Origin of the sequence: Dapis brunnea BLCC-M229 (assembly GCF_050015995.1) — a bacterium.
Lineage (GTDB): Bacteria > Cyanobacteriota > Cyanobacteriia > Cyanobacteriales > Microcoleaceae > Trichodesmium.
Genome location: NZ_JBNHEP010000307.1, coordinates 1 through 53,536 on the forward strand (window position 1 = coordinate 1; position 53,536 = coordinate 53,536).

Consider the following 53,536-nt stretch of genomic DNA (forward strand, 5'->3'; position numbering starts at 1 on the left):
TATAACTCATAAATCATAATTGAGGAAAAAATTCTAACCCCCAGTCATTTATCCATTTTTATTGATACCAAACTATCCCTTAAATAAGATTTTGAGGATTTAAGTCTGACCATCACACCACCTCCCTATGTTTTGGAGGATTTGATAGTATTAATATTATTAAATCTACCATTAAATCCACCAATTTTCTAAAGGTTAATAGCTAGTGAACAGTAGCTCGTTTAAACGCTTCATCCAAAACTTCTGACAAAGTAGGATGAGTATGTACATTAAAAGATAACTCATTAACAGACTGCTTTTTAGCTATAGCATTTGCTGCCTCTTGAATTAAATCAGAAGCATGAAGACCAATAATATGTACTCCTAATAATTCTCCTGTATCTTTACGATAAATTACTTTAGCCACACCATCTGTTTCACCTTCAGCGATCGCTTTGGAATTACCCTTAAAATAAGTTCTGACAGTTGCTACTTCAAACCCCTGTTCTTGGCCTAAATCTTTGGCTGCTGATTCTGTCATACCAACATAGCTAATTTCTGGATGAGTAAAAGCTGCCGCCGGGATACTAAGATAATCTACTTCCCGATAACGACCACAGATATTTTCTACCACTGTTATTCCTTGGGCGGATGCTGTATGGGCCAACATCATTTTTCCTGTCGCATCACCGATCGCCCATAAATTAGGTACTGGTTCACCACTTGACAAAACAGCCATTTTGCTATTTACGGGAATAAATCCTCGGCGGTCAGTTTCTACCCCGACAGAATCCAGTGCCAAATCTGTTGTATAGGGAATGCGACCTGTGGCAACTAGACAAGCATCAACTTCTAGAACTTCTTCTACTTCTTTAGTCTTGGCATCAGCAAGTTCAATAATTACTGGAGACCCAGGAACTACCTTCATAGCCAACTTACCAACTTTCGTCTCAATATCTCTTGATTGAATTAGAACTCTTTGTGCAATCTTAGCTATATCTGGATCGAAAGTAGGCATTAACCGATCTAACGCCTCAATCATTGTAATCTCACATCCAAGGGCAGTGTAAATATCAGAAAATTCTAATCCGATATAACCACTACCAATAATTGCAACCCAAGGTGGTAACCAATCTAGTTTTAGAGCATCATCACTGGTAAAGACCGTCTTACCATCCAGTTCTATTCCAGGAGGAACAAAAGGTACTGACCCAGGAGCAAGTATAATATCTTTGGCAGTAAAATTTTCTTCTCCCTTTTCCGTCTTAACCGTAACTTTTTGTTTTCCTGCTACCTGACCCCAACCTATAATCGTATCGACACCTAAACGTTTAAGGCTGTTGGTCATGTCACCTCTTATTTTGGTAACAATGTTACTTGCATGAGAAGCAATTACTTGTCGATCATAAGCCACATTATCTAATTGAATGCCCAGAGTTTTTAAGTGGTGAGTATCCCGTAACTCTCGAACTTTGCCAGATGCTGCCAGGAGTGCTTTGGATGGTATACAACCTCGGTTAACACAAGTACCACCCATTTCTGCTGCTTCTACAATAGCTGTTTTTAGGCCACAGCTCGTAGCGTGTAATGCTGCACCATGTCCACCGACACCTGCGCCGATAATTATTAAGTCGTAATCAAATTCTTGAGTCATCTCTGTTTTCTAAAACTTCTCGGTATGTTTGCAAAAACAACAACATATAGCTAAACATGATTATTAGGAATTTTTTTGACTCCTTTGGCCTATCTCCCTAGAGATTAACTTGGCCTAACAAATCATAATAAATTCTCGAGATAGAATTATCCATCAAATCAAATTAGATGCACTTATTCTGGTTTATCATCGAATTTTCAAATTCCTTTTTCCAATCTTTAGGTAGAGCCATATAAAACGCTGATGTATAATAATCATCATTTTTAAAGCGACAAATATCAAGGGCTTGGCTATATTTGCTTTTTTGTGAAATTTCATACTCGGCATCCGTCATTATTCGTCCTTTGACTGGAGCATTGCAACAAATGAAGTAGCCATATTTTCGGAATTCCGCTTCAATATAATTGGCGCAAATATCATAATAAAATATAGGGTAAGTCAAGAATGCAAGTAGTGGTAAAGAGCTTTTTGCGATAACAAGGGGCAACATTTGCTCAAAAAAATGAGGGCCTATATAGCCAATAGAACCAACACAGATCAAAATATCTATTTGTGAAAAAATATCTTTAAGGTCATCAGTTAATAAGTCATGCTTAAGATCGAAAACATATCCTTGCTTGCATAAATTCATCTTTATTGGCAAACTCTATAGCAGGTTTTGAACTATCCAACAAGTAAAACTTATATTTATTTGTATCCTGAAAACGATCCATGTAAAACTTTTCGATGTCTCCCCATAAATGTCTTTTTAACCGATTGTCTTCCACATAAAAATCGATCAACTGCGACCAAGTTAAATCCCATAATTTTAGTGTAGAAATAATACCATAAGACGAAACTAACTCCATAATCTTTACAGAACCCTGTAAATCATTGCTGAGTTTCTCAAATAATGAATTTAAGTAGCGCATAGCATAATTCGGGCACAATATACTATTTCTCCCTAGAAAAAATCATATAATCAGCAGAAGTTTCTGCAGTCTAAACACGAAACCAATATTTATTCTGCTAATTTCATAAAATATTGCTACACTCACGATACAGGGAATAGGTATGGAGAGAAAGAAAAAAATAATAAAAAAAGATAAAACATTTTTTTATTTTGACAATTTATGGAATTTATAATTTTTTATTGTAGGAATAAATCACAAATTTAAGATGTAACTGTCTTTTTTGAATTTGGTATTATTTTCTATCTTCATTTTTTACTGTACAAATACTTATGGTTGAACTTTACAGGAGGAAAAAAGTTTAAGCTTGCCTTCAAAAATACCATTGTTATCAAACACTTTAGCATTTGCAATTATCAATGTTTGGCGTTGCTGAGTGGTAATGATTTTTAGATTAAGTATCAACGCTAAAAATCTGTTTTTCAATTTTACCTTTAGCTACTTACCATTACATTTCAGCAAAGCCCAATGTTTTGTCTTGGTATTTTTTCATGGTGGTGAATTTCATTTCTACATTAATGTTTTCTTGTTCTCAGATGGCCTTTTTGTAAGAAAAATTACTTTCTATCACCCAAGCTTTAAATGTTTTTTCAGTCAACCAATTCCAAATATGTCCATATATAATTGCAAGTTGACTCAGAAATTCAGAAGTTGAAAATATCGTTAAATGAAAAGCATCTGCATCAGTTAGTGAAACAAAGGTAGAGTTCATTCGCAATTTTGCTTTCAATATATCTTCCAAAATCTCAATTTCTAAAATTTCCCAGCAATCTTCCTTGACTCCACCATTAAGGTAAGGTGATGATATTTTCAAAAAATCTTTTGGTGTCAAGTGCTTCTATAGCATATCAATGTTCTCAAATTAATCAGTATTATAATATTTTCGATGAGGGTATAGTCAGTTTTTTAGTTATGATTAACTACACTATCTACTATATAAACCATTTGGGAATTTCTTACCTAATGATCGGTCTTACAGTTTCTTTGTTTAATCATTATTGGCATAATATAGTTCTCACTCAGCTATTACCTAGCTCTAAATTGCTTAATATACTAGCTACTTCAGCTTGAAAAAGATACCAAATAGTTTTTATCTATTACTTTCATCTACACTGTCTTTCTCCAAATCACTTATTAGTCAGTTAAACTTTGAATTTAAATATTTTGAACTTAAATATATAGAGGGGAAAAATTAATATGGATAAAAAAGATATTCGTAGTAGAGCAGCCAAAACATTTATGGATAACTTTATTATAATATTTTCGATGAGGGTATAGTCAGTTTTTTAGTTATGATTAACTACACTATCTACTATATAAACCATTTGGGAATTTCTTACCTAATGATCGGTCTTACAGTTTCTTTGTTTAATCATTATTGGCATAATATAGTTCTCACTCAGCTATTACCTAGCTCTAAATTGCTTAATATACTAGCTACTTCAGCTTGAAAAAGATACCAAATAGTTTTTATCTATTACTTTCATCTACACTGTCTTTCTCCAAATCACTTATTAGTCAGTTAAACTTTGAATTTAAATATTTTGAACTTAAATATATAGAGGGGAAAAATTAATATGGATAAAAAAGATATTCGTAGTAGAGCAGCCAAAACATTTATGGATAACTTTGAGAAACAACTTAATCTTGCTCTTCAAGAAACTCAAATTGAAGACAATAATTCAGAACTTGCAAATACCAACAAAAAATCAAAAGAACATCAGTCAAATGAACAATGTAATTTATCAGAGTTAGAAGAAGCGATCGCTGACATAGATAAATATATTCAGACAAATAAAGAACATTCACCATCATTTCCCTCTGAATAAAAAATTAGGCGTTGCTGAAACACGGTATAATTTGATAATTTGGGATTGTTTGAATTACTTGTTAATATTAACTGTTCCCTATTATTTGTTCCCTATTATTTGTTCTTTGTTCCTTATTACCTATAACTTACCTTCATACCTTAATTGAGCAATGCCAAAAATTAAAACAGTCCTAAAATAGTCAAGATATCAAAACTATTTCCGGCTGAAGTGTTCTCTGATTCTTACTAATCCCTATTTCTTTTTCCCTACTATGTATCATTAGCAAATTGATATTTTCCCGACGTTAAACTTGTGCGACAAAGTGGGATTCCTAAACCTTACGTTGGCTTTTGCGTAGCATGACCCAGGAAAGCTCAACTGAAGGAAGCTTTGGGTTTGATGTTTCTCGCGCACCTGCTTCCCTTGCCGAAGCCCTCCCCCAGATATGCATATCCTAAAACCTTATTCCATCTAAAAATAGGACAAAACTGGTAAAAACCAATTAACCCAATCAGTTTTCCCATCCCCCCAACGACTCTCTTTCCAAGGGGGAGATGAATACCCACACTCTTCAACCAACATTGAGATAAATATAATAGTGGACTGCTTTTGATTAAGATTGACGTTGACGCTGAACCTCATACAAAATTATAGCTGTACTTATGGCAACATTTAAAGATTCTACACCGTTACTCAAAGGAATATTAACAGAATAATCCGCCAAATCAATTAAATCTGTTGACATACCAGAACCTTCATTTCCCAAAACTATTAGTGTAGGTTTTCGTAAGTCTATCTGCCAATAGCTAATATTGGAGTTTGGAACTGTCGCTAAAACTTGCAGACCTTGACTTTGTAATTGTAATACTTCAGTCTTTAGGTCTTCAGATATTGCTTTATGTAAATTAAACCATTCCCCGGCTGATGCCCGAACTACTTTAGGATGATACAAATCTACACTATCTCTACTCACAAATAAGCCATCTATATTTGTTGCTGTAGCTGTCCTGATTATAGTTCCCAAATTACCAGGGTCTTGTATTTTTTCTAAAGCAATTCCCAAGGTCTTAATCTTCAGAAAATTTGTTTGGCTCTGTGGTGCTATAGCCACTACTCCATCAGGATTAATTGTAGTAGCAAGAGATTGAATAACCCTAGCACTTACTAATTCTATCCTTTGAGCTTTTTGGGATACTAATTCACACAAAGATTTATGTTTTTCTTGCCATTCAGGTGTATAACAGACAGTTGTAAGAGGATAATCTCTTCTGCAAGCTTCTTCTAACAGATGAGTTCCTTCAACTAGAAATAATTGTTGTTCCCGCCTCCCTTTTGATTGGTGAAGTTGGCGGATTTGCTTGATCAAAGGATTTTGCAAACTGGTCAGCACTGTTAATATTTGATTGCCTATTTAGGGTCTGCTGAAAAAGTATTAGGTGTGAGGTTAGGAAAGAGCGATAGGGCGACAGGAAACATTTTTATCATTCTGCTAACTCCATTTAGTTACTTGTTTATCTTCTAAAAATTAATTTAGTACGTGATAGTACAAGAACTCTTAAATTGAAGTGAGCCGGCTTTAATAATACTTACTTATCTTGGTAGCTAATGATTTTAATTTTATTCAGCAAGCCCTTTTTAGCATTTCCATTTAACAATTAGGTAGTGGTGTACAAGTAGTGATTTTTGCAGTTAGGTTCCTGACAGTGAAAGGGGTTTACTTATAAATATCACTACATCTACAGGACTACCAAAAATTAAAATTAATCTAAGACAAAGGCTAGAAGGAAAAAATGTTTCAAACAAATTAGAAAAAAAAGTTTGAGAAGAAGATTTTGTATTATCTAGTTTTCCCTCATGTTTTGTTATATTTTCCTTTTTTCTAGCCATTCAGTTTTTACAACTCATTTAGGTTTGAAGTACCTCAACTAAACTTTGTTTAGGTATTTCTTTTTGTCTTTTTAGGTTGATCTGTGTAGCTACACACTTATTCAAACCTATAGTCTAAAGATACAATGCGGAACCCGGGACTTGAACCCGGAAGTCCTTGCGAACACTAGAACCTGAATCTAGCGCGTCTACCAATTCCGCCAGTTCCGCTAAGTGACAATTCTTTATTATTACTTATCTATTCAAATTTGTCAATTACGATATTTTTATTATAAGTAAAACTAATTTTATTATAGATTATATTTGTAATTTGAAATTTTTTAAATTGTTATATAACTTAATAAAATGAAGCTTATTGAGAATATTATCATTTATTTTCACCTATTTACGTTATTTGAAAGATTTGGTACAATAGTGAACATTAATGTAAAATCTTGCAGAGCATTCTAACCTTCTCTAAATTAGACATCTATAAATCCATTGATACCGTTAACTTAAACTACATAATAGCTATTTAAAAACTTATAAATAGTTTTTTTAGTTAATGAAGCTTAACACTTTTCTGAACGGTATTTGACAAAATAAATCTTTGATGATATGAAAGAAAATTTTAGATGAAATGATTTTAACAGGTCAGTTGATCAGAAACAGTTGTTTGCGTTATTGGATAAATAATCAAAAAGCTAGCCGTAACGACTTACAAAAACTTTGTTCTGTACTAGCAAAAGATGTTAATTTTCCTTGGGCTAAAAAGTTAAATTCTCAAGCCAGACAGGCATCAGCCGATAGAGCATGGCAGTCAATACAACGATTTTATAAAAATTGTCGGCAAAATAAACCAGGTAAAAAAGGTTCAAAAAATTCACCTGTTCATAGGAGCAATAGTAAACAATACCTAGGGGCACGCCTCCTGCCTCCTGCGGAGGAGCTGCGCTAACGGAGGAGCTTTGCTAACGGAAACTGGGGCTAAAAGTCCAAACGCTACGGGAGAGTCCGACCTCTGGAGCGCGTGATGGCAATATTGCGATCTTTAAGTTGTCTCTATGAACGTAGAATCATCAATGATGGGAATCCCGCATCAAATCAAAGATTATGATGCCGGGAGTATGTCAATTAGATAGAGGGCAATTAAACTAGTTGGTGGAACTTTACAGTAGATTTCGGACTGATGTACAAAGCGTGAGGCGTGAAAATTCATTAATGGATAATGGATAATTGATAATGGATAATTACCTCTCCCTTTTAGGGAGAGGATTGACTAATAAGGAAAAAATTTATTCTTAAGGGAAGATTGGAGGCAAGCGAGGAGACCTCGCCATCCCATCCTGACGGAATGCTGGGCTTTCCGACCGCTCTGTTGGTCGATTGGATATGCCGAGGAGACCTCGCCATCCCATCCTAACGGACTGCTCCGCAAACGACCGCTTTTTTCCCCTATCCAAGGGGAGGCTTTTAACCTAAACTGTTTAATTATTTAATTATTAATTATCCGGTAAAACTCTTGTGGTGCAGGTATCTTGCCAGCTAAATGTTTACCTCATAACAGAGGAAAGTGCTGTAATATTTTTGAAAAAGAAAATGGCTGAAAATTATAGACAGAATATTGGAAATACATCAACTAGCTAAACAGATCAAAATCCAGAGAGTATTTTAGAAATATTGACTGTTAATTTGAGCAGCCAAGTATTTAATTTGAAATTTGGTATAGCTGAGAATATCAGCTTATGTTCTTTTGTGTGAATCGTGGAAGATTCCTTTTCCCAAAAAATTGGATAGTTTTTTTTCTTTATAGGTATAGTAAACGTTCTACATAAATAAATATAGTCGTATATAGTCAAATATTTTCGTTGATTTGTACTAAGGAGTAGTGTCAGAAAAACCTGAACAGTTTTTATGATGAAAGCTAGATTTCACAATCTATTTCAGATAAAATTCGTAGAACTTATTTTTACATGATTCCTAAGCAGATACTAAATATTTGGCAAAATCAAATAACTCTTTCATCAAGTTTAATTTTACCATTAAACATTAAACTAGCTGAGAATTAAAAACTAAATCATCAAATGCTCGGAGCCTTTAGTAAGGCAAACCACTTGATTTATGAAATTAGTTGACAGACATATTATTCAGAAAAATCATCAGTTTTATGCTGAAATTGACCGACTGTGTTTCTTGTCTAAAAATCTTTATAAATATGCTAATTATTTAGTTCATCAGTCTGTTGTATTTGAAAATATTTGTTGTCACTATACTGAGTTTTTATTGCTTAGATCGGGAAATACTTCTCGGACAGCAGGATGAACCAAAACATGGTCTTTAACATTCAATCCCTTAGCCAATCCCGGATTCATTTCTAAAGCTTTACTACCATAGTTGGCTAACTGCAATACATAAGGCAAAGTGCTATTATTTAAAGCCTGAGTAGCTGTCCAGGGAACTGCTCCTGGCATATTAGGTACTCCATAATGTACAACACCTAATTCCACATAAGTAGGATTTGTATGAGAAGTAGGATGTAGAGTTTCCACACAACCACCTTGATCCACAGCCACATCAATAATTACAGAGCCAGAACGCATCTGCTCCACCAAACTTTTAGGAACTAACACTGGAGAACGACGACCAGGAACTAAAACGGCACCGACAAGCAAATCACAATCTTCTACTGCTGCTTCTATAGCAGAAGAACTACTATATAGTAACTCTACCCTTGAGCCAAATAGAGTCTCTAAATAAGCCAACCTTTCCAAATTAATATCCAAAATTTGGACTCTTGCACCAAAACCAACAGCAATCTTAGCTGCCTCTGTACCAACTACCCCTCCTCCTAGAATTACAACCTTGCCAGGGGTAACACCAGGAACTCCACCCAATAGAACACCTCTACCGCCTTGTTGCCTTTCCAAAAATCTTGCCCCAAACTGCACAGACAAACGTCCAGCTATTATACTCATAGGAGTTAACAAAGGTAGCCTTTGGTCAGCTAGCTCTACCGTTTCATAGGCGATCGCCATCACACCACTTTCAATCAACCTTTCAGTTAACTTCCGATCCGCAGCCAAATGTAAATAAGTAAATAGTAGTTGTCCTGATTTGAGAAACTGATACTCTGATGATAAAGGTTCCTTGACCTTGACTATCATTTCACAATTCCAAACATCTTTAGTATCTGATAAGATATGTCCGCCTGCTTGAAGATAATCACTATCACTAAAACCTGCACCTAAACCAGCTTCTGTCTCTATAAATACCTGGTTACCTGCTTCAGTACAGACCCTAACACTTGCAGGAGTTAGTCCTACACGAAACTCTTGATCCTTAATTTCCTTTGGAATACCTATTTTCATCCACCATCTCCATTTCTGTACCAGGGTATATTTTTTACCACTTTACTCTAACTCAAAATCAATTTAAGATATATGGCAGATATAAACCATTTAGTATCAATACCTTTGATGACAATTTTGAGGCACTGAGTCAGGAGTGGGAATTAGGCAATAAGGGAGAAAGGTGGAAAATATTCCCATACTCCTCCAACATGAATACCCATATCTTCTCACTCTCTTTTTGGTATTACTCACTTCCCCCTAGAAGATTACCTAACAAAATTTGACTGCAAGTATATGCTGCAATGATCTACTAATTATAATTTTGTGCCAGGAATGGAGTAACGCCTGGGATTAAATTTTTGAAGTACGGAGTCCCCTCTGGGAAAAAGCAATAATTGAAAAATGTTCCAATACAGCCCATCTCCCCATCTCCTAGCCTCCCCCTCTATTTTTGAATAGAACCCATTTGGGTTCTATAGATGGTAGTCTTTAAACTTAAATCCCTACAATTTTTCCGGAGCTATCTAAATTTTCTTGGCAACTTAGATTAAGAAAAAGAATTTGTCAACCCCTAGACATTTGCTTACTTTCCAGTACAATCAAGAGCAAAAATTAAAATCAATAAATTAATTAGGCTATTGAGGGAGGATAGAGCCATCAATCAACAATTAGATTCAATCACAGAAACCGACAAGCCAAAGTTATCCCCTGTCAATCAGTCAATACTGAAAATTTGGGGTCCTTCTCGTTTACAAGGAAAAATTAATATTAGTGGTGCTAAAAATTCAGCACTCCCTGCAATGGCAGCAACACTACTTTCTTCAGGGGTTTGTCGTTTACGTCAGATCCCATGTCTAGCAGATATTAACACAATGGGAAAAGTATTATCTGCCCTGGGAGCAAAAATCACACAGGATGGTAATACTTTAGATATAGATGCTAGGGATTTAGATAATCCTGAAGCTCCTTATGAATTAGTTAGACAGTTGCGTGCCAGCTTTTTTGCTATAGGTCCTATTTTGGCTAGACTGGGAGTTGCTCGTGTCCCCCTACCAGGAGGATGTGCTATTGGTGCTAGACCTGTTGACCTTCATGTTAGAGGTTTACAAGCTCTAGGAGCAGAAGTTCATATTGAACATGGTATGGTTAACGCTTATATCAGTGGTAGTAAAAAAAAGTTACAAGGGGCAAAAATTTATCTTGACTATCCCAGTGTTGGGGCGACTGAAACTTTAATGATGGCAGCTACCTTGGCTGAAGGAGAAACCATCATTGAAAACGCAGCTCAAGAACCAGAAGTAGAAGACCTGGCTAATCTATGTATAGCTATGGGTGCTCAAATTTCTGGTGCAGGTACAAAGAGTATAGTCATATCTGGGGTCCCAAAACTACATTCGGTAGATTATACTATTATACCCGATCGAATAGAAGCTGGGACATTTTTAATAGCTGGTGCGATTACAAATTCAGAAATAACTATTGCACCAGTAGTTCCCAAACATTTAAGTGCAGTTATTTCTAAACTCCAGTCAGTAGGAGTAAAAATTATACAGGACAAATCTGATAGCTTACGCATTTTACCTAGTGAAATATTAAAATCTACTGATATTGACACTCAACCATACCCTGGTTTTCCTACAGATATGCAAGCTCCATTTATGGCTTTATTAAGTGTCTGTTCCGGCAGTAGTTCTGTTACAGAAACGGTATTTGAGAATCGTATGCGTCATGTTTCAGAACTAAATAGAATGGGTGCTAATATTAGGGTAAAAGGAAATCATGCCATTGTCGAAGGAGTACCTAAGTTATCCGCTGCTCCAGTAATTGGTACTGACCTGAGAGCTTCTGCTGCCTTGATTTTAGCAGCCTTAGCAGCAGAGGGGGAAACAACATTTCAGGGTCTACAACACCTTAATCGAGGCTACGAACAACTAGAAATTAAATTGCAAAAGTTAGGAGCAAAATTGCAGAGGTTAGACCTAGTTAAAGAAAATGAAATTTTACCAGATTCTATCTAAAAAAAATCCAATTATACTTTAGTAAGAACTGAGACCATTAGGCGTTTCGTTGGCTCGGTAGGAAGGATTGATTGGGTACAATGGGATTCATACTTGTATATCTTAAATCTATTCCTACCCCATATATTACTCACTCAGACCACTATTAGGGTCTGATAGGTAAATGATTTGAATATATTTTTACAGGTTATAGCAACTGTCAATATCATCCTAACTGGAACGAAACGCCAAAATAAAATATAGTCCAATAGTTAGGTTTTTATCTAACATGTTGTGAGAAGACCCGCTTTTTCCTGTGGTGAATGCCTATAGAAATCTGTATCTGTAATAGATATGGATGATTTAAAAGAAGTATATCTAGATCAAAAAGTTGAGATTGTTAATCAAACTAAGGGTTAACAAGAGAAAATTATGGCAGACTTGATTGCTGTTATTACTTCTTTTAATACCAAATCCGGTTATAAAAAGTATCTTTTTGAAATTCCTCTCTAACCCTTCTGCCTTCTGCCTTCTGCCTTACCCTCATTATAAGGCTCTCGTGTAAACCGGATTTAGTATAACTCTCGAATTTACGGATAAAAAAGGTCAAAAAGAAAAAGCGAAAAGATTATAGTCTAATTAAAATAAGTTCTGAAAAAACGCAACTAGCTGTTAAAACTTCATCTATTCAACTCCTAAGTAAAGTGACAGGAAAACAAGGTTAATCAAACTCTCAGAAACTTAAACTGAATTTCCGACCTAGTTAGCTGACCGTATAACTGAAGCAATAATTCCAAATGTGATTTTTATGTAATAGAGGTCACTCCTGAAGAAAAATGACAGTTATTCACCCAAAAAGATCAAGATAGAAAGCATAAATTTAGTTTTGGATTTTAATGGCTTTCACTTCAAAATCAACTGGATTTAACCACTTTGTTGATTAAAAGCAGACCATGAAAAAGTTAGAATCAATTTTGACACCAATATAGCCCTCAGTTGGGAATCTATGTTATTGACACTCTCACCGTTAAATCAAAGATTATAAGGGGAGATTCTTGTTTCACAGATTCTTAACTAGATAACAAATAAAACAAGTTGAGTTGCACCCCCGCTACTACCATTTCCACAAGCTTTCTTGCTCCGTCTTGACGCGCTCGAAAACCTCAGCCCAGGCGGTGCGCTTTTCTTCTACCGTGTGCCCCACGGCTATTAATCCTCTATTTCTAATCACTTTTGCAGCAGCTATATCGCGGTTTTCTTGGTGGCCACAACTGTTGCAATTGTGAATTCTTTCAAACAATTTCTTTTTCTGAATATGACCACATAATGGGCATACTTGAGAAGCATAATCCTTATTAACTTTCCCATAATACTTACCTCGTTTCCAGCAAACATAAGTTCAATAATGAATAATGAATAATTATTCATTATTGAAAACGGATAGGATTGACTAATCATAAAAATTTTTATTTATTATCCCCTTAAAAGGGGAGGCTTTAAACCAAAATTTTTCGGTAATATTTCATTGATAAACTGACCTATACCACGATCTAAAGATTGCTTTCCAACAATACCTTTAGACAAAGAAACAAAGTTGATATCTTCTACAAAAATATTATCTGCTAAGTCACAAAGTTGATGAGTTAATTTCCAATGTCAATCACGTCTAGTATTAGAGATTTTCTCATGCATGCAGTTTAGATATTTTTTCTGAATCTTTAACCAATTACTCGAACTTTTAGTCTTATGCTTTAGTCTTCTTTGCAGCAATTTCAGCTTCCGTAGTTGACCTAATCAAAACTTAGGAGCTTTAATTAATTTTCCTGTAGAAGTAGCGACAAAACTTTCTATACCTGCATCTACCCCTAAAGACTTTTTCCCAAAGGGATTATCTGGTACTGACTCTGATGAAGTAAAACTAACCATCAGATAATAATCAAAGCGCCTTTTTAACTATCCTAGCTTGTTTAGCTACCATTCCTTCAGGGTATTGTCTGCTTTGCCTTAATTTAACCTACCCCAGTTGAGGCAACTTGAATCTACCCCAACCTAAACAATTTTTCAGCATGGTAAGAAAAACAAAGCTTCTCATCCTTTTCTTGAATATCAGGAAGCCTTTACCTACACTTTTCATCTCAGAAAATGCCCGCTCTAAAGTCTTCAGAGTTTGCTGTAAAACTTGAGCATTAACTGACTTTAACTTAGGATTAGTTTTTCCACCTTATTGTTAAGTTTTTTGCTTGATAATTGTAATTAGGATAAGGCGCATCAGCAGGGATAATATATTCAGTTAGGATTGAGCAACTATTGATTAGTGATACCAATTCACTTTAAAGATGTCACAAATAGTTTCAAACTTTAAATGTCAAATAATTGCCTCAAACCTTTCTCTTGTCAAAGTTTTTAGCCTATCCAATCTAACTTCTGAATTCTGAATTCTGAATTCTGAATTCTGTGAAATGGTATAACTTTCTTGACCTTAACCAGTAATTTGCTGGTTGAAATTCATGAGGGGCTGGAGGTTAGGGTTTCCCGCGCAGTTTATACACCCAGTCTCAACGTTAAATCGAAGATTATAACAGGAGTCCTCTTTCAACATCTATAATAGAAAATCGAACCTGGATAATTAATCTCTCAAAGTAAAATTTAAAGGAATTTTTAAAATCTAATTGCTGGGGTGTCTATAATTTGACTGGAATTTTATTAACTTATATATGTAGGTGCAACATATTTTGAGATTTGATATTTGGTTGTGCTAATATATCATTGGTAGGCTTGGACTGAAGCAAATATGGCTTTGACAACAACGCAACTAATTGGTTTAAAGGCAAATCATTTTCGGCATCCCTTAGATTTAGAGGCAACCAATGCTTTGAAGCAACTGCCTGGTATAGACTTATTAGTCAGACAGTTATTAGGCCCACTAGGTGAGCAATTTTTCTACATGGAAAATATAGCATCTAGTGTTCTAGTTAGTGAAGCACAACTGCCAAATTTACACAAAACACTATTAGATGCTTGTCAAGCACTTGATGTAGAACCACCCCAATTATACGTTCGTCAACATCCTGTGCCTAATGCTTATACATTTGCTATGCGAGGAAAGCAACCTTTTATTGTTGTTCATACATCTTTGATAGAGTTGCTCAACTTAGAGGAAATCCAAGCAGTATTAGGTCACGAACTAGGACATCTGAAATGTGAGCATGGAGTATATCTCACCTTAGGTAATTTAATTGTACTTGCTGCTGGACAAATTTCGACATGGGGTGGTATAATAGCTCAAAGCTTACAAAGCCAAATACTAGAATGGTTAAGGTGTGCCGAATTTAGTTGCGATCGCGCAGCTCTACTAGCTACACAAGATCCTAAAGTAGTTGTATCAGTTTTGATGAAGCTAGCTGGTGGTTCTCCAAGCATATCACCAAAACTTAATGTTGATGCTTTTTTAGCTCAGGCAAGAGCTTACAATGAATTTAGTAATACAGAATTGGGTGAAGTTTTAAGGGAACTCCAAACAGCCCAGTTAAGTCATCCATTGCCTGTATTGAGAGCTAAAGAAATTGACAAATGGGCTAGTAGTAAAAAATATCAGGATCTGTTGCAAAATTTAGCAAGAGATGTATACAATAATAAGAGTAAGGGCGGGTGGCGAAATTGGTAGACGCACCACACTCAAAATGTGGCGACTTCGGTCGTGAGAGTTCGAGTCTCTCTCCGCCCATAGTAATTTCTACTATAATTGTAAATTTAAAACTAAGGATAAAGATATGGTGAAGCATTTAAAAAGATGGGAATCTCCCCGTAAACAAGGTAGAAATATTAAAGGAAGAGGAGGAGCTGCAAGGTTAAGACAGATAAAAAAGCAGCAAAAAATACTTAGAAAAAAATTAAACAATCAAGAAAAAGGGAACCATGGTTCCCTTTTTTTTTGTTTATTTATCTCAACGTTGGTTGAAGACTCGCGCTCTCCATTCCCCCTTTTGTTCCACCCTTTGAAAGCTATGCTTTATAAGCATCTTTCTTAACATAAAACTTAGACATTAGAAAAAGGTTATGTTTATTACCATTCAATGGATATGATAGGAGAGTAAGCGTATTTAATTAGAGGCTAAACTCCCCCATCTCCCTATCGGAAAAAGATTTTAGAAGTTCCTTATCAGGGATAGCTTTGAAAGGGGGGTTAGGGGGGATGGATGAAAACCAATCAATGTTAGAGTTTTCCCAAAGCTTGTGCTACTGTAGTAATAGAAATAAGGCTGGTGGGCTAGCAGTATCAGCGCTAGTCGCTCATGGGGGATCCCCCATGACTGCACTGGCAAGTCTTTAGGAGCGAACTTAAGACCAAAAAGAGGTTCATCCTCGGAGGCAGATGGTATGTTGGCGCAGCTCATCTGTTAATGCACCTCCTCCTCAGGAGGCAAGAGGCAGCAGAAATTCCCTATAGCCTATAGAGTGATTGTAGGGAATGCTTCGTTGTAGCGTCAGCGCAACGTTGGGAGTAACTTAATTATGGCAGTCGCCATTACTGGCGGGGATATTCTCAAGGTTCTCAAACACAATCCGTGCTGCTTTCTTTAACTTCTGTACGTCGCCAATCCTACGGCTCTCCTATCTGAACTTTAGTTATACTTGATAGGTTGGCAACTCCTATGGTCGCCATTGCTATATCTTTGAGTTTGTACATTAGGACAAACATTCTCCTTTGACTGATTAGTTGATGGTTGCTCCTGCCAATGCTGAAGAATTTCTTGTAACTCTGCTTTTAATTTTTCCAATGCTTCTATCTGAGAAGTAATCTCTTTGACTTTACTGGTTAATTTCTGCTTAACCTCTCTACAGGGTAGTTCACCTCGATCTCTGATGACCAAGATTTCTGAAATTTCCCTTAAGCTCAAACCCAAAGACTTAGCTCGTTTAATAAAACCAAGTCTGCCAAGCACCGACTCTTCAAACAAACGATAACCAGATTCAGAACGTTCTACAGAAGGTTTAAGTAAACCAATATCCTCATAGTAGCGGATAGTCTTAATTGGAAAGCCACTAAGATCAGCAACTTGGCCTATTTTCATGGGCAATAATTTATTTCTGATTAAGGAAGATGCTTTTTATTTCTATTTAGAATTGGTAGTTGTGGACGAGATGAATTGGGAGGCAGATAGTATTCTGGAACTGGAGTAGTTTGCTCAAGATGAGAACGCTTTAGGAAACAGAAACGCAATATGATTGCCACTCCTACTGTTCCCATTCCTAAACCAAATAAAGACCAACTAGATCCAACACCACCAATTACAGCATCAACAGCTCCTACTGTGACTACAAAGCTTACTACTGGATCTTTTCGATAAGCTATTTTCAGAATTCTTGGCCATAAAGCGTTCATCATAAGTTTAATTTAATGCCATCTAGACTTTAAGTATATTTTGTTCTGCTCAGGAGAATTAAGTTAATAATCTCACTCCCTTAATCTTAATTATGTTAACTCATTAACTATACTGCCATCTGAAACTTGAAATCCGTAAATTAGTTTTGATTTTATCTCAACTTTGTTTTAAGACCTGGGATCTCTGGCCAAGGGAAGATAATATGGGAAAACCAATCAATCTTAAGGTTTCACCAAAAAAATCGGTCTGAAGCCTCGCCCACAAGCGGGCGACTTTTTGATTGATTAAGTTAGGAGGACATAAGCTATAGTATAGTATTATTGTCCCGGGTGGGCAAGGAGAGACATTGAACGGACGCTCGGGAAGCGTCAGACTAGCGCCAAGCTTGCAGCACCCTGTGTTTCGCTGCGCGACATTAAAAGCGGAGCTTTGCGTAAGCAAAACGTCAACCCGTCGAAGAGCTACCGCTCAGTATGAATCTCTGCACCTAACAGCCAGAGAGGATGTCAAAAAAGATATCTTAAATTAAAAAAGTATTAAGTTCTCAACTAGATCGGGACTTACGCAACGACACTAATTGTAGTAGTTATATCTTGAATAATCACCAAATAATCCACCATATATAGCGGTAGTGCCTAAGTCCTGTAGATGGGATTAGTTCTTGGCTTCACATTAACACTGTTTTGTTCATCCAATGCAATTATGAGAGATAATGCTCCTCAATAATATCTGTTATGTATTCACTAGCAGTTTTTCAGATCACAGGAATTTAACCTAGAATATTCTTAACTTATCAAGGTATTAGCGATTTTCTCTTATCCTCATATTTATGAAGTTTTCAGGGTTTGAAATTTCTATCACTATTTTATCGATGATCAAACTAATCTACTTACAACTAATTACAAAGATTCAAACCACTTGAATTCTTGCAAGTTGTATCTACAATTTTTGAAAATTGTCAAAGTCATTAAAGGAACCTAGGTTGTGTCTAATCTCTCGGTTGAAACACAAAAGATTTCAAACTACCCCAAATTTTCATTACAGTAGAGGTGAATTAATTGTTACAGACAATTAATTCTTGATTGTTCCAAATATTGTGGATTATTATGAAATTTTGGTAAGTTATATGGAAGTTGTTGGTAGACTTGACCAGAATACTTTAGCTGACCAACAACAATCCTCTAAAATATTTGAGGTAGACTCTTGGTTCAATCTCTATTATAATATAATATTTATCTCAAATAACTAGGTAGATCTCAAATCCTAATTGAGACCTAACCAAGATAGTAAACCTTCTCCAGTAAAGTATTCAATTGCTAAAGTCAACACAAAGCCAATCATCGCTGCTCTACCATTTAGACGTTCTGCGTATTGGTTGAATCCGAACTTTGGCTCCTCCAAATTAGGTCTAGTAGTAGGTTGTGGTTGTGTCATCATAAATTGGCCTCAAATTTCATAGTGTTTCTAGATAGAATTGTTTCTTTACAATTCTTAAATATATTCTAAAAGGAGTTGACCAAACGTCAACCATATTTGTGTAAAAATTTTAGAGAAGTCAGAAGATACAAGCAGAAGAAATATGTCAAATTCATCAGACTCGCCTTCTTCCTTGCCACCTACAGTTGAACAGGTAGCTAAAGCCCTCCGATTAGGCGGTTGGGCTTGCTTTTGGGTACAACTTGTGCTAGGGATAGTTTCAGGCATAATTTTTCTGTTTGCTGTAGTAGCTTTACCAGGTCAGAAGACTGGAGCGGGTTCAGGAGGTGGATTGTTTTTTGCTGTTTGTGGGCTTGTGGTACTGGGATTCAGTATTTACTTGGCCTTCCGTTATACTCGTGTGGCTAGACAGTTACGATCGCCTACGCCTTCTTTAAGACCAAGTAGGGCAGATACAACTCAACAAGTGAAAAGGGCTTTGATTGCTAATCTGATTGGTATGACCCTAACTCTATTTGGGGCAGAGGCAATTGGGGGTATTTTGTTAGGTAAGTCATTAGCTAGACCACAAATATTTATTGAAAGCACTGCTAATCTGAGAGAGTTTATTCAACCACTAGATATTTTTATAGTTTTGGGTAATACTCACATGATTGTGGCTCATTTTGTTGGAATTGTAGTGGGACTATTTTTGCTTGACCGGGTTTACAAGTAGTCAACTTGAGAGTAGAAAAAGTTTTGGTAGTCCTACATAATAATGGTAGAAGGAGACGAGCAATGTCTAGCAGGAGAGCATGATGCTCCCCCTGTCTATAAGGTAAGAATAATTAGAATGGACTACTACCGCCTTACTGATTAGTAGATAAAACGGCGTTGGTAAATCAAGAGATGAAACTTTAAGAAAAATCTGTTTTTAATACCTCTAAATATCTAACCAGAGCAAGTGATGGGTATCAACTCTAGTAGAAAATCATCTTAGCAATTACCAAGGCCGATAAAACTATTATTGACTTTTCCCCGGCTTAAAAGCGCGGGGATTATAAACTTTTGCTACACGGAGGGAGGGCTAAAGCAACTCCGTTTCGCTTATTAGCTTTGGTTTCCCAGACGCGAAATCTGGTAGCAAGGGTCAAAACTTGCCTACAGACCTTGGCTAGGTTTAATCCTAACTGTGTCTCTACTTTACGAAGTATAGAAGTATATTCGCTGCACCATTTAAATCAGCGTTAACCAATAAACTTACCAGTTTGGTACATCCCACCTTTAACTCGTTTCCCTGATGGTTTCCACCCTAGGGGTTTTTCACCGAAAGTAGGCAGAAAATTCCCATCTAAAAAACTAGCCTTACTGGTATATGACTCTTCAGTTTCAACCAATTTAATGTTGTGTTCCTCACACAAATGAGAAAAATTTTCTCTAGAAAAAGAAACTCAAGCAGTCAGAAAATTCTACAAACAACAAAAATTAAAGCACTTTTTAGCATAGTTAGGTAAGTTTGATTTTAATCTGTGCTCCCTATTCCCTAAAGTCCTAAAACTTTGTATCTCATCAACGTAAAAACTTCTATAAATCTTCATAGTTATTAATCCGGAATCACAACTAACTCATAGAATAAATTACTTAGATTACTCCTATTAAGTATAAATAAAACTAAAACCATAATCATGGAATTCAAACTTGCATCTAGCCATAGTTTTTCGGGACATATTCCCATACAAATAGATAGAGATAGTTGGCGATCGCTAGCTACTAATATTGAAGCCGAAATCCAAAGTAGCCAAATTTATAGTCTTATGTTGACTAACCTAAAAACAACCCTAGAGGAAGCAGTAGCTCAAACCGAAGCTCAAATTAAAGTATTAGGACCTGAAGCAATTAAACTCAGCCTCAAAAACTTAACTAGAACATTAATACCAGACAAGAAAGATTCTTCAACAAATCTAACTTCCTCTCAGACTAACTACATAGATGAGCAGGAAAAAAATCTTATTTATCAACAGAAATATCAGGAACAGTTAATCCCTAAAAATCAAAATCAGGTTCAAGAAAAAATGAGTATAAACCTAACCAATGCCATAGAACCAGAAACTCCAACTGAATCAATCGTAGTATCTATCAATTCCGATAATACAGACACTAATCTTTCAGAAAATAACAACAATTACTCTGAAGAGTTTCCAGTACAAAATAATCGACTCAAATGGAATAAAAAGCAAACAAAAGCAGAGCAAGCAGCTTTAGAAGTTCAGCAAAGAAATACATATTTACAGGAACTAGGCAAAAAACTACAAAAAGCACGAAAAATGCGTTGTTTATCTATGAAACAAATTCATAAACAAACCTTCGTACCACTTCATTACCTAGAAGCAATAGAGAAAGGCGAAACAGAAAAATTACCAGAAGATGTATATCTTCGGGGATTCATCTTTCGTCTTGGCAACGCTTTAGGATTTGATGGAGTAACTTTAGCAGCAGCTTTACCTATTTCTAATTCACTCCAAGGCTTAATGCCATCTTGGTCTAAGTCGAATAAAGACTTTGGATTTTATTTACATCCAGCTTACTTATATGTAGGTTACACAGCTTTAATTGCTGGAGCAGTAAGCGGACTAAGTTGGATGTCTCAACAACCAAGTCCTGGAGCAAATCTGATTCCAGATACACCAGAAGCACCTGATTCAGTTGCCCACTCAGATAAGCATTTAGAAACCACTCAAACACCAGGATTAAAATCTACTGCAGGTAGTCTAGTTGTTGGTTCTGATATGGCTCCACCAGAAACGATGATTTAATTTTTGACATCCTCTGCGACCTGTTGGCGTTAGGGTTAGAGAAGCTCCTCTGCAAGAGGCAGCTCCTCTACAAGAGGCGGATTCCGACTGAGCAGTAGATCTTCAGTGAGTTGAAGTTTCATCAGGTACTGCTACCTTAACGGTAGTCTTACACTTCCCTCGGGATCCGTTTAATATCTCGGATTGCCCACCCGCGACAACCATATTATACCTTATGTCTTCGTACTTTATCAATCAAAAAGTCGCCCGCTTATGGGCGAAGCATCTACCCTAATCTTTCGGTAATCAGAAGATTATCTCTATGTATAACTGTTTCAGCTCCCGCATAGCCCAAAATATCAGGTATATTTTCTGAATGACAACCTAGAATTTTTTGCAATTCAACATTGCTGTAGTTCACAAGTCCCCTAGCTATTTCCTCACCTTCTTCATTGCATAGCTGTACAGCATCCGATGAATTAAATTCCCCTTCTACTTGAGTAATACCAGCAGCTAATAGAGATTTACCCAACTCAGAAATGGCCTTAACTGCACCTTGGTCTAGATAGAGCTGGCCTGCTGGAACTAAAACATTAGCAATCCAATGTTTGCGAGCATTTACTTGTTGTGGTTGAGGTTCAAACTGTGTGCCAATAGATTCTCCATTGAGGATTTTATGTATATTAGTGGGTAGTTTACCATCAGTAATTACAGTTCGGACTCCAGCAGCAGTAGCAATTTTAGCAGCCTCAATTTTTGTAATCATTCCGCCAGTTCCTCGTCCACTAACAGACTCCCCGGTTTGAACTTGAAGTTCTTCGAGTTGTTCCATTCGTTCTACTAAGGCAATGGGTAAGGCATCAGGATTATTTCTTGGATCGGCCGAGTATAATCTATCAACATCAGTTAGTATGAATAACCAATCAGCCTCTACTAGACTGGCAACTAAAGCTGAGAGAGTATCATTGTCCCCAAAATTTAGCTCTTCGACAGCAGTAGTATCATTTTCATTGACTATTGGGACTACGCCCATTCGCAAAAGTTCTTGAAATGTGTTGTAGGCATTGACATAACTACTACGTCGTGCTAAGTCACTTCTAGTTAGTAAAATTTGGGCAATTGTCTGTTGCAAAGATGAAAACAAGTCATCGTAAACTCGCATCAGTCGTCCTTGACCTACTGCTGCTACTGCTTGCTTGATGGAAATATTCCGGGGCTTTTCGGTTAGTCCTAAAAGATCGCAACCTACACCAACAGCTCCAGATGAAACTAAAACTACTCGATGTCCCTGGCGATTTAAATTGGTAACAGTTTCAATTAAGCTAGAAATTGTGGATAAGGCTAAATTTCCAGTTTCTGAATTAGTTAGGCTAGAAGTACCTATTTTAATTACTATTGTATTCATAGAAATAATTCAATTGAAATTTTCAACTACTAATTCCCTAACAGAAAATCAGTCTTTAACTAAGTACAATTGACATATAGCAGTCCTATATAGGTTGTGTGATTTAGATTATCCTAAAACACCAAGTCTATAGGAAACCATAAAGTCAAGGTATTGGTTTTAATGTTATTTTATAAGTTTGAACTTATTACGACTCATTTAGGAATGCTATATTTATTATGACAATCATTCTAGTGAGGATCTAAAATTAGTTACGATACTAATTTTTCAGATGCTCAACTCTCAGGAACTCCCTCGACATGATAAAATTTCATACCCTTGATTCACAATAAATGGCGCTTTTGGTATAAATTTACTATTTCAAAACATTGTTTGTATAGAAACCATTTGATATCTATATAATTACTATAGTCAAGTATTTTAACCATCTAAGCATTAGTTTTTTAGAAAAAATATGCTCTAAAATTTAATGCCTTTCTAATTCCATATCCCCATGTCTGACCAAGTCTCCCATAACTCCTAAAAAAAACTTAATATTGACAAATATACCAAATTGATTCTATCCGAGTACTACAACATTTCACATCTTAGAAAGAGAGTGAAAAATTATTCTTAACCAGAAGTTATAAATGGGAATAGTGAATAATCAGGGACTTCCCAGAAATAAATTATCCAATTTTTGGTAATTGCTAATTGCCATACTTCTCAAATACTTGGGTTACTTAGGAATGAGAACAAAATCAAACCGGATAAAATTAATTACGGTCAATATCTTTCAACGGCAGAAAACAGACTTTCCCGCTCTTATTTCATTTCTGTTCCTTATTTGAGATTGAGGCAAGGATAATAGGACTTGATGAATTTCAATTTCTTCTCTACTCCCTACTCACTTACTTTCAGTGGAATAGGATATTTTTTCATTTGGAAGTCCCTAATGGTACTTAGACATTTGATGGGAGAAAAAATACCTGTTTGCGTAGCATGACCTAGAAAAAGTCAGTCTAGACAAGAGAATTACCTCAACGCCCTAAAAATGGCTAAAATCCTGAATTATCAAGGGTTTATCTCTTTTTCACTTAAAAAGCTTTGCCAGTCTATAATTTGAGCCTGTTTTGTAGTTATGTTTTGTCTAAGTCCCACTAATGATATTCAATTATTCAATACCTAAAAATATCATCATCCAAATCCCCAGAAAATTGCAAAACTCAAATAGAATTTCATAGCACTAGCCCCAGTCAACAAATTAAGATAAATTTGCAAAGACTGAAAAAAACAAACCTATTAGTCTAATTAGGTGTGGTGGAGGAGAATCTAGGAGTGCTAAATAGAATGTCAACAGTATATTCAACAGTTTTTACTAAAAATGGTCAACCGAAACCACTTCGTGTAGGGGTAATTGGGGTTGGTAATATGGGCCAGCACCATACCCGTGTCCTAAGTTTGCTCAAAGATACTAAGTTAGTAGGTGTTGCAGATATCAATGTTGAAAGGGGACTAGACACTGCCAGCAAGTATGGAGTTCGTTTTTTTGAGGAGTATCGAGACCTTTTACCTCATGTTGATGCAGTCTGTGTCGCCGTGCCCACTCTTCAACATTATGCTGTGGGAATGACCTGCTTAGAGGCAGGAGTCCATGTCTTAATGGAAAAGCCCATTGCTGCAAGTATCGCTGAGGCCGAATTTTTGGTCAATACTGCTGCTGAAACGAACAGAATTTTACAGGTGGGTCATATAGAAAGATTTAATCCGGCTTTTCAAGAACTCAGTAAAGTTCTGAAAACTGAAGAATTACTGGCCTTGGAAGCTCACCGGATGAGTCCTTATTCTCATCGAGCTAATGATGTGTCTGTAGTTTTGGATTTGATGATCCATGATATTGACTTATTGTTAGAGTTGGTAGCTACTCCAGTTGTTAAGCTGACTGCTAGTGGTAGTAGTGCTTCTAGTTCGGGAAACTTAGATTATGTAACAGCTACTCTTGGTTTTGCCAATGGTATTGTGGCTACTCTAACTGCCAGTAAAGTGACACACAAAAAACTTCGTTCTATCGTTGCCCACTGTAAAAATTCTTTGACAGAAGCAGATTTTCTTAACAATGAAATTCTGATTCACCGTCAAACAACAGCTGATTATGTGACAGATTATGGTCAAGTGCTTTATCGTCAGGATGGTTTAATTGAAAAGGTTTATACTAGCAATATTGAACCTCTTCATGCAGAGTTAGAACATTTTGTCAATTGTGTGGGTGGAGGAAATGAACCTTCGGTTGGAGGAGAACAGGCTCTTAAGGCATTGCGTTTAGCTAGCTTGATTGAGAAAATGGCTCTTGATGGTTTAGCTTGGCATCCAGCAGATTCAGAATATAATTTGTTGAATACTTCAATGCTTAAAGTAGGTTAAAATATCTCCATAATTCCCCTAGGGATTTTTTAATAGAAGTATTATTTTTTTGATAAATTACTCCGCCTTATTTATATATTTAGGCGGAGTTTTAAGCGGAAAAATGGAAAAAAAAACAGGATTTGTATACAGATTTAAGGATAATTATCAGAAATAATTCAAAAGTCTGGCAAAAGCTCAATTTTTTTAATTATAAAAAGCTTTTCTCTGGTAAGCATTTAGCTATCAATGATTAACACCATTTCTCAAAAATTTTTCTACATTTTCTTGAGTAGGGGACCCACCCCTAACCCCTCCCAGGAGGGGGAGTAGGTAGGGACGTTGCATGCAACGTCATAATAATTAATACTAAATTGCTAAAAATTATCAAAAAAGTGATTCGGCCTGTATTAATTACTTAATAATTTAAGTTTCCTCAAGTCTGGTATTAATGTATGGTAATTGGCACAACACCCAAGGAATAAAAATGAAGGAAAATTATAGATAGAGTCTTTTCAGCAATTAAGAATTTTTCAGTTCATACAGACCAAATTTACAGAACAGCTCGAAAACCGAAAATTCTGTACTGAAAGAGGGATTAGAATCAGCAGTCCTCCCGTGCGTTGACCACCAAAAAATATTGATAAAAAAACAGAAGAAACAAGCTCAAGAGCGATGAAAGATTACGGAATAATATTGAGGGTAAATTTGGTCAAGCGAAAAGAGGATTTAGCTTGGAGAAAGTGATGGCTAAACTTCCTGAAACTTCCGCAACTGCCATCGCAATTACTTTCTTAGTAATCAACCTTTCTACCCTCTTAAAAGAGGCTTTTTCTCTTTTTTTGTACTTTTTTGGAGAAAAAACTGTTTTTACCGAAGAATTAATAATTAAATAATTAAATAATTAAATAATTCACGCCTTGAAGCCTCCACTTTCAAGGGAAAAAAGCGGTTGAGGGATGGCGAGGTTTCCTCGCCATATCCAATCAACCAAGAGAAATAAATTTTTTCCTTTGATTCAATCCAATCCGTTTTAGGGAGAGGTAATTATCAATTATCCATTATCAATTATCAATTATTGAAGGTCTGTTTAATCATTTTAACTTATGGTTGAATAAATGATGATAATTTTTTATGATCATCAGTTTTTTTTGAATAACAAGTCAACCGTTTTCAGATTTTTTCAGCAAACCCTAATTATTCGGTAAACTATAGCAATCCGCGCATTGGTTGTGATAGTATTTATAATAGTTAATTTGAGCTGAAAACCCTGAAAATTATCACTCCTGACTCCTAACTACCACTAAAATATTACAACCGATTACAGCAGTTTTCATTTGGGTAGACCACTGTAGAGACGTTGCATGCAACGTCTCTAGGAGGTTTTGGTTGTGGCGATGTGGTTGATAAATCTGAAAAGCGCTGTAGAGAATTGCTATATATACTTTTACTAATGTTTTTAACTATCATTATCCAGAATTCATGTGGCTATCAGCTAATGGCTGATAACTAATAGCTGAATCCTGAGCTTACCTGTTAACTAAAACCTATAAATTTCAACTCACCAGTAGAAGAATTAGTATAGCTAAATATTTAGGGCTTATTAAGCTTAAAAATTTAATTGAGATGCACCCAAAACCTAACTATAACTAAATATTGAATTTGGTATTATTAATTCAGGACTGCTATACATATAACAATATTTACCTTAATCTTTATTAGGGCAGTTTTTGTACTAATTATGATGAATTAGCTCATTAATTTATGAATTAAAACTGCCCCTATGTAAGTTCCTCAATCAAGGTGGATAAAACCTAACCAAATGTGGAACTATTCCACCCCCACATTGAACCTTTAGCGTCAGAAAATTCTATGTAAATTCGATTTTTTGGTACACCCAAAACTTGATTAACTTCTTGACAAAAATCTTGGCTTATTTTCTTTGTTTGCTCAGGATTCATGCTGCCAATGCTTTTAATTTCCATATAGCAAACTGGTTCATTGCTATTACCACCAAAAGTCATGGGAATATCTGATTCAAAAATTGTCATTACATAAGATTCTGGTTTGTGAAAATGCTTTGCCATACCAGATGAAAGAGTTTTCAGAAGGCTATCAATTTTATCTTTTTCTGTTTTGGGAAGAGAAGTTTGAACTTTAATTAATGGCATAAATCAATCAACAATTAACTATGAACAAAATGAAGCATTAAAGTAGGTATTCAGCTATAAAAATAAACCAAGCAATTTTATATACATAGACCTAGTTGACACACACATTCTTACTTAGAAGATTGGAAAAATCTCAGTTTTTCAGAAAGTCAAAGGTTAAATTCATAGCAGTTTTAGATAATTTTCCTACAAAGTTTTAGGCGAGTTTCAATAATTAATAATTACCTATTCTTGAAAACCGATAGGATTGATTAAAAGGGAAATCTTTTTCTTTTTTCTCCTTTAAAGGAGAGGCTTTAAACCCTGATTTTTCGGTAACTGAATTCAGAAATTAATTATCTAAAAACACTTTTGCTTTGATTTAGTATTAGCTAATAGCTGATAAATAAGGGTTTCTAAAATTAGTGAGGCACATTTGGTTTTATTCTGATATTCTCCATTTTCCCTATAAAGTTAGAATTTTGTACCTCACAATTATAAAATTGTGATATATCACAATTAACCACCATAATTCCAGCCTGTACTTTCTAACAATAGAGGGTCTCCCTCACGATGTATACCTGCTGCAATTACTTCCCCTACATATACAGTATGATCCCCTTCTTCTACAGCACTAATAACTTTACATTCAACATAACCAAGAGTATCAGAAATAATTGGGCAACCAGTTTCTCCTAAATAAAATTCTACATCTTCAAATTTATTCCCCACACGACGTTGAGGTTTGAAAAATTGTTGAGCTAAATCTTTTTGCTCTGCTGCTAAGAAACTAAGAGAAAAAACTCCACTAGCCTTAATCATGGCATGGGATTTAGAATCTTTATTAACACAATTAACAATCAGGGGAGGCTTAAAAGATGCTTGCATTACCCAACTAGCTGTAAAGCCATTCACTTCATCACCATCTTTAACACCACAGATGTATAATCCATGAGGAATTTTACGCAGTATAGTTTTTTTTGCCTGTTCGTCTAGCAAAGTTTTACCCACTATATATTTAAGAATTTGACATTTTTTATTTTAACTAAAGTAAGTACATTAGACATCTCCCTAAGTGAAGTTCCTCGGAAGAGGCAAGGGAATAGATTTATCTCAACGTTGGTTGAAGACCCGCGCTCTCCCGTTTCGGCTGTTGCCGACATGAAAGGCGGAGGGAGCAAGTGCGGCAGCTATTCGGGGAGCTGAGAGATGGGAAAACCAATCAATGTTGCGGTATTTACAGGTAGTGTGCTATAGTATAAAAAGAACGCTCCTGGGCTAGCAGTGTCAGTCTGTGGAGATACCGTAAGACCCGAAAGAAGTTCGGCAAGGGATGTAGGTGAGGTCTTAAGCAGAAACCCAAATTGTGAGTTTTGGGAATCCCCTGTTGTCGCATAAGCGCAACGTTGGGATGATGTCAATGCAGGAGTAGGCAAGAGTCAAAAGGTCATTTCAGTTATCAGTTATCAGTACCTCTGCCTGAACCATTGGCATTGAAATAATGAACTGTTATCTATGTAATCTCCGTAATCCCCGTAATCCCCTTCAAAGGGGAAGATTTGGACTTCCTGGTTTTGGTAACAGGGGTAAAGATTTTTACAGATAATGCTACAAGAAGATACTTTATTAGGGCTGACGCAGAGACCATGTATGTAGTGTTAAAAACTCTATCGCTACAGTTTTTGCAATCTATATATAGTAGTACCCCTGCCTAAGTCCTGTTTATTTATATAGAACCCATTTGGGATCTTTTAGATTGATTTTCCTTTCTATAATCTGAGCGAGCCCTCAGAAACTATAGTTACTGTGTTGAATAAAAAATCATATGTATGGGCGAGTAACCCCCCACAGTTTTTATGATATCACAAAAATTGTGAGGATGGAACTAAAAATACTTTGAGGCGCGATTTTTTTTAGGAGCTTCACAGAATGAAAAAGTTGGCGCTAGCTAACATAGCGATCTAACCGAATGAATCTTCTGATTCTAATCTTGAAAGTAGGGGAGTAGGGAAGTATTTTTCAATCTTTTCGGTGTATTGCCTCTATTCGACTTCCGACCCGTAAGTCAAAAATTTAATCACAGGCAAAGATACTAAATAGGTTATATATGATAGTGACTGTTTCTTAGACATCTGGTGAAAATTCAAAATCAAATCAATTATCATCCAGAAATTATCTATTCTTTCTTCCTGTTCCCAGTTAAGTGTTCCCTGTTCCCTCTTTTCCGGAGATGTCTCTTGTAATTCGATTGAAGTCTCATCATTTAACCAAAGTCTAAAAAATAGATAATAGATGGATAGCAAGCTTTATGTGGCACAATAAAAAACTTTGCTCACTAATTAAATGTTTTTAGTTACAGGTTTTTGAGTTGTAAACTCAAAATATAGTGTAGCGCTATAGTTTTGATCCTACCTATATAGTTTACTTACCTAAATCCTAACTGTACAATAAATATTCCATGTTTTCCCCAAATCACTTTCTCCAAAAATTAAATCATCAAAAAAATTGGCGTTTCATAGCAATCATATTAATAGTTGCCACCTTAGCGATCGCCTGCAACAACACCAAAACAACTACTACAACCTCAGAAATACCAACCACTCTCGAACCAGGAACTCTCGTTTGGGCTAGATATAGAGATTCCGACACCCTCGATCCCCACAAATCAACATCACCCTTATCTAGACAAATAATTGACCAAATCTACGACACACTTCTGGCCTTCGATGACCAAGGCAAAATTCAACCCAACCTTGCCAAAGAATGGTCAGTTAACGACAATGGCAAAGAATATACTTTCAAACTCAACGAAAATGTCAAATGCCATGACGGCACAACCTTTGATGCTAATGCCATTAAATTTACTATAGACAGAGCGATAGACCCCGAAACAGAAAATTACACCAAAGACAGTTGGGGGCCAATAGAAACAGTAGAAGTCGTGGATGACCTGACGGTTAAGGTGAAAATGACGGAAGCTTTTAGCCCTTTTCCCCGTTTTCTAGCCGACCCTTACTCTAGTATGATTTGTCCATCAGCCATAAAAACTTACAACAACAAATTTGGTATAGATGGAGTAATAGGTACGGGTCCGTTTCAATTTGTGGAATGGACTCAAGGGGAACAACTTGTACTCAAAGCTAACCCAAACTACAAAAATCATGGGCGACCTGTAGAAAATTCTGGTACTCCATATATTAAGAAGTTAGTAATTAAAACTATGCCAGAAGTAGAATCTCGTTTAGCTGCGCTAAAATCTGGCGAAGTACATTTAATTGAACCTCAAATAACAGAAGTTTATAATATCAAGCAAGACTCTAATTTAAAAGTTTATACTGCTGAAAATACTGGGCAGATAGTATTTTTTGAGTTTGTTACTTCTAGACCTCCTTTTAATGAAAAAAAGGCAAGACAAGCAATAGCTTATGGAATAGATCCAAAAAAAGCAACAGAGGAAGTATTCGCAGGTTTAGCTAAACCTTCCGAATGTGCGATCGCCGATGTTATGTTTCCTAATGATGAAAAACTTTGTTCGGAGTTTAGTATTAAACCAGACCAGGAAGAGGCAAAAACTCTACTAAGTGAACTTGGTTATAGTGAAGATAAACCATTAGAAGTAACTCTCCTAACTTGGAAGGGAGGAAACCGTGAGAAAATTCTGGAAAATTTTCAAACTCAATTAGAAGAAGTGGGTATAAAAGCTAATTTAGAAACAATGGATATTGGCAGTCTTAATGCCAGAATAAAACAAGAAAATAGTCAAGCAGAAGGCAATGGTGTTATTGATATGATGGGATGGTCTTGGTACGACCCAGATTTTCTTTATACATTGTGGAATTCTCCTAGTTGGATGGGAGGTTATCACAGTGATGAACTTGATAATTTATTGGTAGAAATGCGAACTGCAACTAATTCAAACGAACGGCAAGAAAAAGTTTTGGAAGTGCAGAAATATTTGTTGGATAATGCTGTGATGGTACCACTTTATAGTCCTGGTTGGATGTGGAATTATGTTAGTAATTCGGATGTGGAAGGTTTTAAGATTGGAGTTTTTAATCGACCTCAATTTAATGATGTAAAATTATCCACTGCTACCGATCAAAAAGAAGCAGTTAAGTCTCCTGAAAGTTCTGAAAAAGAAGAAGTAGAGCAGCCAGTTAATTCAGAAGAAAATCTAGAAAATAAAGATGCTGTTTCTGAAAAAGAAGCTGTAGAGCAGGAAGTTAATTCAGAAGAAAATCTAGATAAAAAAGATTCTGTTGCTTCTCCAGAAAATGAATAGGAAGTATAAATTTATCCTTCCCTTGATCTAAATAAATAATTATTGAGTTCTCAAATCTCCTCAAATATATCAAATCTAATTTTTATAGGTCTCGTAATCTTTAATCTGGTTACGAGACTTGATTTATCAATTAAATAAACAGACTTTTGGGGAAATTAGTTTAATTGATGAATATATAGGATTTCTCAAGTTAGTGAAGTAGAGTTATTTTTCTTCTTTTCTATTTCCACCAAACCCGAATTACTACTCCCTCGGACCTCCGACCTAAAACATAGGAAGTATAAATTTATCCTTCCCTTGATGTCAATAAATAATTATTGAGTTCTCAAATCTCCTCAAATATATCAAATGTAATTTTTATCAGTCTCGCTATCTTTGCTCTGGTTACGAGACTTGATTTATCAATTAAATAAACAAACTTTTTCGCAAATTAGTATCAGTCTAGTAATTACCAGAAGCATCCAGAAATTTTTTACAAACTGATAATAGTGCAGAAAGAGAAATGATGAAATATATTTTGACAGGTTTCCGAGAATTACTACCAGAACAAGAACAAGAAAATCTATCTGACGAAATAATCTCTAAAATTATTGAAATTCATCCTCCCCTTGGTCTGAAAAAGCAAATTACAGCGAATTCCAGGTTGATGAGGTACAGTAGCACTAAATTTTTAAATAGTTTTTGAAGTATCGAATAAAGTTTTCATGTCTTTAATCAAATCTACTATAATCACTTTACCACACTTACATGGAATAGGCTGTATTTATTTGGATAGTTCTATTAACCCCGAACTCGATCCACAGAAACTACCTAAATATCAAACAGTACAAAAAGCAGATATAAATGAACTTTTGGATCACCTTGGTCATTGTCTAACTTCAGTCAAAAAATATCCACAAGGAAAAATTCCTGAAAATGAACGAACAAAATTTTTGAATAATCAAGTTATTGGTTTCTTTTATAGCGAATTAAAAAAATTAGTTGATTCATTAAATCCTGAAAATCTTCTAGAACATTTAATTAGTTACCATGAAGCAATTTACAAACCTATACCTTCTGTTAAGCAACTTTAGCAAGATACAAGATTTTTCAAGGGATAAAATTTTTTTCTGGTTACAATAAATCGACCCTGCTATTAAAATTGGAGTATTAGTACAATTTTTTTTTAATTAAAACAGAGATTAAATCAAATTTATAGATGTTAATTTTGAATATATTTTAGAAGTTTTAAAATTTATAAGTAGTCGTGCAAAATAAATTTCCTAACTTAGGAAGGTACTCATGCAAGAAGTAAAAGGCAAGAGAGGATTGGTAGTATGTGTAATTAATTTTGCATAGTTATTTATCAAACAAAATTAGGAAAAAACCTGATAGTTAAATTCTAATTACTATAAATCAGGAGTTAGAAGTTATTCTAGCTCCTAAGCCATCAAAGCTAGCAATTAATTAGACTAATCATCCTTTGGGCCAAAAACCATCTGCACCACCATTTGTTTTCCACCTTGTTCATGATATCTATCAGCCCAATGTCTAATTATTTCATCTAACTCTTCTTTAGCCTGTTCAAAGTGATCGGGAGAAATATCAAACTCCTCCAAAATACGCATTACCTTATTACTATAATTCTTTTCCGCCCAGTCCTTCATCAGGCGGAAATAGCGAGCTGTCTCCTCGACCATTATATAAGTCCGTTCTTCTTGATCCTCTGGGGAATAAGAAGAACGAGTTAGAGCATAAAAAGGCATTCCCCAAGGAGAATCTATCTTAGTTACCGTACCAGAATAAATTAAACGACGCTTGATATGTTCTGCCAAAGCTTCACTCAGAGGCATCCGGCGTTCAGGTGGTAAATCTTCCTGAGAACGCCTATGCAAGAACTCAATTAACTCCATAAATTGAAAAGAATTAATCAATCTAGCATCAGGCATATTTAAAGGAAGTTTAGTTTCGATATATCGCCTCTCCTCTGTAGTAAGATTAGTACCAGGAAGGCGAGGACGACCAGGACTCCAAGGATATTGTTCTAACCATACATAGGGAAACTGAATCAAGTACCGAGGTTCTTGAGAACCCAACATTTTCAGCAATTTGCCCTTTGTTAGTGCTTCTTCTACTTCCTGCACAATCACTTTAACCCGTTTAGGTTCGATGTGATGCAGATGTCCGGTCATGCGGAGATTTTGACCTTGTTCAATATAGGTCATATAAATCGCACACTTAGCTGCAGTTGCGGCTGCATCTAAAAAAGCCCCATGACGATGCCCACTCGTCCTCATGGCACTAAATGCTAGATATAACATAATCTGATCCATAGCGCTGGGGCTAAGGCTATTAATCAGATCGGTATCGCTTTTCATTATAATCCCCAAAATAACAAAAGTAAGGAGGTATTATATCGTCCTCCGTTAACAATTAAAAATATGCTGGCTATGATAATATTTCAATGCCAGGAAGTCAGTCAGCCATAACTGTTACACTAACCAAGAGCACGAATTACGCAAAATTTTGTGTTATAAGCTAGCTGCGGTGTAAAGTTAATTGTTAATTATAACACACCCTACAGTTAGACTTGATGCACAAGTTCTAAATATATCTATCTTTTTGATATTTTTTCGCGTTTGGTGTGAGAATAGTAACACGAATTAACCGTGCGAATAGTTTGTTATTCTAGTAGATTTTTGCACCCTGTGTACTGTTTGCTGACACATATGCTTAATAATAGCATAACATACTAAATTAATAATTTGACATAGTATCTTGCCTGTTAGCTCCAGAGTTAAAGTTAGGGAAACTCCTCTGAAAAGAGGCAAGAAGCAGCCAAGGAGATTATCCTGCTATGGCAGATTCCCGATCCATAGAACTTATACCAAATTCATGCATAGGAAGTTACATCTTAAATTTATGATTTATTCCTACAAGAAAAAATTATAAATTCCATAAATTGTAAAAATAAAACATTTTTTCCTCTTTTTTTATTCTTTTTTTCTTTCCCAGTTAAGTGTTTCCTATTCCCTGTGTCATGACTGTAGCAATATTTTATGAAATTGGTATTACTTAAATTAAATACCTTGCCATCTCTCGTGGAGGAGATGGTTATTTCCCCAGGTATTTGCTTCCCATATCAAACGAAACCTATACCTCAGGGTACAGTTTAACCAAGGACAAACTTTATAAGTTCAAAATTATCAGTCAAATAACTACTACTACTCAGTGGAAGTAATACATTCAAAATTGAAAAATCAAAAGTATTAATTGGTAAGGCTTTGAAGATTTTGTAACTGACGGGTTATTTTCACCACCCTGTAATAAGTTTTTAGAGCAGTGGAATACCTTATCCCCTTGTTGAAATACTTCAATGAAGATAAGTCTCCATTGAAGAGCAAGGGTTTAAACCAAAATTTTAGGTAATTTTTCACATCATAATGTTCATATACTATGGAACATACAAGCAACATTCTCAATCTAAAAGCTCAAACAACTTTGACAAAAGTCCAACTTCCTCCTGAAACTTAAAAAGTAGGAAACAGCTTTAGCGTCCACTACCACGATGAGGACAAATTTCCTGATGATCTAGCCCAGAAGTACAGATTGTGCTTACAAAATTTCTCCTGTTTCTTGGCATACGGGGATTAGTAGGCCCGCTTTGACGGGTTTGAGCAGAGCTTCTGAAAAATGTTGCAGATAATTCAAGTTCATTTCCAGTCATTAGAGCTTGGCTACTAGGAGCATTAGCAAGTAATAATAAAAACGAGAAAACGATCGCTGTATAACTGTGCATAGGTCATATCCATGTAAGAGTATCTATTCTCTGATACGGATATTGAGGATAAAATCAGGATACTTAACAAATAATTTGTTAGTTCAATATATAGAAAAGGGTGTGACGGATAAATATATTAAAGTGGGTTTACTCCCAAAGCAGATGTAAAGCTAAGACTTAAATCAACCTACAGATTCTCAAATTAAAAAGTAAAATTCAAACTATACCCGTGATTATTGTCCGGTGTTTTAACCATCACAAGTAAACAGAAGTATTCAGAGATTACTGGCCTAATCTCACCGATCCCTGCCGAAAAATTTACTTACAAAAGATTCTACTAATTCACTAATTGAAGTAGAATAGATATTTAGTAAAAACTTACAAAAATCAAACTCAAATGGAAAAAGGATTCATTCTCTGGTTTACAGGGTTAAGTGGAGCTGGTAAAACAACTATTAGCAAAGTTGTGGCAGAAAAATTAAAAGAAAGAGGTCGGAAAGTAGAAATATTAGATGGAGATATAGTCAGAGAAAACTTATCAAAAGGGTTGACTTTTAGTAAAGAAGACCGAGATATAAATGTCCGGCGAATTGGATTTGTCGCTCATCTCCTAAGTAGAAATGGAGCAGTAGCAATTACTGCCGCAATTAGCCCTTATAAAGTAATACGAAATGAAATTAGAGAAATGGATGAGAATTTTATAGAAGTTTATATAAATGCACCTTTAGAAGTATGTGAACAACGTGACGTTAAAGGGTTATATGCTAAAGCTAGGGCTGGAGAAATTAAACAGTTTACTGGTATTGATGACCCTTACGAAGCACCAGACAATCCAGAAATTACTTGCTACACAGATAAAGAAACTTTAGAGGAAAGCGTAGCTCATATAATTAGTAGTCTAGAAAATTTAGGTTATTTGACCTAAAAAATATAGGGAGGGAATGAGCAATGAAGCAGCAAAAATCAAAAAATCAAGAAGATGTAATTAGCAAAATATTATCTTTATCCAAAATTTTAAGTTATGGAACAATAGTTATATTATGCAGTTGCTGGGGAGTGTCATATTCTGTACAAGCTCAACCCCTCTCTGAGAAAGACCAAACAACACCAGAAACCTCAACCCTACCAAAACTAACAGAACCTTTGCCTAAAGGTATAGATGCACAACCGTCTCTGCTAGCTCCACCCCCAGAACCAATATTGATTCCTGAACCAGAAACACCCTTACCAGACTCGAAAGGATATACACTTGGCCCTGGCGATCGTGTTCAAATAGACATCTTTAACGTACCAGAATATAGTGGGAAAAATGGCCAACATCAAATACAAATTGATGGGACTCTCAATCTCCCATTAATAGGTAATGTCTCTGTTGAGGGAATTACCTTAGATAAAGCCAAAGAATTAATTCAAGAAAAATACGGCGAATATCTACAAATACCTATAGTTAACCTAAATCTATTAGCAGCACGTCCATTAAAAATAGCGATCGCTGGAGAAGTTCAACATCCTGGTTCCTATACAATTTCGCCGATAGTGAGTCAAGGGGGTAATAGTAAAAGTGGGACTCAACTACCTACAGTTACTAAAGCATTACAGGTAGCGGGTGGAGTAACAACTTCAGCAGATATCAGACAAATTAAAATTCGTCGCCTCCAACTCAACGCCTCAGAACAAGTAATCAACATCAACTTATGGGAGCTTTTGGAAAGTGGCAACTTAGTCCAAGATATTTCTTTGCGGGATGGGGATACTTTATTTGTCCCTAGTATTACAGAAGTTAATCCAGTTGAGTCAAATCAAGTAGCAAGTGCCAATTTTGCTGGTACTAATACTCAACCTCTCAATATTGCAGTTGTTGGAGAAGTAGCACGACCTGGTCCATATATACTAGAAACAAATATTGACCAAAATCAACTTTCCGCGACGGAAGAAAAATCAGACTCTAGTGAAGCAGATAGCAATATTTCACTGCCTCAGAATACAAAGTTGCATACTGTTACTAAGGCAATTAAAATGGCGGGAGGTATTACTTCGGCAGCAGATATTCGCCAAATTAGGGTTCGTCGGCTAACTCGTGCTGGTACGGAGCAAATTATTAAAGTAGACCTTTGGCAACTTCTTCAAAGTGGTGATTTAAGTCAAGATATAGTTTTACAATCAGGAGATACAATTTATGTGCCAGTAGCAGATGAAGTTAACTTGGATGAGTTAGCTGAAGTTACTGCTTCAAGTTTTTCTCCAGGTAATCTCAAAATTAATGTTATTGGGGAAGTAATTAAACCTGGAACAATTTTTATAGCTCCTAATAGTACACTTAATCAAGCTTTGTTAGCAGCAGGAGGTTTTAATCCAGCAAGAGCAGAAACAAAGGATATAGAACTGATTCGTCTTAATCCTAATGGTACAGTTACTCGGCGAAAAGTAGAAGTAGATTTTTCGGCAAAGGTTAATGAAGAAACTAATCCAGCTTTGCTAAATAATGATGTAATTATAGTTGGTCGTTCTGGTAGAGCAACCTTTACTGATAATGTTGGAGGTGTTTTAGCTCCTTTTGGTCCAATTAATAGAATTTTAGGGATATTTTTTGATATTTTTAATTAATTTAGTAGCTGGAAAAATTGGTCAAATTATTGCTAAAAATTTATATCAGGGAAAGAAAAAATTTAGGGAAGGTTGCTTTGGTGTATCTGGTAATGAAAAAAATAATTTATTTTGCTTCGCTCTTATTTATTAGAATTACAGAAGTTTTGTGGTCTATCAGGTAATAAAGTTTCAGGACTTTAGAGAATAGGGAAAAATGTGCCCTCCCTCTTAAATTTTTCCTTATTGTTAAACTTAGGTATTCTCTAGTTATGTTAGTTCCCAAATCGACCTATCCTCTACCTAATTAAAAAAAGTTAGTATAGCAAATTTTTTTAAACAGGTAGAATAAACGTTGTACATAAATATAGTCATATATAGTCAAATAATGTCAAATATTTTGGTTTATTTGTAGTAACCAGATAGTAAATATTTGACAAAATTTAATAACTCTTGACCTGATGTTTAATGGTACAATGAAATTGGCTCATAATTGCCTACTCAATAATTATAAAAATTCCGAACTTCTCAGAGCATTTAGTAATTTTAACCCCTTAATTTATGAGATTAGTTGAGAGGCATATTATTCAAAAAAATTATAGGTTTTATGCTGAAATTGACGGATTGTGTTTCTTGTCGAAAAATCTCTATAACTATGCTAATTATTTAGTTCGTCAGTCTTTTATATTTGATAATATTAGTCTTTCTTATTATGACCTGCAGCGTCAACTCTCTACTCAAGTAGACTATAAAGCAATGCCAGCTAAAGTCTCTCAACAAATCTTGATGATTTTAGATAAAAACTGGAAAAGTTTTTTAGCAGCGAACGAAGTTTATAAACAGAATCTATCAAAGTTTAATGCTCGTCCATGTCTGCCTGGATATAAAAATAAAATAACGGGAAGAAATCTTGTAGTTTATATGACACAAGCTATCAGCAAAAGACAACTCAAACAAGGAATTATTAATCCCAGTTTTACTGGGATTAATCTAAAAACATTAGTACCTACTTTACAAATTAAACAAGTTCGTCTCGTCCCTAGACTTAATCATTATGTAATTGAGGTGATTTATGAGAAATGCGAAAAACAATACGAGCTAGAAAAAAATCGTTGTGCCAGTATTGATATTGGGTTAAACAATTTGGCTACATTTTCATGTCGGCGACAGCCGAAACTTTTAATCAAGCCGGAATCAAACCGCTCTTGATAAATGGCAGACCGTTAAAATCTATAAATCAATACTATAACAAAATATATAGCTTCCTAAAATCTCAACTCCGAGAAAATCAATCAAGTTTGAGACTGAAAAAGCTTTGCAATAAAAGAGAATTTAAAATAAATGATTATCTTGCGTATTGCATCTCGTTTGATTATTAATACCCTGATTAAAGAGAAAATAGGAACATTAATAATAGGGCACAATGAAGACTGGAAGCAGAATATAAACTTAGGGAAAAAAAATAATCACGCATTTTGTCTGTGTTCCCTATAAGCAGGTTAATAGAAATGTTATCTTATAAAGCCTTGATGGTAGGAATAGATGTAATTATTACAGAAGAATCTTATACCTCCGCATCAAGTTTTATAGATAATGATTTGATTCCAGTGTACAAGAAAGGCCAGAAAAATCAAGTCACTTTTTCTGGAAAAAGAGTAAAGCGATGCAGCGCGGTCTTGGGGAGGCAGTGCGGTCTTGGGGGTTCCCCCCATGAGCGACTGCATCAAGACAAAGAGGTTTGTATCGTACCGCCAGCAAAGAATTAATCAATGCTGATGTGAATAGTTCTTTGAACATTATGAGAAAAGCAGCTCCCTTTTGTCTTTGACCATGGGATAGAGGAGCCAGTGCGTTGGGCGGTTTCCCCGACTTGAAGCAACTGGCGTGGTGTTGTAGTGCCTCTTTCAGAGGAGCTGCGCTAACACCCAGTTAGGGTAACACTTGCAAAATAAGGATTAGTCATATTTGACTATATTTTTATCAACTATTCTTGACAAGATTATTATTATATATAAATGGCACGTCTGGTTAGGATATTATTAAATTATCTTACCTGAATCATAGCAATAACTTTATTTTTTACTTTTAACTTTTGACTTTAACTATGAATATGGAACCGGAAAAAACTTCTCAGTTATCTTTATCTAATCATCGCGGTAAACTGGTAGACTCCAAGAGAAATTTTCCACAGAATCAATATATATATGAGGCTGAGTTTCACAAATTTGAAGAAAAGCCATCTCAAAAAGAAAATAAGATTTGGAAATTAATATGTCATCGTTTTTTCTTGATTTTTAGTGTGACAACTGCCACGACAACTGGAGCATATTTTTGGAGTTTAAATCAAATTCCTATATATCAGGGAAAATTTCAAATATTAGTTGAACGAGTTATGGTTAAGAATTCGGCTAATAATCAATTAGGTACAGATGAAAAAATATTAAGTACAAATTCAGCAGAAGATTGGGAAAAACAAGCAGCAAGAATTATTTATGGTATGGATGAGGAAAGAATTGCTTCAGTTGTCAATCAAAATCAAGAGAATAGCAATTATATCTTAGATTATGAATCACAAATTCAAGTGCTAAAGAGTCCGCAAATTATGCAGCCAATAATTGTGGAAATTCAAAAAGAGTATCCAGAAATTAATTATAATTTTCTGTTTGAGAAACAAAAAACTCAATTTTTCAGTGGGGAAAAACTGAAAATTCAAAGGTTAGGTGATACAAAAATTATAGAAGTTAGCTATAAGGACTCAGACCAAAATAAAATAAAGTTTGTATTAGATAAACTGGCAGAAACTTATATTAAATATGGTCGTGAAGATAGTCAAACTAAGACTGATGAAGGGTTGAAATTTGTTGAGGAACAAATTCCTAAATATCAGCAAATAATTAAAAAACTCCGACAGGAATTGCAGCAGCTACAACAAGAGTATCTGTTTATTAATCCCGAAATTAAAAGTCAAGAAATAGCAACAGAAAGGAATCAAATTCAATCTCAAAAACTAGAAAATAAAATATTGCTTGACCAACAGCGATCGCTCCATACTATGTTGCAAAGTCAGTTGGGAATTAATCCAGAAGAAGCTCTGATAGCTTCAGCTTTAAGTCAAGCGCCAAGATATCAATCATTATTAAATCAATTACAAAAAGCAGAAACAACGATTGCTCTAGAATCAGCTCGTTTTAAAGATAAAGCACCTCAAATGCAAGCTTTATATAAGCAGCGAGAAAAATTACTGCCTTTATTAAATCAAGAGGCAGAAAAAGTTATTGGCAGAGATATAGAAGAAGTAAGTAAAAAGGCTTTAGCTTTTCAAGACTCTGTTCGCCTAGAATTAATTCACAAAATGATATTAGCTGCAAATCAAATAGAAGTGATGGAAGTTAGAGGTAAGGTATTGGATGAAGCTGAAGCTAAATTAAATGAATATGCTGAAAAAATGCCAGAAGTAGTAAGGCGTTACACGGAAATTCAGCAAGAGTTAGAAATCTCAAATAAAACGATTAAAGAGCTTTTAGAAAAACAACAGATATTACAAATAGAAGTAGCTCAAACAAAATTACCTTGGGAATTAATTTCACCACCAGAATTACTAAAAACTCAAAACGGTGAGTTGGTAATATTATCTCCAAATATGTTACTAAATCTTGCTCTAGGAGGTTTGACAGGATTAGTATTTGGAATATTATTGGCTCAGTTGGGAGAGAAATTTAAGCAAGATGTTTTTGAGACACCAAAAGAAGTTAAAAAATCTATTGGTTTGCCTTTGTTAGGAGTAATTCCTATACATGAACAAAGAATGTGGATGAATTATGAATTGAAAGAAAATAAAAGTTCATCTTTGGTTTTATATCCCTCAGCTTTTCAAGAAGCTTTCCGTACTTTAAATGCTAATATTCGTCTATTAAATATTGAAAATCCGATTAATTCTCTCGTAATTAGTTCTGCTTTACCAGGAGATGGTAAATCTACAGTAGCAGGTCATTTAGCTCGCGCTGCTGCTGCTATGGGTCAACGGGTATTATTAATAGATGCCGATCTGCGTTGTCCACAAATTCATAATATGATGGGATTATCAAATCAGCAGGGCTTAAGTAATGTAATTATTGATGGTACGCCAATAGAAGATGCTATTCAGCGATCGCCTGTGGATGAAAATCTGTTTGTCTTAACTTCTGGACCTATTCCACCAGACCCAACAAAAATTTTGTCTTCAAGGCAAATGCAGCAATTAATTCAAGACTCAGCTAATACTTTTGACTTAGTGATTTGTGATACTGCTCCATTATTGGGAAGAGCTGATGCTAATTTGTTGGCAGCTTGTACTAATGGATTATTGTTAGTAGTGGGATTGGGCAAAACGGAGCGAGAAGCTTTAAGTTTAGCTCTGGATGATTTGAGTATGGCAGGTATACCGATGTTGGGAATAGTTGGTAACGGCGATCGGGTTGATTCTTATTATCAACGATATTATGATTATGAGTATGTTTAGCTACATTATTTAAGAAATTAAGCAGTTTTCACCGAAAAAGTGGGTCTGAAGCCTCGCCCTTATAGGGGGACTTTAATTCTGGATTAGGTTAAATCATCAATCATTTTTTCTGCTATTTGTGTCATATTTTTTTCCCTTATTAAAGCATATAATTTTAACTTATCTAATCTCTTACTTGATAGCCTAAATTTTAATGTTTTATCTTTCATAAAACTCCAAAATGTACGCACAAATATATTATAATAGAGATATAGAAATAACCATACGATGTTAATTTTTATGCAGTAATTAAGGTCGAAAACATTGAAAGCAAGATATAAGTATAGATGCTATCCAAACCTTATACAACAAATTAATTTAGCGAAATTATTTGGATGTACAAGAGTAGTTTGGAACGATGCTTTAGCTCATTGTATTCAATAGTTTAAATCATCAAAGAAAAAGCCAAGTAATGCTGAACTACAAAAAGTATTTATTACTCAAGCTAAGAAGACAATTGAAAGAAGTTGGTTAACCGAAGTATCAGTAGTTCCACTACAACAATCATTAAACGATTTGCACCAAGCTTATCAAAACTTTTTCAATTCAGTTACAGGTAAGCGTAAAGGAGTAAAAGTTAAACCTCCAAAATTCAAGAAGCGTAATTCAAAACAGACAGCTAGATTTAGTTTGAGAGGATTTAAGCTAGGTCAAGATAAGGTATATTTAGCCAAGATTGGAAAGCTTAAAGTACATTGGTCAAGACCGTTACCATCACCTCCATCATCAGTAACAATAATTAAGGATTGTAGGGGCGATTCGCTCTTCGCCCCTACTAGATATTTTCTGAGTTTTGTTGTAGAAACATCTGCTGATTTTTCACCTAAAACTGAAAGTTATATTGGTATAGATTTAGGGATAAGCACATTTGCCACTTTAAGCAATGGCGAGAAAATTAATGCACCAAAACCATTAAAGAAAAATCTAAAGAAATTAGCCAAATTTCAACGCAGGCTTGCCAAGAAAATACCAGGTAGTAAACGTAGAGAAAAAGCTAAGTTAAGGGTGGCTAAATTACACGCCAGAATTAAAGATATTCGTACAGATTTTCTGCATAAATTGTCAACTAAACTAACTCGTGAATATGACACAATAATATTAGAAGACCTTAATGTTTCTGGCATGATTAAAAACCGTAAGTTAGCTAAAGCAATCAGCGACTTAGGATGGAGGCAATTCAGGACTTTAACTGAGGCTAAATGCCAAAAATATAGTAGGGAATTTAGAGTTATTTCTAGGTGGGAGCCGACAAGCCAAAAGTGTTCTCATTAATGAAAAATAGTTATTTTAATCTTTCGTTTCGTATTTTAAGTTTAGATATAAAAATATTACTCGGTCAAAAGAAAATTTTTCTTTCTTTTTTGGGTTTATTTCACCTCTAGGATTTTTCTCAAATGAAGAGAAAAGAAAACTTAAAGAAACTTTTATTTTAAAAATAAAACTTGATAAAGAGTATAATGGTTCAAAGCCAAATATTGATAAAGCTAAAAATATAGTTAGTCAAAACAATTTGGATAAAGAACCTCATATTCAAGGTCTTCTTAATGATAGAGAAGGAGATAATCATGCTAGGAAGTCGTATGTAAAACTAGAGTTTTTTAGAGAAATATCATCAGGTTTGGAAACAGTATCCTCCTTAGTAATTCCTGATATTTTTACTGGTTTAACAGAACAAGTAAAATTCGCAAAAGCATTGCGTAAATTCATTATAGAATATGAGGTCCAATACCCTGGATATGAGCCTTCTATGTTCAAAAAAATAACCGAACAAGTTTTATAAAATTTGAAAATTTGAGTTTGGTTACTTACTGTAAAAAAAAACTTTGAATATAGAAAAGCTAGCTAGTTATTTGCCTTTAGATTATTAGATAAATAGTAGTAAAATCAAACTAAATAGAAATAGGAAAACTCTAAAAAAATTAATTAATAACTACTCTCCAAGCATAAGCACCAGAGAGTATAGAGAGGGTTTGATATTTTGGAGAGAAAAAATGGCGATCGCCTCCCCATCCTACAGGAAGGCTTAATCTTTTATTGAACACTACTCTCCATTTTAGGTATTTGTGTTGATAATTAAAAAATTGTAAAAGATAGTTACGAATTAACTGGTTTGGCTAGTCTTACCAACTAAGATGGAATAGAAAGTTAAATTCAGTCAAAAAAAAATTGGCAAAACTAGATTAAATTAACATCCAGGGTGAGAAAACACAATAAGTTAAATTACCCAAAGAGTCAGTGCTAAAAAATTAAAGTTCTTATGTTTCTTGCATAAAAACTTTATAAGTAAAAATCTATTGATATTCATAAGTATTGAAAGTATTCAATTTTGACTTATGAAAGGGGGAATTTGTATTTTTGAGGAGAAAAAAATATGGCGATCGCTACAATTAATCCTGCAACAGGAGAAACAGTAAAAACTTTTGAACCAATCACAGATACAGAGATTGAAACAAAATTAGAATTAGCAAAAATAACCTTTCATCAATATCGTCAAATTCCCATGACTCAACGTGGGGAATGGCTATTAGCAGCAGCCGACATATTAGAGAAAAATGCCGAGAAATTTGGCAAAATAATGACCCTGGAAATGGGGAAAACTCTAAGTGGAGCGATCGCCGAAGCTAAAAAATGTGCCTCAGTCTGTCGGTACTACGCAGAAAAAGCAGCCGAGTTTCTGGCTGATGTCCCTGCAAAAACTGATGCTAGTAAATCATTTGTTCGTTATCAACCAATTGGCCCAGTGCTAGCGGTCATGCCCTGGAATTTTCCCTTTTGGCAGGTTTTCCGATTTGCAGCACCAGCTTTAATGGCAGGCAATGTGGGATTATTGAAACACGCCTCTAATGTTCCTCAATGTGCCTTAGCTATTGAAGAAATTTTTAAAGAGGCAGGTTTCCCAGAGGGTGCTTTTCAAACTTTATTAATAGGGTCAGATAAAGTAGCGGGTATTATGGCAGATGACCGAGTAAAAGCAGGAACTTTAACTGGCAGTGAACCTGCAGGTGCAAGTTTAGCAGCAACAGCAGGTAGAGCTATTAAAAAAACAGTTTTGGAACTTGGAGGTAGTGACCCTTTTATAGTCTTGGAAAGTGCCGACCTAGAAGCGGCAGTTTCTACGGCAGTTACAGCTAGGATGCTAAATAGTGGTCAATCTTGTATTGCAGCTAAACGTTTTATCTTGGCAGAGGCGATCGCTGATGAATTTCAACAACGTCTGGTAGAAAAATTTGAGGCTTTAAAAGTAGGAGACCCTATGTTGCCAGATACTAATGTTGGTCCGTTGGCAACTCCATCTATTCTTCAAGAGTTAAATGCTCAAGTACAAGCTTCTGTTGAGAAAGGAGCAAAAGTTCTCACAGGGGGTCATCCTTTATCTGATCTTCCTGGAAATTTTTACCTACCAACAATTTTGGCTGAGATACCAATAGATTCCCCTGCTTATCAGGAAGAATTTTTTGGTCCGGTAGCTTTAGTATTTCGAGTTGCTAATATTGATGAAGCAATAGAATTGGCAAACAATACACCTTTTGGGTTAGGTGCAAGTGCATGGACTACAGACACACCAGAGACAGATAGGTTAATATCAGAATTAGAAGCGGGTGCTGTTTTTATCAACGGTTTAGTTAAGTCTGACCCACGTCTACCTTTTGGTGGAATTAAACGTTCTGGTTATGGTCGGGAACTTAGCAGGGAAGGAATTTTGGAATTTGTCAATATTAAGACTATTTGGGTTAAATAATTACAGGACTTACGCAAAGAAACAATATATAGCGTCTACTAATTTAGGTGATTGCTAGCGCAAAGCTCGGCTTTTCATGTCGCGCAGCGTTTCATGTCGGCGACAGCCGAAAAGCGAAACGCTTAAAAAATTATAGCTATCCCCGAGCCTTGCTGATTCTAAACAATCCATAAAAACTTAAATAACTCTCATTTTAATTGTCAGATATTTGAGTTCAGATACGCTTATATTTTGATAATAATTGATGTTTCAGTTGATAAATAGTTTTTCCCACATGGATTTGCAATTTTTTTCAAATGATTCCAGACCAACGCAGCACAAGCAATATGATTTTTGGGAATTTTTGCCAGACGACATTGACAAAACTCTAGCCCTGGCGCATTTTTTAATTCTGGTGTGAAACTCCCCAATTTTTCATCTAGGCGCGAATCTCAAACTCAACGTCATCCATACTCTCCGAATTACTGGCTTTGGTTGTATATTTTATTTTTTGGAAGTCCCTAACTGAATGATGTTAGAATATAAGTTGTCTGTCAGAGACTTCTATGAAGATTTGATGAAGATCAAAGAGAAGTTTGATGAAGATTTGATGAAGATGTGAGAAAGAATAGTTTTTTTGTCTTGCAATTTCCCATAAAATCAAAATAAGATATAACCAGATCGACAGGAATTACGCAACGACACTAATTGTAGTGACAATATCCAGAATAATGCTGGAATTATACACTATATATATATGGTACTGTGTAAGTCCTGAATTAATTAGATATTAGTAATAGAACGTCTATTCAAGCTAAAGTTGTAGGTAAAAAGACTTCCGACAATACTTAGTTTATCAGCTTCTTACCAGTTACCTTGGCTACAAAATAAATCTAGATGGGCTAGTAGTCATAACAATTACCTAAAATATTGCTGTACTTAGATTCTTGATTTCTTAATCAGGGTAATTTTTTAAGTCTGATTATGATAGTATTAATACCTAAAAATTGGTATTAGATGTTGAGTTTGAGATAATATTTACTAAGTAGACTTTCTGTATCTATATCCCTTTTTATTTACCTAAGACTGTTTCATGTATCACCGTAAAATTAAAAATTTTCAGCTTGAAAACTTTTGATAGTTGAGGGAAAGTTCGTTTTTTATTGATTAATAAAAACTCTTCCTACTTTTTCCTGGAATAAAAACACTAAAAGAATCAAAAAGTCTTACTTTTATCTACCTTGAAAGTTTTTCTGTTTTCTGGAAAAGGAACGGCGGGGATGATACAAATTTTAGTAAATCAACTAACAACTTAGAACACACCTGATTAGATTTAATCTATTACCTAGAAAAAATTGGTAAATAGCAAAAAAATATTTATCAAATTTTTTATCTCTAAATCAAGAGTTTGATTTCATTTCTAAAGTTAGACTTATTTAGTTGAATAGACTTCTCCGAAAATTAATTCAAATCTTTGTAATTCGAGTAAAACTTAGTTTCTGGAAATGTCTAATAATTGAAAAAGGAATCAAATAGAAGAACAGTTGGATATTCCTTAATCATTTATTATTGAAGAAAGTTACAGGTTTTAGGTTATACTAAATTAAAATGAAGCTCCAGAGAATAAACTTTCAATCATAATTGATTGTAGATAAAAACCAATAAATAAATTAATTTCATAATTAATTGTAGCTTCAGATAAAATTGGTATTATACTAGGCGCGATAAATATTTACTACAAATCCCTCCTGCCTATAACCAGAGTTTTGTAACATTATTTTTTGAAAAATGAATGGAGATTCAATCTGCAACCAATTTTAGACACTATGAACACACTGGAGTTAATAACCCAATTGCTCTTGTTAGTGTTATAACAGGTTTTTTCAACACCTAAAACCTTTAGAGCATAGCAACAAAAAATACTCGAACAAGCTTTTGACGATTACCGCAACTAAACCCCATTGTTACATTTGAAAATGTTGATTTTGATTTAGTTTTTAACTACCTTTTATAAAAGGAGAAAAATAAAAAATGAACACTGCAGAATTATTAGTAAAATGCCTCGAAAATGAAGGTGTAAAATATGTATTTGGATTGCCTGGAGAAGAAAATCTAAATATTCTAGAAGCTCTGAAAAATTCTTCAATCCAATTTATTACTACCCGACATGAACAGGGTGCTGCTTTTATGGCAGATGTCTACGGTCGTCTAACAGGAAAAGCAGGAGTTTGTTTATCAACATTAGGTCCTGGTGCGACTAATTTAATGACTGGTGTTGCTGATGCTAATTTAGATGGGGCACCTTTAGTCGCAATTACAGGTCAAGTTGGTACAGATAGAATGCACATAGAATCTCACCAATATTTAGATTTGGTGGCGATGTTTTCTCCAGTAACTAAATGGAATGCTCAAATTGTTCGCCCTAGTAATACACCAGAAATTGTCCGCAAAGCATTTAAAGTAGCTCAACAAGAAAAGCCTGGTGCTGTTCATATAGATCTACCAGAAAATATTGCTGCAATGTCTGTAGAAGGTAAACCTTTGAATCGAGATAAGCGGGAAAAATCTTATTCTGCTTATCAGAGTATGACCGAAGCAGCAGTGGCAATTTCTAAAGCAAAAAATCCTGTAATTTTAGTTGGAAATGGAGCGATTCGAGGAAATGCAAGTGAAGCTTTGACAGAGTTTGCTACACAATTAAATATTCCTGTTGCTAATACTTTTATGGGTAAAGGTGTGATTCCTTATACTCATCCTCTATCTTTATGGACGACAGGATTACAACAACGGGATTATATTAGTTGTGCTTTTGACCAAACAGATTTGGTTATTGCAGTGGGTTACGATTTAATTGAATATTCACCAAAAAAATGGAATCCTCAAGGCGAAATTCCGATTATTCATATTGGGGCAAAATATGCAGAGATTGATAGTAGTTATATTCCCATAGCTGAAATAGTTGGAGATATTTCTGATTCTTTGAATGAAATTTTGCGACGCTCGGAGCGCATAAATCAATTAAGTCCGACTGTATCAGAAATTAGAAAAAATATGCGCTCTGAATATGAGGGATATGGTAAGGATAATGAGTTTCCAATTAAGCCTCAAAAACTAATTTATGATTTGCGTCAAGTAATGGGTCCGGAGGATATTGTCATCTCCGACGTTGGTGCCCATAAAATGTGGATTGCTAGACATTATCATTGTGACCGTCCTAATACTTGTTTGATTTCTAATGGATTTGCTGCAATGGGTATTGCTATTCCAGGAGCGATCGCTGCAAAATTAGTTCATCCCAACCGTAAGGTTGTGGCAGCAACAGGGGATGGTGGGTTTATGATGAATTGTCAAGAGTTGGAAACTGCTTTACGGGTGGGTACTGTTTTTGTAACTTTGATTTTTAATGATGGTGGTTATGGTTTGATTGAGTGGAAACAGGAAAACCATTTTGGCAAGTCTTCTTTTATTAAGTTTGGCAATCCTGATTTTGTTAAGTTTGCGGAAAGTTTTGGTTTGAAAGGTTATCGAGTGGAGTCTGCTGTTGATTTAATTCCTACTCTGAAAGAGGCTCTTGCTCAAGATGTTCCTGCTGTGATAGATTGCCCTATTGATTACCGAGAAAATACTCTTTTTAGTCAAAAATCAGGTGGTTTAAGTTGTTCTATTTAGTTATTAGTTAGTGATAAGTTTGAATAGGAGATTTTTCTAAAATTTATGATTGGTTATTACTAAGTTGCTGAAAAATAATGGAGAGTTGGAAAGTTTCTATATTTTCTACTTAGCTAAGCTAGAAAATATAAACTTTTCAACTCAATTATGACAAAATTAATAGGGAAAGTTTGTTATGAAATATAACTGAAGTCAGAACTTATATCAAGTAACATTAATTAAACCCTGTGTAGGGACGTTGCATAAGGGCGTCTCTAGCAGGTTGGAGAAATATTGTTTATTACAGTTATTTAATGAGACATGATATTAGATAGGAGAGTTGTCAGATTGCCGACCTAGAGATGAGAGATATTTTTTTCTATGGTGTTTACTTACAAAATTGATTAATTTTGTTTGGTATAATCTACCTAAGTACAGGAGTTTGCAACTTAATGTAGTACTACTAAATATTATAAATTCTTTTGCTAACTTTTATTACTGTACTTTACAGAGTCGCAAAATGCTGTAAGATATTTTATTTATAAGAAAATTTTAACTTGTGTATTATTAACTTATCAGTTATGAATAAAAACTATAGTGCTATAGTAAAAAAGATTATTATCGGAACAAGAGAAGCAGCTTTTTTATTGGGTATTTGTTGTCAAAGAGTCAGAGTTCTACTTTCCCAAAAGAGAATAAAAGGGGCTTACAAACACAAAGGATTTTGGCAGATTCCTCTCTACAATAAAATGCCTGTTGTAATACCAGGCACTAGAGGTCCAGAAGGTGTTTGGTGTAAGAGACTCCGAGAGAAACCTACAATAATTCATGTCAATCAACAGAAAATTAAGGCTAATGGTAAAAGAATTAAAAATGATCCTCAAATGACCCCGGAGCAATTGATGCCAGTAATCGCCTTAAAACAAACTAATCGTAACGATTTGGGTTATCAGATGGAAATAGATGGCCCTTGTCGTATTGTTTATAAACCTTATGACCCCTTACCTTGTGGTGCTCATTTATGGATTGAGACTTATTATCCGGTGCAGTTTGTCGATACTAAGTTTCAAACTGTGACATCTAGGCAAGCTTATAAATATGTTTAAAACTACCACTCTAGAATAAAATTTTAGCAATTATTAGTCAGTTTATTAACCGAAGTAGATTGCTATTAATTTTCTAATATACCATTATAGGACTCTGTTTCGAGTAAATATTCGTAAGCGATCGCCTCTAAATTCTGGATATTTTCTATTTCCACCTGGACAACTTCAGTTGAAAAAGTAGAGAAAAAAAAGTGGCTTACCAAAAGTATCATTTTTTGAGATTTGTCTGATTATTTTGAGAATCAGATTCCAGCAAATATTCTTATTGAATCGCCTTTCAATTCTGAATATTTTCTATTTTTACCTAGACAACTTCATTTGAAAAAGTAGAAGTCAAAAAGTGGCTTACTAAAAATACCCTTTTTTGATATTTTTCTGTTTTTTTTGAGCATCATATTTGAGTAAATATTCGTAAGCAATCGCCTCCAAAATTATGAATATTTTCTCCTCCTACCTGAGCAACAAAGCCTTGAAAAAGTAGAGAGAAAAAAGCGAGTTACCAAAAGTATCCTTTTTTGACATTAGTCTGATTGTTTTGAGAATCATATTTGAGCAAATATTCGTATTGGATTGCTTCTAAATTACGGAGATTTTCTACTTCTGATTTGCCAACTTCAGTATCAGTAGATAAGAGAATAACTTGATGACTAGCAGCAGGGAAATAACGTTCAACTAAGTTTTGACGATGAGAAGAATCTAATCTCCCTAAAGGCGTATCAATAGCCACAGGTAAACGTCTACCAGAAACCCGTGCTAAACCCCATAAAAAAGAAATTGCCAAAAGCTGTTTTTCCCCTGCAGATATTCGATGTTTAGGAAGAAGTTGCCCTTGATTATCATAGAGAGAAAGAGAAAAATTATGAGTATCAATAGCCACGCTATGAACTAAGTCTGATTTATGTAAAAGATAACGGAAACATTCAGTAACTTCTATCTCTAATTTATTCAGCTTTTTCAGGGTTAACTTATCCTTAAATAGCTGTAAAGTCTGCTTAACTTTTGCAGAAGACTCAATTATATGTTGAATATTGTGACGTTCCATAGTTTCATCAGTATAATTAAACAATTCTTTCTTAGTTTCATTAATCGCATCGTCCAACTTTTTACGATCGCGTTTACTATTTTCACAAGCAACTTGTACCCTTGCTAACTCAGTTTGTGCCTCTTGCAAAGCAGTTGCCAAAATTTCATAAGCTTCCGGGGATGCTGCAATTGCTAATTGCTTTTCCAGAATATCCATTTCCACTTCCAAATCTTTCAGATGAGTTAAACGTTCCTGAGCATTTTTCAGAGAATTTTCAATCTCATAGCACAACAAATTTTCCAGTAAAGTTAAAGCTTCTTCATGAGCAAACAACCAAGGTTCGTTACCTTGATTAATATCCTCTTTCAGCGTCAAATTTTCTTGATTGAGAAACTCTTCAATTTTGCTAACTTTATCAGTAGGAATAGATAAATTATTCAGATAATCAAGTAGACGTTTATCTCTTTCCTGAAAAGCATCCAAAGCAATTTCTGCTTCGTGGCGTAAAATTTCTAAATCACTCTGAGAACTTGCTTGTTCCAAAAGGGGAGAAATTAAAGCTAGAGGTAGAGCACCCCCAGCAAGTTCAACCATTTCCTGACGAGCATTATCCATATCTAACTCTATATCTTTAAACTCTTGTTCTAACTGACTCCTTTCCCCAGCAATTTTTCCTCCTTCAGAAACAAATTTTCTCATGGCTTTTTTTTGCTTTTCTGTAGCTCTTTTTAATTGCTTTTCCAAATCTGCCAATTTTTCCGTAGCAACTTCTAAATCTGTTTTTTGCTGATGGAGTTTTTGTTCAATTTCCTCTAAATTTGCTACTTCTTTAGTCTTAGTAAGTTGTTTCTTTTTCCGAGTCACCAAAATATCTAAATCTGCTGCGAGACGTTCTGCTAATTCTAATCCTAATAATGACTGAATCGCATCTACTACTAAAGGTGGTGGTGTTTCTAGTTCAGCTAATTCTTTTACCTGTTCTCCATCAAAGAGAAATAGATTAGAAATTCCCAAAGGTAAGAGATTTTCTATATATTCATCCCAGGCATTTGCCAAGTAAGAATCAGGCCATTCACCATCAAGAATTCCCAGACTATCTTTGCCGTCTTTAGGATTTTTTTCCCAGGTACGAACGATACGATATTCTACAATTTGGTCATCTTGAATATGTTCAAAAGCTAATTCAATACGAGTTTTTTCTGTAGGGGGAGTATTGCGGTTTACACATTGAGAAAGAAAGTCGCCATAAGTTAAATTTCCCCTAGTTGAACATTGAGCGCGATGACCGTAAAGTGCGAGGCGAATTGCATCTAAAAGAGTAGTTTTTCCTCCTCCATTCATACCTCCAAATAAGATTATAGGACGGGGGCGATCGCTAACAGTAGGGCGAAGGTTTATTGTTTGTTTACCGGAGTACGGTCCGAAATTTTGTAAGACGAGTTCTAGGAAAATCATTTTAGTTTTTTTAGGGAGTAGGGAGAAAGCTAGTGGGATAATTAACTTAATTTTTTTGATTCTTAGAATTTATCTTTTTTCCCTAGGAGATAAGTCTGACAAAGAGAATTTTCGTCTCAAGCAACAGAGAATTTTTGCCTTTGATTTAGACTCGGAAAAATAGAGGTTTTCCAGATATGAGTTTTCCAGATAAATTTTCATCAGTTGTCAGTCATTGTTGAATTTTTTCTGTAGAAGATAATTCTGAGAAATATAATTTTCATCTCAAGCAACAGAGAATTTTTGCCTTT

38 protein-coding genes, 2 tRNA genes and 4 pseudogenes are annotated in these 53,536 nt (G+C 35.1%); 24 read left to right on the forward strand and 20 right to left on the reverse strand.

Translation table 11 applies throughout. The features are described from left to right. Positions 1-202 precede the first annotated feature (202 nt). The 3 genes from lpdA to ACP6PM_RS35135 all read right to left on the reverse strand — a co-directional run bounded on the left by lpdA (position 203) and on the right by ACP6PM_RS35135 (position 3,415). Complete coding sequence (gene lpdA / locus ACP6PM_RS35125) at positions 203-1,633, reverse strand: dihydrolipoyl dehydrogenase (RefSeq protein WP_426591505.1); 1,431 nt, start codon at positions 1,631-1,633, stop codon at positions 203-205. Positions 1,634-1,796: 163 nt separating this feature from the next. Further along, positions 1,797-2,264 carry a hypothetical protein gene (locus tag ACP6PM_RS35130; RefSeq protein ID WP_426591506.1) on the reverse strand — a complete coding sequence of 156 codons (468 nt, stop codon included), beginning with the start codon at positions 2,262-2,264 and terminating at the stop codon, positions 1,797-1,799. A gap of 851 nt (positions 2,265-3,115) precedes the next feature. Further along, on the reverse strand, positions 3,116-3,415 hold the full coding sequence (locus ACP6PM_RS35135) for a hypothetical protein (protein WP_426591507.1): 300 nt from the start codon (positions 3,413-3,415) through the stop codon (positions 3,116-3,118). 745 nt (positions 3,416-4,160) lie between these two features. Here ACP6PM_RS35135 and ACP6PM_RS35140 point away from each other — a divergent pair. Next, entirely contained in the window at positions 4,161-4,412 is a 252-nt protein-coding gene (locus ACP6PM_RS35140) for a hypothetical protein (protein ID WP_426591508.1), read from the forward strand. 595 nt (positions 4,413-5,007) lie between these two features. Here the strand turns inward: ACP6PM_RS35140 and ACP6PM_RS35145 are convergent. Continuing rightward, positions 5,008-5,784: a TrmH family RNA methyltransferase gene (locus tag ACP6PM_RS35145; protein ID WP_426591509.1), complete on the reverse strand. Its 777-nt coding sequence runs from the start codon at positions 5,782-5,784 to the stop codon at positions 5,008-5,010. 623 nt (positions 5,785-6,407) lie between these two features. Next, positions 6,408-6,491: transfer RNA gene (locus tag ACP6PM_RS35150), tRNA-Leu, on the reverse strand. A 409-nt stretch (positions 6,492-6,900) separates the two neighbouring features. On the opposite strand from ACP6PM_RS35150, the gene ACP6PM_RS35155 reads away from it, so the two are divergent. After that, positions 6,901-7,218 carry a hypothetical protein gene (locus ACP6PM_RS35155; RefSeq protein ID WP_426591510.1) on the forward strand — a complete coding sequence of 106 codons (318 nt, stop codon included), beginning with the start codon at positions 6,901-6,903 and terminating at the stop codon, positions 7,216-7,218. Between the two features lie 1,309 nt (positions 7,219-8,527). Here ACP6PM_RS35155 and ald read toward each other — a convergent pair. Next, on the reverse strand, positions 8,528-9,628 hold the full coding sequence (gene ald / locus ACP6PM_RS35160) for an alanine dehydrogenase (protein WP_426591512.1): 1,101 nt from the start codon (positions 9,626-9,628) through the stop codon (positions 8,528-8,530). A gap of 620 nt (positions 9,629-10,248) precedes the next feature. On the opposite strand from ald, the gene murA reads away from it, so the two are divergent. Continuing rightward, positions 10,249-11,628, forward strand: a complete 1,380-nt coding sequence (gene murA / locus ACP6PM_RS35165; protein WP_426591513.1) for a UDP-N-acetylglucosamine 1-carboxyvinyltransferase — start codon at positions 10,249-10,251, stop codon at positions 11,626-11,628. A 1,093-nt stretch (positions 11,629-12,721) separates the two neighbouring features. Here the strand turns inward: murA and ACP6PM_RS35170 are convergent. Next, positions 12,722-12,946 (reverse strand): annotated as a pseudogene (locus ACP6PM_RS35170) (zinc ribbon domain-containing protein); the annotation flags it as partial. Positions 12,947-13,401: 455 nt separating this feature from the next. Continuing rightward, positions 13,402-13,533: a hypothetical protein gene (locus ACP6PM_RS35175; RefSeq protein WP_426591514.1), complete on the reverse strand. Its 132-nt coding sequence runs from the start codon at positions 13,531-13,533 to the stop codon at positions 13,402-13,404. A gap of 865 nt (positions 13,534-14,398) precedes the next feature. Between ACP6PM_RS35175 and ACP6PM_RS35180 the strand changes: the two genes are divergently transcribed. The 3 genes from ACP6PM_RS35180 to ACP6PM_RS35190 all read left to right on the forward strand — a co-directional run bounded on the left by ACP6PM_RS35180 (position 14,399) and on the right by ACP6PM_RS35190 (position 15,635). Continuing rightward, on the forward strand, positions 14,399-15,271 hold the full coding sequence (locus ACP6PM_RS35180) for a M48 family metallopeptidase (protein ID WP_426591515.1): 873 nt from the start codon (positions 14,399-14,401) through the stop codon (positions 15,269-15,271). Further along, positions 15,250-15,331: transfer RNA gene (locus ACP6PM_RS35185), tRNA-Leu, on the forward strand. Before ACP6PM_RS35180 ends, ACP6PM_RS35185 begins: the two co-directional genes overlap by 22 nt. Before the next feature lie 46 nt (positions 15,332-15,377). Further along, positions 15,378-15,635: a hypothetical protein gene (locus ACP6PM_RS35190; protein WP_426591516.1), complete on the forward strand. Its 258-nt coding sequence runs from the start codon at positions 15,378-15,380 to the stop codon at positions 15,633-15,635. 594 nt (positions 15,636-16,229) lie between these two features. On the opposite strand, the gene ACP6PM_RS35195 is transcribed toward ACP6PM_RS35190, so the two are convergent. The 3 genes from ACP6PM_RS35195 to ACP6PM_RS35205 form a co-directional block, all read right to left on the reverse strand. Continuing rightward, positions 16,230-16,679 (reverse strand): heavy metal-responsive transcriptional regulator, encoded by a 450-nt coding sequence (locus ACP6PM_RS35195; protein ID WP_426591517.1) that lies wholly within the window; start codon positions 16,677-16,679, stop codon positions 16,230-16,232. Positions 16,680-16,699: 20 nt separating this feature from the next. Beyond that, the gene (locus tag ACP6PM_RS35200) at positions 16,700-16,990 is read right to left on the reverse strand and encodes a hypothetical protein (protein WP_426591563.1); all 291 of its coding nucleotides are present in this window, start codon (positions 16,988-16,990) and stop codon (positions 16,700-16,702) included. A gap of 1,264 nt (positions 16,991-18,254) precedes the next feature. Next, positions 18,255-18,428, reverse strand: coding sequence for a hypothetical protein (locus ACP6PM_RS35205; protein ID WP_426591565.1), 174 nt, complete (start codon positions 18,426-18,428; stop codon positions 18,255-18,257). 142 nt (positions 18,429-18,570) lie between these two features. On the opposite strand from ACP6PM_RS35205, the gene ACP6PM_RS35210 reads away from it, so the two are divergent. Beyond that, a complete protein-coding gene (locus ACP6PM_RS35210) occupies positions 18,571-19,143 on the forward strand; it encodes a DUF3611 family protein (protein ID WP_426591518.1) in 573 nt (190 codons plus the stop codon). A gap of 511 nt (positions 19,144-19,654) precedes the next feature. On the opposite strand, the gene ACP6PM_RS35215 is transcribed toward ACP6PM_RS35210, so the two are convergent. Then, positions 19,655-19,804, reverse strand: coding sequence for a hypothetical protein (locus tag ACP6PM_RS35215; RefSeq protein WP_426591519.1), 150 nt, complete (start codon positions 19,802-19,804; stop codon positions 19,655-19,657). A 288-nt stretch (positions 19,805-20,092) separates the two neighbouring features. Between ACP6PM_RS35215 and ACP6PM_RS35220 the strand changes: the two genes are divergently transcribed. After that, entirely contained in the window at positions 20,093-21,220 is a 1,128-nt protein-coding gene (locus tag ACP6PM_RS35220; RefSeq protein ID WP_426591520.1) for a helix-turn-helix domain-containing protein, read from the forward strand. A 265-nt stretch (positions 21,221-21,485) separates the two neighbouring features. Here the strand turns inward: ACP6PM_RS35220 and proB are convergent, their stop codons facing one another. Beyond that, complete coding sequence (gene proB, locus ACP6PM_RS35225) at positions 21,486-22,604, reverse strand: glutamate 5-kinase (protein ID WP_426591521.1); 1,119 nt, start codon at positions 22,602-22,604, stop codon at positions 21,486-21,488. Positions 22,605-23,933: 1,329 nt separating this feature from the next. On the opposite strand from proB, the gene ACP6PM_RS35230 reads away from it, so the two are divergent. After that, the gene (locus ACP6PM_RS35230; RefSeq protein WP_426591522.1) at positions 23,934-25,004 is read left to right on the forward strand and encodes a Gfo/Idh/MocA family oxidoreductase; all 1,071 of its coding nucleotides are present in this window, start codon (positions 23,934-23,936) and stop codon (positions 25,002-25,004) included. A gap of 512 nt (positions 25,005-25,516) precedes the next feature. After that, positions 25,517-25,837, forward strand: a pseudogene (locus ACP6PM_RS35235) (transposase); the annotation flags it as partial. Positions 25,838-26,797: 960 nt separating this feature from the next. Here the strand turns inward: ACP6PM_RS35235 and ACP6PM_RS35240 are convergent. Both ACP6PM_RS35240 and ACP6PM_RS35245 read right to left on the reverse strand, forming a co-directional pair. Continuing rightward, complete coding sequence (locus tag ACP6PM_RS35240) at positions 26,798-27,154, reverse strand: phenylpyruvate tautomerase MIF-related protein (protein ID WP_426591523.1); 357 nt, start codon at positions 27,152-27,154, stop codon at positions 26,798-26,800. Between the two features lie 498 nt (positions 27,155-27,652). Next, on the reverse strand, positions 27,653-28,132 hold the full coding sequence (locus tag ACP6PM_RS35245) for a flavin reductase family protein (RefSeq protein ID WP_426591564.1): 480 nt from the start codon (positions 28,130-28,132) through the stop codon (positions 27,653-27,655). A gap of 1,459 nt (positions 28,133-29,591) precedes the next feature. Here ACP6PM_RS35245 and ACP6PM_RS35250 point away from each other — a divergent pair. From ACP6PM_RS35250 to ACP6PM_RS35260, 3 genes are all read left to right on the forward strand, one after another. Further along, positions 29,592-31,415, forward strand: coding sequence for an ABC transporter substrate-binding protein (locus tag ACP6PM_RS35250; protein ID WP_426591524.1), 1,824 nt, complete (start codon positions 29,592-29,594; stop codon positions 31,413-31,415). A gap of 502 nt (positions 31,416-31,917) precedes the next feature. Then, positions 31,918-32,100, forward strand: coding sequence for a hypothetical protein (locus ACP6PM_RS35255; RefSeq protein WP_426591525.1), 183 nt, complete (start codon positions 31,918-31,920; stop codon positions 32,098-32,100). Positions 32,101-32,119: 19 nt separating this feature from the next. After that, positions 32,120-32,488 (forward strand): hypothetical protein, encoded by a 369-nt coding sequence (locus ACP6PM_RS35260; protein ID WP_426591526.1) that lies wholly within the window; start codon positions 32,120-32,122, stop codon positions 32,486-32,488. Between the two features lie 378 nt (positions 32,489-32,866). Here the strand turns inward: ACP6PM_RS35260 and hetR are convergent, their stop codons facing one another. Together hetR and ACP6PM_RS35270 are read right to left on the reverse strand one after the other, a co-directional pair. Continuing rightward, positions 32,867-33,772: a heterocyst differentiation master regulator HetR gene (gene hetR / locus ACP6PM_RS35265; RefSeq protein WP_293095843.1), complete on the reverse strand. Its 906-nt coding sequence runs from the start codon at positions 33,770-33,772 to the stop codon at positions 32,867-32,869. A gap of 1,172 nt (positions 33,773-34,944) precedes the next feature. Next, complete coding sequence (locus ACP6PM_RS35270) at positions 34,945-35,193, reverse strand: hypothetical protein (protein ID WP_426591527.1); 249 nt, start codon at positions 35,191-35,193, stop codon at positions 34,945-34,947. A gap of 367 nt (positions 35,194-35,560) precedes the next feature. Between ACP6PM_RS35270 and cysC the strand changes: the two are divergent. The 5 genes and pseudogenes from cysC to ACP6PM_RS35295 all read left to right on the forward strand — a co-directional run. After that, positions 35,561-36,100 (forward strand): annotated as a pseudogene (gene cysC, locus ACP6PM_RS35275) (adenylyl-sulfate kinase); the annotation flags it as partial. A gap of 23 nt (positions 36,101-36,123) precedes the next feature. Next, positions 36,124-37,779 carry a polysaccharide biosynthesis/export family protein gene (locus ACP6PM_RS35280; RefSeq protein WP_426591528.1) on the forward strand — a complete coding sequence of 552 codons (1,656 nt, stop codon included), beginning with the start codon at positions 36,124-36,126 and terminating at the stop codon, positions 37,777-37,779. A 540-nt stretch (positions 37,780-38,319) separates the two neighbouring features. Continuing rightward, positions 38,320-38,967, forward strand: a complete 648-nt coding sequence (locus ACP6PM_RS35285; protein WP_426591529.1) for a hypothetical protein — start codon at positions 38,320-38,322, stop codon at positions 38,965-38,967. A gap of 299 nt (positions 38,968-39,266) precedes the next feature. Next, a complete protein-coding gene (locus ACP6PM_RS35290) occupies positions 39,267-39,524 on the forward strand; it encodes a hypothetical protein (RefSeq protein WP_426591530.1) in 258 nt (85 codons plus the stop codon). Between the two features lie 338 nt (positions 39,525-39,862). Then, the gene (locus ACP6PM_RS35295) at positions 39,863-42,256 is read left to right on the forward strand and encodes a GumC family protein (RefSeq protein WP_426591531.1); all 2,394 of its coding nucleotides are present in this window, start codon (positions 39,863-39,865) and stop codon (positions 42,254-42,256) included. An 83-nt stretch (positions 42,257-42,339) separates the two neighbouring features. Here the strand turns inward: ACP6PM_RS35295 and ACP6PM_RS35300 are convergent, their stop codons facing one another. Then, positions 42,340-42,465: a hypothetical protein gene (locus ACP6PM_RS35300; protein WP_426591532.1), complete on the reverse strand. Its 126-nt coding sequence runs from the start codon at positions 42,463-42,465 to the stop codon at positions 42,340-42,342. Between the two features lie 94 nt (positions 42,466-42,559). Here ACP6PM_RS35300 and ACP6PM_RS35305 point away from each other — a divergent pair, with 94 nt between their 5' ends. The 3 genes and pseudogenes from ACP6PM_RS35305 to ACP6PM_RS35315 all read left to right on the forward strand — a co-directional run bounded on the left by ACP6PM_RS35305 (position 42,560) and on the right by ACP6PM_RS35315 (position 44,075). Continuing rightward, positions 42,560-42,679, forward strand: a complete 120-nt coding sequence (locus tag ACP6PM_RS35305) for a helix-turn-helix domain-containing protein (RefSeq protein WP_426591533.1) — start codon at positions 42,560-42,562, stop codon at positions 42,677-42,679. Between the two features lie 18 nt (positions 42,680-42,697). After that, positions 42,698-43,567: pseudogene (locus tag ACP6PM_RS35310) on the forward strand (RNA-guided endonuclease InsQ/TnpB family protein); the annotation flags it as partial. A gap of 238 nt (positions 43,568-43,805) precedes the next feature. After that, positions 43,806-44,075, forward strand: a complete 270-nt coding sequence (locus ACP6PM_RS35315) for a hypothetical protein (protein ID WP_426591534.1) — start codon at positions 43,806-43,808, stop codon at positions 44,073-44,075. 139 nt (positions 44,076-44,214) lie between these two features. Here the strand turns inward: ACP6PM_RS35315 and ACP6PM_RS35320 are convergent, their stop codons facing one another. After that, complete coding sequence (locus ACP6PM_RS35320; RefSeq protein WP_426591535.1) at positions 44,215-44,337, reverse strand: hypothetical protein; 123 nt, start codon at positions 44,335-44,337, stop codon at positions 44,215-44,217. Between the two features lie 329 nt (positions 44,338-44,666). Between ACP6PM_RS35320 and ACP6PM_RS35325 the strand changes: the two genes are divergently transcribed. The 3 genes from ACP6PM_RS35325 (at position 44,667) to ACP6PM_RS35335 (ending at position 50,767) form a co-directional block, all read left to right on the forward strand. Next, positions 44,667-46,034 (forward strand): NAD-dependent succinate-semialdehyde dehydrogenase, encoded by a 1,368-nt coding sequence (locus ACP6PM_RS35325; RefSeq protein ID WP_426591536.1) that lies wholly within the window; start codon positions 44,667-44,669, stop codon positions 46,032-46,034. A gap of 2,010 nt (positions 46,035-48,044) precedes the next feature. After that, entirely contained in the window at positions 48,045-49,682 is a 1,638-nt protein-coding gene (locus ACP6PM_RS35330; protein ID WP_426591537.1) for an acetolactate synthase large subunit, read from the forward strand. 560 nt (positions 49,683-50,242) lie between these two features. Continuing rightward, positions 50,243-50,767: a hypothetical protein gene (locus ACP6PM_RS35335; RefSeq protein ID WP_426591538.1), complete on the forward strand. Its 525-nt coding sequence runs from the start codon at positions 50,243-50,245 to the stop codon at positions 50,765-50,767. 496 nt (positions 50,768-51,263) lie between these two features. Here the strand turns inward: ACP6PM_RS35335 and dndD are convergent, their stop codons facing one another. Next, positions 51,264-53,246 (reverse strand): DNA sulfur modification protein DndD, encoded by a 1,983-nt coding sequence (gene dndD, locus ACP6PM_RS35340; protein ID WP_426591539.1) that lies wholly within the window; start codon positions 53,244-53,246, stop codon positions 51,264-51,266. Between the last annotated feature and the right edge of the window lie 290 nt (positions 53,247-53,536).

What these genes read in the sequence shown, in the direction of transcription:
- lpdA (WP_426591505.1), bottom strand. Translation starts at nt 1,633, where the DNA reads ATGACTCAAGAATTTGATTACGACTTAATAATTATCGGCGCAGGTGTC.
- ACP6PM_RS35130 (WP_426591506.1), bottom strand. Translation starts at nt 2,264, where the DNA reads ATGAATTTATGCAAGCAAGGATATGTTTTCGATCTTAAGCATGACTTA.
- ACP6PM_RS35140 (WP_426591508.1), top strand. Translation starts at nt 4,161, where the DNA reads ATGGATAAAAAAGATATTCGTAGTAGAGCAGCCAAAACATTTATGGAT.
- ACP6PM_RS35155 (WP_426591510.1), top strand. Translation starts at nt 6,901, where the DNA reads ATGATTTTAACAGGTCAGTTGATCAGAAACAGTTGTTTGCGTTATTGG.
- ald (WP_426591512.1), bottom strand. Translation starts at nt 9,628, where the DNA reads ATGAAAATAGGTATTCCAAAGGAAATTAAGGATCAAGAGTTTCGTGTA.
- ACP6PM_RS35175 (WP_426591514.1), bottom strand. Translation starts at nt 13,533, where the DNA reads ATGGTTAGTTTTACTTCATCAGAGTCAGTACCAGATAATCCCTTTGGG.
- ACP6PM_RS35180 (WP_426591515.1), top strand. Translation starts at nt 14,399, where the DNA reads ATGGCTTTGACAACAACGCAACTAATTGGTTTAAAGGCAAATCATTTT.
- ACP6PM_RS35190 (WP_426591516.1), top strand. Translation starts at nt 15,378, where the DNA reads ATGGTGAAGCATTTAAAAAGATGGGAATCTCCCCGTAAACAAGGTAGA.
- ACP6PM_RS35195 (WP_426591517.1), bottom strand. Translation starts at nt 16,679, where the DNA reads ATGAAAATAGGCCAAGTTGCTGATCTTAGTGGCTTTCCAATTAAGACT.
- ACP6PM_RS35200 (WP_426591563.1), bottom strand. Translation starts at nt 16,990, where the DNA reads ATGAACGCTTTATGGCCAAGAATTCTGAAAATAGCTTATCGAAAAGAT.
- ACP6PM_RS35205 (WP_426591565.1), bottom strand. Translation starts at nt 18,428, where the DNA reads ATGATGACACAACCACAACCTACTACTAGACCTAATTTGGAGGAGCCA.
- ACP6PM_RS35210 (WP_426591518.1), top strand. Translation starts at nt 18,571, where the DNA reads ATGTCAAATTCATCAGACTCGCCTTCTTCCTTGCCACCTACAGTTGAA.
- ACP6PM_RS35220 (WP_426591520.1), top strand. Translation starts at nt 20,093, where the DNA reads ATGGAATTCAAACTTGCATCTAGCCATAGTTTTTCGGGACATATTCCC.
- proB (WP_426591521.1), bottom strand. Translation starts at nt 22,604, where the DNA reads ATGAATACAATAGTAATTAAAATAGGTACTTCTAGCCTAACTAATTCA.
- ACP6PM_RS35230 (WP_426591522.1), top strand. Translation starts at nt 23,934, where the DNA reads ATGTCAACAGTATATTCAACAGTTTTTACTAAAAATGGTCAACCGAAA.
- ACP6PM_RS35240 (WP_426591523.1), bottom strand. Translation starts at nt 27,154, where the DNA reads ATGCCATTAATTAAAGTTCAAACTTCTCTTCCCAAAACAGAAAAAGAT.
- ACP6PM_RS35250 (WP_426591524.1), top strand. Translation starts at nt 29,592, where the DNA reads ATGTTTTCCCCAAATCACTTTCTCCAAAAATTAAATCATCAAAAAAAT.
- ACP6PM_RS35255 (WP_426591525.1), top strand. Translation starts at nt 31,918, where the DNA reads ATGATGAAATATATTTTGACAGGTTTCCGAGAATTACTACCAGAACAA.
- ACP6PM_RS35260 (WP_426591526.1), top strand. Translation starts at nt 32,120, where the DNA reads ATGTCTTTAATCAAATCTACTATAATCACTTTACCACACTTACATGGA.
- hetR (WP_293095843.1), bottom strand. Translation starts at nt 33,772, where the DNA reads ATGAAAAGCGATACCGATCTGATTAATAGCCTTAGCCCCAGCGCTATG.
- ACP6PM_RS35270 (WP_426591527.1), bottom strand. Translation starts at nt 35,193, where the DNA reads ATGCACAGTTATACAGCGATCGTTTTCTCGTTTTTATTATTACTTGCT.
- ACP6PM_RS35280 (WP_426591528.1), top strand. Translation starts at nt 36,124, where the DNA reads ATGAAGCAGCAAAAATCAAAAAATCAAGAAGATGTAATTAGCAAAATA.
- ACP6PM_RS35285 (WP_426591529.1), top strand. Translation starts at nt 38,320, where the DNA reads ATGAGATTAGTTGAGAGGCATATTATTCAAAAAAATTATAGGTTTTAT.
- ACP6PM_RS35290 (WP_426591530.1), top strand. Translation starts at nt 39,267, where the DNA reads ATGTTATCTTATAAAGCCTTGATGGTAGGAATAGATGTAATTATTACA.
- ACP6PM_RS35295 (WP_426591531.1), top strand. Translation starts at nt 39,863, where the DNA reads ATGAATATGGAACCGGAAAAAACTTCTCAGTTATCTTTATCTAATCAT.
- ACP6PM_RS35300 (WP_426591532.1), bottom strand. Translation starts at nt 42,465, where the DNA reads ATGAAAGATAAAACATTAAAATTTAGGCTATCAAGTAAGAGATTAGAT.
- ACP6PM_RS35325 (WP_426591536.1), top strand. Translation starts at nt 44,667, where the DNA reads ATGGCGATCGCTACAATTAATCCTGCAACAGGAGAAACAGTAAAAACT.
- ACP6PM_RS35330 (WP_426591537.1), top strand. Translation starts at nt 48,045, where the DNA reads ATGAACACTGCAGAATTATTAGTAAAATGCCTCGAAAATGAAGGTGTA.
- ACP6PM_RS35335 (WP_426591538.1), top strand. Translation starts at nt 50,243, where the DNA reads ATGAATAAAAACTATAGTGCTATAGTAAAAAAGATTATTATCGGAACA.
- dndD (WP_426591539.1), bottom strand. Translation starts at nt 53,246, where the DNA reads ATGATTTTCCTAGAACTCGTCTTACAAAATTTCGGACCGTACTCCGGT.